The sequence below is a fragment of the Caminibacter profundus genome (genome assembly GCF_054657155.1).
In genome coordinates, this window is the sequence record NZ_BAAHXC010000001.1 from 1,270,924 (window position 1) to 1,312,500 (window position 41,577).

The window sequence follows — 41,577 nt, forward strand, 5'->3', positions numbered from 1 at the left end:
TTACATATTCATCAAGATGAGCTTTAATCTCTTTTGGAGTTAAAAGCTTTATTTCACCTTTTACCTCTTTTTGTTGTTTAACAGCTCCCATAATAATATCAAACGCTTGAATCACACAATTTTTACAAATAAATGATTTATTATCTGGTGCTGCTAAAAGCGGATTGTCTTCTGTTTCTACACTTCCACAAAAACTACATTTTTCTATCATAAGGTATTCCCCTTTTCGAATTTAATATAAACTCTGCTAAATGTTTTACATATTGATTTTCACTATTTAAAAGTAAAGTTGCTACTTCTTTTATAGGTTTACCTCTTTCAAATAACTCTTTATAAGCGACTTTCAATTCATCTATAATTTTTCTATCATCAAGTCTTCTTCTAAGACCCGTTAGATTAAGTCCTCTAATTTTTGCTCTATTACCTTCAGCTAAACAGAAAGGCGGTATATCTTGAGCAACAGCACTTGCTCCCGCTATCATTGCATGAGCACCTATTTTTACAAATTGATGAATAGGAGTCATTCCACCAATTACCACATAGTCTTCAAGTACTACATGACCTGCTAGTGTTGCTGCATTTGCTAAAATACAATTATTCCCTATAATAACATCATGAGCAATATGTACATAACCCATTAGAAGATTATTATCTCCTATTTTTGTAACTCCACCACCACCTTCAGTTCCTGGATTGATTAATGAAAATTCACGAATCTTATTATTATTACCTATAATAAGCTGAGTTTTTTCGCCTTTATATTTTAAATCTTGAGGTTCACTACCTATAACAGCATGAGAGTAGATATGATTATTATCTCCTATTGTAGTATATCCAATAATAACTGCATAAGGCTCTATAATACAATTATCGCCAATTACTACATTTTCATCAATTATTACACCTTCACCAATTTTACAATTTTTTCCAATTTTACCTTTAATTATCGCTTTCATATTCTCTCTTTCTCGGAACTTGACTACTTGGAACTTGTAGCTTATTTATCCATTATCATAGCTTTAAGTTCAGCTTCTGCAACTAGCTCTCCATCTACATAAGCTTCACCTTTTAAATGCCAAATTTTTCCTCTATGTTTTATTGTTGATACTCTATATTCAAGTCTATCACCAGGAAGAACAGGCTTTCTAAATTTAGCTTTATCTATACTCATAAAATATACAACTTTTTCTTTAAGCTCTTCTTTATCCATTATAGTAAATGGTAAAATAGCTCCAGTCTGAGCCATACCTTCAATAATTAAAACTCCTGGATAAATAGGGTGTCCTGGAAAGTGGCCTTGAAATACACTATTTGTAATAGAAACATTCAAATATCCCTCAACATACTCCCCATCTCTAACGTCAGTAATTCTATCTACTAATAAAAATGGATACCTATGTGGCAACATTTCTTGGATTTGATTTATATCAAAAACCATTTTATCCCTTTTTTATTAAAATTTTATCAAAATTTCTCTGTTATCAGGATAAATCTTAGAATTTATAAAAATATCATAACTTGCATTTTCAAAATCATCTAAAACAATAATAGGGGAGAGTGAATATGGAGTATTTGTAATAAAATTTCTTAATTTTAATTCTTCTTCAATTGTTAGTGGATTTTTATAAAGCTCTATTACACTCTTATAAACTTTATTTAGAATTTCGTTAATTTTATTAATTTTTACAAAAATTATTTGACTTCTGTTTGCATATCCAATATCATCTTTTATAAATTCAATTTTAACTCTTTGCTTCCTATCAAGATAGGAATAAAACAGTACATAATTATTAATCACTTTCCACTTTTTTTCAACTTTACACTTTATAATTAAATTAAGTAGTCTATAATTTAAAAAATTCTCTTTTACAATTTTATATTTTATTCCTTTTTCTTCAAGTTTTATCCTGTTTTCATAAAAATTTAGCTTTTCTTCTATACTTGAAGGAAGAATTTGAAAAGGATATGGCGAAATTAGCTCATCAATAACTTCTTGGTGTCCTTTTTGTTGCCAAATACCATACAAACATCCACAGTAATCTTGTCTATACATTTGATTTTCTTTTGCATAAAGTTGTTGAGCTTGAGTCCCACCTTTTTTACGATAATCAACATTTATAAACTCAATTCCATATTTTTTTTTTAATGTTTTGCCAACTGCATTTAACTGTTCGTGGGATTTCATAGGAGACATAAGTAAGCTAGTAGTAATCTTTTTATCTCCTATTTTTTTAGCAAATTTTGCTGTCTCTTCTAATGAAAAATCAAAACAAATACTACATCTAACGCCTTTTTCTGGTTCATTTTCTTTCCCTCTAACAGCCTCAAGCCATCCTTCATAATTATAATCCCCCTCAATATACTCAACTCCTAATTTTTTACAAATTCTTTTAGTATCAAGGCTTCTTAGTTTAAATTCTGAATAAGGGTGAATATTAGGATCATAAAAATAGCCTATAATTTTTTCATCTGGAAAATCTTCCTTCAAACGTTTAAAAAAATACCCTGCATCAACACTACAGCATAAATGAACAACCATAAAATACCTTTTTTTGAAATTATAAATAAAAAAGAAGAAAAAGAGTCTAACTTTGAGGACAAGAAAGTTCTAAGTAAATTTTAAATGTATCACCCTCTTCATTTACAAAAAATCTGTGTTTTTTACAAAATTTTGTATTCATATAATTTACAAGCTTTAACGCCTCAAATTCAGCTTCTTCTTTATTTTCAAATGTTTTTGGAAATTCTAGATTACTTTTTTTTAAACAACCACATTGTTTTTCAACATCTACTTTATACATTTTTACTCCTTTAAGACTAATTTTATCCTAAATATATCAAAATTTTTTGAAAAATCAAATTTTTTTGATATATTAAACCAAAAAAGGATTATTATGAGTATTAAAAACGAAATGATGGCACTTGTAGGAGGATGTGTGAGTGAAGGAACTAAAATACTTGTTCCAGAAAACATAAAAAATGAATTCAAAAAAATCACTATTACAACATTTAATATCCATACAAATGATAATAGTGATAATTACGATTTAATAATAGAAGAAAAACCTAGCGATTTAATAAAAACATATGAAAAACTAAATGAAAATGGTATTTACATAACAACTCCAAATAGTTTAACTGACAAAGAACTCTTTAAAAATTTAAGCAAACTTTATTGGATTGTTATGCCTTTTTATTACATAGATGAAAACTTAAAAGCAAACCCACTAATTTTCGCTAGCAAAAAATTTCACCCAACAGCTGATATTATTAGACACAGAAGTGACTTTACGCAAAACACTAAATACTATACAACCGATGTACATATTGCAAGTTTTACTCTTCCAAAATATATTTTTGAAGAAATTAAAGATGTCATCAAACTTTAAAAACGCAATAGTACTAACAGGAGGAATAGGTACAGGTAAAAGTACCGTATCCTCTTTTTTGAAAATGTATGGATACAAAATAATTGATGCAGATAAAATAAGTAAAGAAGTTTACGAAGAGAAAAAAGACTTAATAAAAAAAAATTTTGGTACAACTGATAGAAAAGCTATCAGAAAAATAGTCTTTAAAGATAAAGAAAAACTAAAAATCTTAGAAGATTTAATTTTGCCAGAAGTTAGAAAAAGAATACTAAACCTCGCTGAAAAATATGAAAAAGATAACGTACCTTATTTTGTTGATTTACCTTTATACTTCGAAAAACAAAACTATCCTGAATTTCAAAAAGTTTTAGTAGTGTATGCTCCTAAAAATTTACAAATAAAAAGAGTGATGGATAGAGACAAATCAAGTGAAGATGAAGTAATAGCAATTTTAAACAATCAAATAGATATTGAAGAAAAGAAAAAAAGAGCCGATTTTATTATAGATAATTCAAAAGATTTAAAATATCTTCAAAAAGAAATTGAAAAGTTTATAAAAATGATATAATAAGAAAAAAGGAGGGGAAAATGAAAAAAACAAAACTACTAAAAACAATACCACTTGCAAATACAAAAGAAGGTGTTATTACAATTTCACATATTGATGAACCATATGGAGAAAATTCAAAACCTGTTGTTAGTATTGGAATTTCACTTGATGGAGAAAATACACCTGATTGGAAAGCACATATTCCTTATGAAAATATTGATGATGTAATTGAAGCACTAAAAGAAGCAAAAGAAAAGTTTTCTAAATAACCCTTATGGGTTTTTTTTAATTTTTGCAAAGAAAAAACCGCTATAAGCACTCTCAGGCAAAATTCTTATACATTTTTTAACTTCATCGCTATACTTTTTATCTTCCCATTTTGTAATTCCACTTTGAATATTATCTATCGGTAAGTCAACTTCAATTACTTTAGCTTCATCATATTTATTTAGCAATAAGTCTATTACCTCTTCATTCTCTTCAGGTGAAAAGGTACAAGTTGCATATATCATCTCACCACCTGGCTTTAAGCATTCAAAAGCCGAAATAATCAGCTCTTTTTGAAGTTTTGAAAATCTTTTAACTCTTTTTAAATTCCACCAAGTAATCTCACCATCAATATGAGCTTCACTACTACAAGGTGCATCTAAAAAAACTTTATCAAATATAGGACCAGTTGCTTTATAAACAAAACGTCCATCTTTATTATATGTTTGAATATTTTTTGCACCATGTTCTTTAAAGTTTCTTTTCATTCTAAAAAATCTTTTTTTATCAGGTTCAACTGCACTAACAATTCTTGCTTTTTCACTAAAAATTAAACTCTTCCCTCCAGGTGCTGCTGCAAGATCTAAAACCCAGTCATTTTCATTCACATCCAACATATTTGCAGCTATTATTGATGAAAGATTTTGGATATAAATTTTATTCTGGGTATAAGTAGAAGACTTAGTTATTTTTTTTCTATCTTCAATTGGTAATGTATATGCATACTTATTCCAATCAACTGATTTTGGAGAAAAACCTTCTTCTCTTAATGCTTCAACTGCCTCTAAATCGGCTTTATGCTTATTTATACGAAAAGAAAACTCTTTTTTTTCTTTCAACCCATCAAGGATTTTAGGATTTATTTTTTTAATTCTTTCAAAAAAAACATCTTGCATTAAATAACCCTTTCATACTCACTAAAATCAAGCTTCCAAACTTTAATACCACAAAATCTCTCTCCCTCAGGACAAATAGGTCTAATACCCTCTTCATACCTTATAGTACAAGGAGGTAAAAATTTATCTGCAACACTAACTTTAGCTTCTTTTAATTGTTTAACCTGTTCATAAACAATATCAAAAATTTCTTCTTGAGCATTGAAACATAGTCTCATTTGAGCTTTATGAGCAAATTCCTGAAAATCATTATGCTCTATAATTTCAATATTATGAGCGTTTAAAAGTGCATAAGCAGCTTCACTAAATCCTAAAATCTCTTTTTCTTTTTCAAAAAAATCATACGAATATTCAACCGCTTCTTTATATAAACTCAATAATTTTCCATTTTCCATTTTCCATTTTCCATTTATAACAGGTGGAATATAATAATCTCTTTTGTAAATATCTTCTAATCTAGCTCTAATAGCGGGTGAGCGGCGATGGCGTTGATTTTGAGCATCTGCTGAGAGGGATAATTTAATATAAGAATTAAAACTACCTAAAATACTTGTATCTAGATAAATATTAGAAGCTCTCAAAACTCCCGCATAATTTTCACTCATTTCAAAACCATAATCTACAATATCAAAAACCTTAACTTTTTCATTAGTGACATTATGTTTTTGTTTAATTTTTTCAATATCAATATTTGGAAATACTACATCTTCATTTTCTGCAAACTCAATTAACGGTGCCAAATCTTTATCTATTTTTAGCATTTCTCTTTTTAACTGAGTTACAAATTCACTCGCTTCATATTTAGCTTCTGGAATAACTTTTACAGCATTTATATATCTAAGAGCTGTAATTACATTGATAGTATGATAAAGATGAGCATTCATACCCATAGGAAGCAGATATCTTGCAAACTCCTGTGCTCTTTTTTTAGCTTCTTTTTTTTTGAATTTAGGCAAAATTTCTTGAGTTATAGGAGTAAGTTTTTCGATCAAATCTTCATAAAATTCAAACATTTTTTCATAATATTTTTGCCATTTTTTTTTGTCCGCTTCCTTTGGATAAGTAAAGTTATCTATTTTCATTTTTGCATATCTTTGAGAGACTTGTTCTGAATTATAAAAAGGATGAGAATGTAAAAGTCTCCAAATAAGAAGTCTACTAATACCCTCAATCAAAAAAGTAAAATGATAATGCATAAGAGTCGTATGATGCCCTGCTTTGAAAATAGAATTTAAAAGTTCGTTTTTTTTATCCCACTTACTTGCATCTTCAGGGGTTATTATATGTTTTCCAAAATAACAACTCCTAGCACTTCCTACTGCAATATCTGTTGGTTTATAATTAGTTTTTAATATTTCAACTTTCATTATTTCCCTTCAAATTCAAAATAAGTGTCTTTTTTAATAATTCATTTTTCTAAATTTTAACATTTTTATCAAATCCATCCAAGTATTTAAAGTATCATATAAAATTTATCATTATAGTGCTTTACATTAAATATGGCAACATTAGAAAATAATTATTGCAGCTATAGTTGGGTTTAGTAGAAAAAAACAAAAAAGATAAATTAAAATAAAAAATTAAGAATATTTTTGAATTTTTTCACTATCTATCTCAATAACAGTATGTACATTTCCTCTTGGATTAAAGTCCATTACAATTTTCATATATTTTGGCTTAAGTTTATTATACAATGTATCAAAAATTTCATTTGCACTATCTTCATGAGATATATAGCGATTCATAAATGAATTAATATAAATTTTTAAAGCTTTTAGTTCAACTACCCACTCATCTGGTATATATTCAAGATATACAGTAGCAAAATCAGGGTATCCAGAACGAGGACACTTACACATAAATTCAGGTAAAGTAATTTTAATTAAATAATTTTTTTTATTTTTATTAGGCCAAATTTCAAGTTTTTGAACATCAAACTCTACTATTTCTTTTTCGCCATATTTTAATTTTACACTTTCCATTTTTTCATTCTCCATTATATATCAATATTTTCAACTTCTTTCGCATTTGCTTGAATGTATTCACGTCTTGGACCCACTTCACTTCCCATAAATAACTCAAATTTTTCAGCAGCCCTCTTAGCATCTTCAAGGGTAACTTGTACAAGTACCCTATTTTCTGGGTCCATTGTTGTATCCCATAACTGTTCTGGGTTCATTTCACCTAGACCTTTGTACCTTTGAATATGAGCACCTTGTCTAGCTTTTCTAATAACCTCATCCAAGAGCTCTAAATAATCACCTTTTACTAAATCTTTGTATTCTTTTAATTTTTCATATACTTTTTTTGCTTCAACAAATAAAGGATGATTTAAAAGTTTATCATCAATAGTAATTTCCTCAAGTCCTCTATTTGTTTGAATATAGTAGTGATTATCATGTTTTGAAATAATGCTAAATCCAAATTTACTTAAATATTCTTCAAGCCCGTCCAAATTCCCATTTTCAATCATATATCTTATAACCTCTGGAATATTAAACCTTTTTGTAAGTCTTTCTAGTAATAATTTATAAAGTGCAGCATTTTTAAGAAGTTCTTTAAGTTCAGGCTTTGGAACTTCAATCTCTATAAAATTAATACCTTGTTCTATTAAAAATTCATTTAACTCTTTATCATCTTTTAAATATTTTTCTACTTTTCCTTTTTTGTATCTATATAACGGTGGTTGGGCAATATATAAATAACCTCTCTCAATTAGTTCTCTTAAATGATTAAAGAAAAATGTCATAATAAGAGTTTGAATATGACTTCCATCCACATCTGCATCAGTCATAATTATAATTTTTTTGTATCTTGTTTTTTCTATATCAAAATCTTTACCAATTCCGGTACCAATAGCAGTAATTATATTTTTAATTTCTTCTGAGCTGAGAGCCTTAGCATCTGTAGATTTTTGAGTATTTAGTATTTTTCCTCTAAGAGGCAAAATTGCTTGAAAATATCTATCTCTACCTTGTTTTGCACTACCACCTGCACTATCACCCTCTACTAAATAAAGTTCTGCTTCATCAGGATTTTTTGTTTGACAATCAGCAAGTTTTCCTGGTAGTGTACCTACTCCGACCTTACTTTGTTTTCTTGTTAAGTCTCTAGCTTTTTTTGCTGCAATCCTACTTCTAGCAGCAGCAATTGCTTTTTCAGCTATTAATTTCGCAGTATTTGGATTTTCTTCAAAAAATCTTGTTAAAAATTCGTAAGTAACTTTTTGAGTAATAGGTTTTACATAACTACTACCAAGTTTACCTTTAGTTTGTCCCTCAAATTGAGGTTCACTCATTTTAATACTTACAATTGCATTAAGGCCTTCTTTTACATCATCTCCGGTTACTTTAATATTTTCTTTTAGCTTCATGTTTTTATTAATATAATTAATGATAGCTTTAGATAGTCCTGCTTTGAATCCACTTTCATGTGTTCCACCATCAGGAGTTCTAATGTTATTAACAAAACTTAATGTTTTTTCATCATACCCGCTATCGTAACATAAAGCCACTTCAACATCCAATGCTTTTTCTTCATCTGAAAAATGTTCGTTGTAATAAATTACATCAGTTATATGTTCTTTATTTGTTAAAGTTTTGACAAAATCTTTAATTCCACCTTCAAAATGATAAGTTTCTTTAATATTATCGATTTCATTTTCAAAGTGAATTGTAATGTTTGGATTTAGGTATGCTAATTCTTTTAATCTTTTTCTTAAGATATCGCTTTTAAATTCTGTAGTTTCAAAAATTTCTTCATCTGGAACAAATTCAATAGTAGTCCCGGTTTTATTTGTATTTCCTATTACTTCTAAATCATTTATAGGTTTACCTCTTGTAAATTCCTGTTGCCAAATTTTTCCGTCTCTTTTGATAGTCATAGTAAGTTTTTTAGATAAAGCATTTACAACTGATACACCAACTCCGTGTAGTCCTCCTGAAACTTTGTAAGTTTTATTGTCAAATTTTCCACCTGCATGTAAAACTGTTAAAACTACAGTAGCTGCTGGTATTTTTTCTTCTGGATGTATATCTACTGGTATTCCTCTTCCGTTGTCTGAAATAGTAACACTTCCGTCTTTATTTACTTTTACTTTTATAACGTTTGCATACCCAGCCATTGCTTCATCAATTGAATTGTCTACTACTTCATAAATTAGATGATGAAGACCTTTTACACCGGTATCTCCGATGTACATTCCAGGTCTTTTTCTAACAGCTTCAAGTCCTTTTAAAACTTTAATATTTTCTGCACCATATTTTGTCATTAAGTTCCTTTAAAGCTACTTTTTACTAATTATATCAAATATTAAGAGGCATTACTATTGTGATAAATTCTTTATCTTTTAGCATAAAAGGAATATTAGGCTCATTTAAGCATAAATCGAATTCATCTGAATTTATTATGTTTAGAAAATCCATAATATATTTGCTATTTACTGCAAATTTAAATTCTTCGATTTCATTTTTATATTCAAAACTAGTTTTTGCTTGCATTGTTTCATCACTTATGCTTTCAAATTCTATTTTTTCACTTGTAATAGTTATTTTTACTTCATTTGATATAATACTTACTTGTCTCAAATGTGATAGAAATTCATTTTTAGGAATTTTTAGTTCATATTTAAAACTTTGAGGTATAATTTTTTGATAAGCTGGGAATTTACCGTTTATTAGTTTTGTAAAAAATAGGGTATTTTCATCTTTAAGTATTAAATATACTTCGTCGTAGAAAATTTGCATATCATCTTTGAAAATTCTTTTTATTTCACTTATTGCTCTTTTTGGAACAATTATTTGGATTTCTTTTCCTTTAGCATTGCTTTTATAAACAGCTAGTCTTCTTGTATCAGTGGATACAAAATTTGTTTTTTCATTTATATCAAATAAAGCTCCATTTAGTTCATATTTTGGATTGTTTGTATCAATTACTGGGAAAACTTTTTTTATTGCATCAAAGAATTCTTCATTTTTTATTTCTAATTTTTCTAAGTCATTTGGATTTGGAAATTCTGGAAATTCACTTGCATTAAAACTTGTGAGTTTGTAGATTGAAGTTTCTTGAGTTATGATAATGGTGTCATTTTCATTTTTTATTTCTAATTCTTTATTTTGTAATGCTTTTATAATATCAAAAAGTCTTTTTCCATTAATTGTTATTTTTCCTTTCTCTATTATGTTTGCATCTACTACTATTTTTATACCTATTTCTTTATCTGTAGCTTTTATTGTTAGTTTTTCGTCAGCATCTATTAATATATGAGATGTGATTTGAGTATTGTCTTTTTTTTCTGTAAAAGGCAAAGCTTGGTTTATAATACTTTCAAGTACTGGTTTTTGAATTTTGATATACATTTTATTCTCCTTTATTTAAATTCTTATAGTGGTAGTAGTAGATTGGTGTGAATAGTTGAATTTTATTTAAAAGTCCCGAAAAGTTCACATATTTTATGTGAATGTGAATAACTTTTTTATTCACACTATTCACCTTTTCTTAGTTGAATTTTACTTTTTAGTTCTTCAATTTTTATTCTAAAATCATTATCTTCTTTTAATTTTTTATTAAAACTTTTTATAGCATGACTTACTGCGCTATGATCTTTTAAACCGAAATATTTTGCAATTGCTGGAGTAGATTCTTTAGTGAATTCTCTAGCAAGAAAAATAGCTGTTCTTCTGGCTGCAACAATATTTTGATTTCTGCTTTTTGAAGTTATTTCGCTTGGTTTTATATTAAATTCTTTTGCAATTAATTCAATAATATTTTCTAAAGTAATGTTTTCTTTTTTATCTTTTATATGTTCTTTTAATGCTTGTTTTGCAAAATCAAGTGTTATATCGGTTATTCCTAGAAGTTTTGCCATAGCATTTAATTTAACTATCATACCTTCAATTTCTCTTATATTGTCATCGAGCTTAGTTGCAATAAACTCAATTACATCATCAGGCAAATAAATTCCGTTTAATTCGCACTTTTTTTTGATAATTTCTATTTTTGTTTCAAGTTCTGGTGGTTGAATATCAGCAATTAATCCTGCTTCAAAACGACTTCTTAGTCTGTCCACTAAGTCTTGTAATTTTTTAGGGGGTCTATCAGCTGTTAGGCATATCTGTTTTTTTTGATTATAAAGTTCATTAAATGTATGAAAGAATTCTTCTTGCGTTTGTTCTTTTCCTGAGAAAAACTGTACATCATCTATTAATAAACAGTCACAATTTCGGTATTTTTCGTGAAACCTATCCATTGTTTGATTTCTAACATTTTCTCTAAATTCATTCATAAATTGTTCACTAGTTACATAAATTACTTTTAGTTTATTTTTTAAATAGTTTCCTATCGCTTGAATTAAATGTGTTTTTCCAAGTCCAACACCTCCATAAATAAATAAAGGGTTGTAACTTTTTCCAGGGTTTTCAGCAACACTTTTTGCAGCGCTATAGGCAAATTGGTTTGATGGTCCTACAATAAAACTCTCAAAAGTGTATTCTGGAATAAGGACTGATGGAGAGGAAGTTAAAATTTCTTCTGTAGTGTATTTTTTAGGTTTTATATCTTTTGTAGTGATTTCAATAACAGCTTCAATTCCAGTTTCATTTTTATAAAGTTCTATAATTTTTTTAGCATATTTTCTTTTTACATAATTTGCAATAAATATATTTGGAGCTTTTATAACAAGACGTGCACTATCACTATTTTCTTCATCGAATTCCAAATTTTTTATAAATTTATTATAATTCACTTGATTTTCACGTTTCAATTCTTGTTTAATTTTATCAAATAGCAAAAATTAGCTCCTTTGCGAATAAAATTTTTTTCACATAGTGAAGTATTTGTGAAAAATAATGTGAATTATATTTTAACATATTGAAAATTAAATGTCTATTTTAGTTATTCACATTGTGAATAATATGTGAATAAATCTTGAAAGAAGTGTGAATGAGAATACTTGGAATTGACCCAGGAACTATTAGATGTGGATATGCAATTATTGAGACTAAACCAAAACTTCATTTAATAGATGCCGGATTTATAAAAATTAAAGAAAAAGATCTTCAATATCAATTAACTGAACTTATTGAAGGATTTGATATTATTTTAGAGCAAAAAATAGATGATGTTGCAATTGAGGATATTTTTTATGCATATAATCCAAAAACAGTTTTAAAACTTGCTCAATTTCGTGGAGCTTTAACTCTTAGAATTTTACAAGTTCATGGTAATTTTTCAGAGTATACACCTCTTCAAGTAAAAAGAGCAGTTACGGGAAATGGAAAAGCGAGTAAAGATCAAGTTGCATTTATGGTAAAAAGAATACTGGGAATAAAAGGGGAAATAAAACCTCTTGATATTACTGATGCAATTGCAGTTGCCTTAACTCATGCACAGAGGGTAAAATGTTAGAAATAACAGATATTATCGGAATAATTGCTTTTGCAATAAGTGGATTTATTGTAGGTGTTAGGAGTAATCTAGATTTATTAGGGATTACTATTAGTGCATTTTTAACAGCTCTTGGAGGAGGAATAATAAGAGATATTATTGCGAATAAAGAAATTTTTGCATTTACAAATGCTTTACCTGGTATTATAGTTTTATGTGTTATAGTTATAGGTATTTGGTTCAAAATTCACAAATATGATTTTGAGAAAAATAATATTTTTATACTAAGTGATTCAGTAGGGCTTGCTTCTTTTTCAATTTCCGGGGCAATTGTAGGAATCGAATCTGAATTTAACATATTTGGAGTTATATTTACTTCAGTTATAACTGCAGTTGGTGGAGGAATGCTTAGAGATATTTTAATTAATAGGGTTCCTTTTGTATTAAAAGAAGATTTTTATGGAAGTATTTCCATATTAGTTGGTATATTTCTTTTTGTTTTTGGAGTTAGTTTTTTAAATATTACTTTTATATTGTTATTTTCAACTATAATTAGAATAATTGCATATAAAAAGGGTTGGAGATTACCAAAAATTTAATATAATGTTATTGTAATAATAAAAAAGGATTGAAAATGAGAGTAGGTGATTTAGTAATAGTAGCTTCTTTTGGAGAAATTAAAGCATACAAAGCAGCTCCAAGAACATTAGAAGCTGAAGCAGGTCTTAAGCCAAATGAAGTTAAATTAGACTTTTTAACAGCAATTGATATTATTGAAGCTCATCAAAAAGTTAATGAACTTGTAAGTGATAATGCTGGACAATTTAAAGGTGGTAGTATTTTTAGAGGAGATTTTACAAGAGGAAGTATTGGTGAGAGGTATAATCTTGAAAATGAGATAATAAAAGAGGTTATTAAAGCTGTTGCAGAAGATATTGATATGTTAATTGAACAAAATCCTTCTTCAAGAGTGTTTTTATCACTTCCAAAACCTATTTCAAATGAGGTATTAGAGAAAATAAAAAATAAAGATAAAATTTTTAGATTAGTAGAAAAAGACTTAGTAAAAACTGATAAAAATAAACTTATTGAAGAGTTTAAAGCAGAATTACTAAAATAGGGAAGGGTTACTTTTTTGCATCTTCCCTAATTTCTTTTGCAATTCTATCAAGAATTCCATTAATAAAGCTTTTTGCTTTATCTTCTGAGAAGTTTTTGGCAATCTTTACTGCTTCATCTATTACTATTTGAAAAGGAGTATCTGTATATTTAAGTTCATATACTCCAAGTCTAAGTATTTGTTTGTCAACTTTGTCAAGTCTATCAAAGCTCCAATCTATTAAATGGTCTTTTATCATTTCATCAATTTCATTTAAATTTTCTAATACTCCATTTAGTAACTTTTTTGCAAACTCAGCTTTACTTCCTTTTATCTTTTTTTCTTTTAAAAGTTCGTCAAATTGGCTTGTTGCATCATTATTTCCTTGATCTATTGCATAAAGTGTTTGTATTACTGATTCTCTAGCATGTGTTATGGTTGCCATTACTTCCTCCAAATTTTTATTACAAATATATTTAAAAAATTAAGTTTATTTATCAATTTGTTACTATAGATTATCCCATATTTTTCTCTTTACTTCCCAAAATAACAATATGGGATAAGGAATATAGGGATAAGTTTAAGTTTATTTACTAAATTAGTATTATATCTTAATTATTTTATTAAAGTTCTTTATAAAGATTTATCATTTCAATAAGTCCTATCATTGCTTCAAAACCTTTATTTCCAGCTTTAGTTCCTGCTCTTTCAATTGCTTGTTCGATTGTGTCTGTTGTAAGTAATCCAAAAGTAACAGGTGTATCAAAATTTAATGTTGTATTTGCTATTCCTTTTGTAGCTTCAGCTGCTACATAATCAAAATGCGGAGTTGCACCTCTAATTACTGCACCAAGACATACAATACCATCGTAAAAGTCTTTTTTTAATGCTCTTTTTAGAGCAAATGGAATTTCAAATGCACCTGGGACTAATATTAATTCAAGATTTTCTTCTTTTCCACCATTTCTTAAAAAAGCATCTTTTGCACCTTCTATTAATCTATCTGTTATTAAATGATTAAATCTACTAGCAATTATTGCTACTTTTTCACTTCCATTAAGTTGTAGTTTACCTTCAATTACTCTCATTTATTCTCCTTTACACAACTATTTATACAATCTATATCTTTTAAAACATTTTCTAATGTTTTTGGTGTTATCATATTTGGTCCATCACTTAAAGCCTCATCTGGATTATAGTGTGTTTCAAAGAAAAATCCATCAATTCCAACAGCTGCTGCTGCACGGCTTAGAATTGGTACATATTCTCTTTTCCCACTACTTTTTCCACCTGCTCCTCCTGGCATTTGTACAGCATGAGTTGCATCAAAAACAACAGGTGCATATTCTCTCATAATATATAAACTTCTCATATCAACTACTAAGTTTCCATATCCAAAAGTAGTACCTCTTTCAGTAAGCCATACTTTATATTTTTTTGAATTTTTGTATGTTGCTTCTTTGCAGCCCCTAGTTTCTAGTACTTTTAATACAGAGTATTTCATATCAGCTGGGTTCATAAACTGACCTTTTTTAATATTTACTATTTTATCGGTTTTGGCTGCTTCTACCAATAAATCTGTTTGGCGACAAAGAAAAGCTGGAATTTGTAATACGTCCACTACTTCTGCTACTTTTTCTACTTGCCAAGTTTCATGTACGTCTGTTAAAATCTTATATCCAAATTTTTCTTTAATTTTAGCTAAAATTTCAAGTCCTTTATCAATTCCAGGACCTCTGAATGAATTAAGTGAAGTTCTATTTGCTTTGTCGAAACTAGCTTTAAAGTAGAACTCATACTTTTCAGAATATGGTTTTAGATATTCAGCAATTTTTAATATTTGTTCATAGCTTTCAATTACGCAAGGACCAGCTATTAAAATCATATTTTTTACCTTTTTTATGTGATTATATCATATTAAGAAGATTAAAGAAATTCCGATACTTTAACACCTAAAATAAGGAGAAGGATTGAGTATTAAAGATATATATAAAAACTTTTCTCAAGTTGTTTATGATAAATTTTCTAAGCGTTTACCAATTTTAATATTTCTTACACCAATTATCGGAATTATTTTGACTATTTTTATAATAATAGCTGTAACTTATATAACTTTTCAAGAAAACTATAAAAATAAAAAAGATGTAATTACCCAAGAATTTATGAAGAATTTAAAAAAAACAACAAAACAAAGAGTAGAACTGGCTTACAATATTATTGATGCTATTTATAAGAGTAATTCAGGAAAACCCAATCAAAAAGAGCTTACTATAAAACTTATGCAACAAATTTTAGATAAAATGAGATGGGGGAAGAAAGGGTATATATTTGTTCTTGATTTTCATGGAAATACTCTTTATCATCCAGATAAAAAACTTATGAGAATTAATAGATGGAATCTTGAAAGAAATGGGGTAAAAATTGTACAACTTTTAACTAAAGAAGCTCTATTACACCCTGAGGGTACATATGTAAAATACTTAGCTTATAATCCATTAGGGAAAAAACCTATTAATAAGATTTCTTATGTAAAAGTCTTTAAGCCTCTTAATATTTTTATAGGTAATGGAGTCTATTTAGATACTCTTGATGAAAGACTTATTAAGAAGCAAAAGGAACATAAAAGGTTATTTAAAGAATTGTCTAATAAGTTATTAGATAGTGCTTTTTTAGTTATGGTTTTAATGTTGGCAGTTATGGCTTTAATAGCTTATTTGGTTAAAAAAATTTTTGAACAGTATGAAAAAGAACTTAAAAAGGAAAAAGAAAGGTTGTATTTTAAAGCAACACGAGATAGTTTAACAGATCTTTATAATAAAGAAGCTTTTATAAATGGTTTGGAGTATTTTATAGATTTAGCAAAAAGAAATAATAAAAGTGTGGCACTTATGTTTATAGACTTAGATAGATTTAAGGAAATAAATGATACATTAGGACATGATCATGGTGACAAAATTTTAAAGGAAGTTGCAAATAGACTTAAAAATTGTGTAAGACAATCTGATATAGTTGCAAGGTTTGGTGGAGATGAGTTTGTTATTCAATTAAATGATGTAAAAAATAAAAATTATGTGATTACTATTGCTCAAAGAGTCTTAAACTCTATAAAAAAACCTATACAAATAGGTAATCATATTCATCATCTAACTACAAGTATAGGAATAAGTATAGCACCAACTGATACTTCTAATGTAGAAGAATTATTAAAAAATGCAGATACTGCAATGTATAGAGCTAAGCAAAATGGAAAAGATAGGTTTGAATTTTTTACAAAAGAGATGAGTGAAATTGCTGAGGAGAGAATGTATTTAAGAAATGTATTGCATAAACTTATAGAAAATAATGAGTTTTTAGTTTATTTTCAACCTCAAATTGATAAGAATGAAAAACTTTATGGAAGTGAAGTGTTAGTTAGAGGTAAAGAACCATATACTGGAGAAATTATTCTTCCTGGAAAGTTTATTTCAATAGCAATAGAAACTGGAATTATTGATAAAATAGATTTACAAGTGATAGAAAAAGCAATTATTCAATACAAAAATTGGGAAGAAAGAGGTTATAATCCGGGAGTTATTTCTTGTAATGTTACTATGTTTCAAATTGAAAAAACTGATTTTGCAACTCATTTGAAAAGACTTTTGGAAAAATATAATTTTAACCCTGACAATTTAAATATAGAAATAACTGAAGAGAGTATTATGAAAGATCCAGAAGTTTCTATAAATATGTTAAAACAAATTCGTCAAATTGGTATAAATATAAATATTGATGATTTTGGGACTGGTTATTCATCTTTAAGCTACTTAAAAAAACTGCCAGTTTCAAAACTTAAAATTGATAGAAGCTTTATTAAAGATATACCAAATAACAAAGATGATGAAGTTATTACTAAAATTATTATAAATTTGGCAAAAAGTTTGAATCTAAAAGTAGTTGCTGAAGGAGTTGAGACAAAAATTCAAAAAGATTTTGTGTTTGAAAATGGTTGTGATTATATTCAAGGTTATTACTATTCACCTCCTCTTCCAGCAGATGAATTTGAAAAAAAATTTTTAAAGGATAAAAATGACAGTTAGTAAATATTCTGCAAGTGGAAATGATTTTGTAATTTTTCACGCATTTTTAAAAAAAGATAGAAGTGAGTTAGCTAGAAACCTTTGTGATAGACAAAATGGAGTAGGGGCAGATGGACTTATAGTGATTTTACCTCATAGTGAATATGATTTTGAATGGCAATTTTATAATTCTGATGGAAGTATTGCTGAGATGTGTGGAAATGGTAGTAGGGCAGCAGCGCATTATGCTTTTGTCAATGAATTAGCTCCTAAAAAAATGAAATTTTTAACACTTGCTGGTGTTATTAATGCAGAAGTTAATGGAGATTTAGTTGAATCAGAACTAACTCCTTATAAATTTTTAGGAGAATATAAAGATCTTGGTAAGAATTTTAAAATATATGATACAGGTGTACCTCATATTGTAATTTTAGAGGATATTAGTAAATTTGATAAAAATTTGGCAAGAGAATTAAGGCTAAAATATAACGCCAATGTAAATTGGGCTGAGGTAAGGGATAATAAGCTTTATGTTAGAACATATGAAAGAGGTGTTGAAGATGAGACTTTGGCTTGTGGGACTGGAATGTGCGCAAGTTTTTTAGTTGCTCGTGACAATAATCTGATTGAAGATAATGTAAAAGTTTATCCAAAGAGCAAAGAAGAGCTAGAAATTACATTAAAAGATAATAGACTTTATTTTAAAGGAAAGGTAAAAGAAGTTTTTAAAGCTTATGTAAAAGTATGTAACAATTTGTAACAAAATAAAAAAAAAGATAAAAAAGCTCTTTTTTGGTTTGTTAATTTTTGATACACTGTAATAAAAAAAGGAGGCAATATGCCAGTAACAACTAAATTAAAAGGTAACGATGTAGCACTTTATGGAAATCAAGTGAATGTAGGTGATAATGCTCCAGTTGTAACTTTACCAAATAGTGGACTTGAAGAAGTAACTATTGGTGGAGCTCAAGGTGTAGCACAACTTATTATAGCAGTACCTAGTCTTGACACACCAGTATGTGCGACTGAGACTAGAAAATTTAATGAAGAAGCAGCAAAAGTTGAAAATGCAGTAGTATGTGTTGTATCAATGGATTTACCATTTGCATCAAAAAGATTTTGTTCAACTGAAGGTGTAGAAAATCTACAAGTTTTAAGTGATTATAGAGAAAAATGTTTTTCAACTCAATATGGAACTTTAATTGCAGAGGGACCACTTAGAGGTCTTAGTGCAAGAGCAGTTTTTGTAGTAGGGAAAGATGGAAAAGTTACTTATAAAGAACTTGTTCCTGAAATTACAGAAGAGCCAAATTACGAAGCAGCACTTGCAGCACTAAAAGAAGCTGCAGCTAACTAATTCTTCTTTTTCTCTTCTTTTTAGTATAATTCTTTTAAAATACGTTGTTAAGGATTTAAATGCAAATAAGTATTGATAACTCTTTAGGTTTTGCACTTACTACTACTTTAAATACATTGAGAAAAGAGTTCAATAATAGAATAAAAAAATATGACTTAAGCTCAGAACAATTTGCTGTTTTAAAACTCATTGATGAACTTGGTGAAATAATGCCAAGTAAAATCGCTGAAGTTTTAGGTAGAGATAGAGCTAATATTACAAGAATTATAAATTCTCTTGAAAAAAAAGAGTTTATTTTAAAGAATAAAATAAATGCTAAATCTTATAATATTTCTTTAACATCAAAAGGGTATGAAAATTTAAAAAAAGCTGAAAAAGTTGCAATAGAATTTAATAATAAAATAAGAAGTTTAATATCTGATGAGGATTTTGAATGTATAATTGAAAAACTATCAATCATTAGAGATAATTTTTAAAGGATTTTAATGAAAAAATTAATAAAAGCAATAATCATAACTTTTTCTTTTTTAAATGCAAAAATTATTGATAAAGTTGTAGCAAGTGTAAATGGAGAACCAATTACATCATATGAAGTTAATCAAACTTATAATCAATTAAAAATAGATAAGATCCAAGCTTTAAACTATTTAATAGATAAAAAAATCTTAGAAGAAGAAATAAAAAAAAGAGGAATAAGTGTAGACGAATTTGATGTGGAAAATACTCTTGAAAAAATTGCTCAAAAAAATGGAATGAGTTTGTTTGAATTTAAAAGTATTTTAAAAGAAAGAGGAGAATTAGAAAAACTAACACTTCAAATTAAAGATAATCTTTTAAAAGAAAAACTATTTTCTCAAATTGTAAATTCAAAGTTAAGAGTTAGTGATAAAGAAATAAAAAATTATTATCAAAATCATAAAAATGAATTTACTACTTTTAAAAATATTCAGGTTGTAGCATATTATTCTAAAATTCCTCAAAAACTTGAAGAAATTAAAAAATCACCATTAATTAGTGATAAAAATATTATTACTGAAACTAAAGTATTTGAGTATAACGAAGTTCCTTTAAATTTAATGTATTTATTTAAAAATACTAAGCAAGGGGAATTTACACCTATTATAAACAATGGCGCAAATTATGTTACTTTTTATATTGTAAGAAAAGATGGAAAAGTTGAATTGTCTCTAAAAGATGTTAAAAATTTAGTGGCAAATAAAATAATCAAAGAAAAAAGAGATAGGATTTTAAAAGAATATTTTTCTAAACTAAAAAACCAAGCAGATATAAAAATTTATAATTGACAGCTTTTAGCTTTAATTTTTCCTTCTATTTTCTTAAATCCATTTTTATAAACCCAAATTTCAAAGTCAATATTTTCTTTAACAAGAATTTCTTTTATTTGATCTTTTTCTTTTGTTAATATTGCAACTCCACATTCTTGAAAAATCTCATTTGGAACTGGTATGGATTTTATGTTTTTATTTCTTAGTATTTTTTCAGCTTTAAGACCAGTTGGGATATCTTTAAAATGAAAATAGTAATATTTTGTTAAATCATCTGTAAGTTTATAAAAAATTTCTTTAATATGTAGTCTAATACCTGCTGGTAGATATTTAATACTTGCCATTTTAAATCCTTAATTTTTCATTTTTTATTTTCCATTGACTTAATTTCTTTTTCTCTAAGTTGGCCGCATGCAGCTGAGATATCAATTCCTTTACTTTCTCTAATTGTACATGTTATTCCTTTATCAAGCAAGAAACGCTGAAATTTTTTCATAGTTTCTTCATCTGGTCTTTTATATGGGCTTCCTGGATATGGATTAAAGTAGATTAAATTAACTTTACTTGGAATACCGTTTAGTAATTTTATAAGTTTTTTTGCAGAAGATAAATCATCATTTACATCTTTTATAACTAAATATTCAAACATTACTTTTTTTCTTTTATCTATAGGAAACTCTCTTACAGCATCAATTACACTTTGAATATTATATGCTTTATTTAATGGTATTAATTCTTCTCTTAAATTATCATCAACAGCATGGAGTGAAATAGCTAAATTAACACCAAGTTTTTCTTCACCCAATTTTCTAATTTTTGGAGCAATACCAGAAGTTGAGATAGTTTGTCTTCTTGGTGCGATATTCATTCCTTCAGGATGAGCTATTATTTTTATAGCCTTAACTAAATTGTCATAATTATCAAGAGGTTCACCCATTCCCATATAAACTATATTCAATGCCTTATTCTCATCAAAATTTTTAAACTTTTTCATAAACCAAACTTGTGCTACAATTTCGCCAGCGCTTAAATTTCTAACAAATCCTCCTTTTGCAGTTAAACAAAATGCACATCCAACTTTACATCCAACTTGAGTTGAAACACAAACAGTATATTTTGCTTCTTTTTTTTTGCCATTTTCTATTCTTTCATCTTTCATTTTAATAAGAACTGTTTCAACAGTATGATTATCTTTTAGTTTAAATAAAAATTTTTCAGTTCCATCACTAGCTATTTCGTGATTGACAAGTTCAAGTGGGTTTATATAAAATTCTTTTTTTAATGTTTCTCTTAGATTTTTTGGAAGATTAGTCATTTTATCAAAATCATCTACATATTTTCTATATACCCAGTTATATAATTGTTTTATTCTGAATTTTGGCTCAATTCCCATTTCAAGGAGTTCTTCTGGTAAATAGTTTATAAAGCATTTCATTTTATTTCCTTTATATATTTTTTATCTATTAAATATTCAATTAATTTTTCTTTTGCTTTTTTTATATTTGATATATATTCTTTATGTGCATTTTGATAGCAATAATTTGTAATGACAAAAATTCCTTTAACTGGAATATTGAATTCTTTTGCAACTTTTAAAACAGAATAAAATTCCATATTTTCTGCTTGTATATTTAATTTTAAATATGCTTTTGAAATAATTTCATTTGTAGTTATATAGTTTGATGAGTTTACTATTGTTTCACGTGAAACTCCTAGAGTTATAATATTATCTATTGGAGTGTAACATTCTTTTTTTAAGAAACAATGTTCTATATTGCTAGCTGTACTAGTTTCAATAATATCAAAAATTTTTAAATTCCCATAACTACCTGCACTTCCAATAAAAATTAAAAATTCAGGTTTATCAAAAAGACAAAGTCTTGTAAGATTTATTGCACTATCTATAAGTCCTATGCCAATCGGAGTAGTGAAATTAAAAATTTCTTCATTTCCAGCGCTAATAATCATCTTTCTATCTTTCAATATTTTTTGTTTGTTATTTTATCATTTTTATGTTCTTATAACTATTCATAGGTTGACATTAATTTATATCAATTTCAAGTTTATTAAACCTTTTATTTTCTGTAGAAATGCTTATTTTTAGGAATTTTTTAATTGGTGTTAATTATATTTGTGTATTTGTAACTGGTATATTTGACAAATTTTACTAATATACTAATCAACCAATACACTAATCAACAAATTTTTCATTTTCTGTTTTTCATTCTCAAATGGTATTTCATCAAGGTTGTTTCACGTGAAACATTACTTACAATCTAAAAGTACTTTATATTTTATTTTTATTAATGTGGGTTTTGTAATAATTCTTTCTTCATTTGTTGTTAAAAATATTAATTTTTTAATATTGCATTTTTTAAAATCAAGCTTTACTTTTTGAATTACTTTATATTGTATTTTATCCATATCTATAAAAGCAATTTTGATAGTTTTAAACTTAGCATCATCAGGAGCATAGAACTCATTATCAAGCCAATTATCAATTTTAGTATAGTCTCCTAGTAATATAAAACCATTTTTTGTTTTTATGTATTTAAAAGGAAAAGTTAAGTTTGATTTTGTTTCAATAAAATGAACTTCTTTATTAGGAATAATATATTCTTTATAAATTTTAGTAAACTCAACATCAAAACCAAAAAGTAAAATTGGAAAAAATAACAAAACTTTAAATTTATTATTCATCATCAATTAATTCTAACGCTTATATTATTTTTATTTAAATAATGTTTTAAGTCCATTATATCAATTTCACGAAAGTGAAAAATACTTGCTGCAAGTGCTGCATCGGCAGAGTGTTCAAAAACTTCTTTGAAATGTTCCATTTTGCCAGCACCACCACTTGCAATTACTGGGACAGAAATAAGCTTTGAAATTTTTTCAGTTATTTCAATGTCAAAACCAGCTTTAGTTCCATCTGCATCCATAGAAGTTAAAAGAATTTCACCTGCACCCCTATCAACAACTTCTTTTGCCCATTCTATTGCATCAAGTCCAGTATCTTCACGACCACCTTTTATAAATACATTCCATTTATTATTAGATACTTTTTTTACATCAATTGCAACTACGATACATTGACTTCCAAATCTTTTAGCTGATTCATTAATAAAATCTGGTCTTTTAACAGCGGCAGAATTGATTGATACTTTATCACATCCAACATTTAATAAATCATAAATATCATTAAGCTCACTTATGCCTCCACCTACTGTTAAAGGTATAAAAACTTCTTTTGCGACTTCTTTTACTATATCAACAATTGGTTTTCTACCTTCAAAACTAGCTGTAATATCAAGAAAAGTTAGTTCATCTGCTCCTTCTTCATTGTATCTTATAGCAGCTTCTACAGGATCTCCAGCATCTTTTAGTCCTACAAAATTTACACCTTTTACAACTCTTCCATCTTTAACATCAAGACAAGGTATTATTCTTTTTGCAAAATAATCCATTAAAGGCCTTTTTTGTTATAATTTTATCAAAATTAATTTACATTTATAAAAAGGATATGCTATAATCAAGGCAAAGAAAAAATTTGGTCAAAATTTTTTAAAGGATAAACATTATTTAGAAAAGATCGCCCAAGCGATGCCCAATACCAAAAATTTGGTGGTAGAAATTGGGCCTGGCTTAGGCGATTTAACAGAAAAGTTGCTGGAAAAAAGGCAAGTTTTAGCATATGAAATAGATAAAGAGCTTTGTGAAATTTTAAAAGAAAAATTTCCAAATCTAATATTAAAATGTGGTGATGTTTTAGAATATTGGCAAGAAAGTTTGGCAGATGAAGATTATGATTTAATAGCCAATTTGCCATATTATATAGCAACAAATATAATTTTAAGAGCATTAAAAGACAAAAATGCAAAAAATATAGTTGTTTTAATTCAAAAAGAGGTAGCAGATAAATTTGCTGCAAAGCCGGGTGATAAAAATTATGGGTCTTTAAGTATTTTGGCAAGCCAAGTGGCTGATGTTAAAAAACTTTTTGATATTCCACCAGGTGCATTTATACCTGCACCAAAAGTTATAAGTACGGTTGTTGAATTTAGGAAATTTAAAGACTCATATAATGAGGATTTTGCTAAGTTTTTAAAAATTGCATTTAGCAATCCTCGAAAAACGCTCAAAAAAAATTTATCTGCTAAATATGATTTTGATCCTCAAAAATTTGGGCTTGCCGATACAATAAGACCTCACCAAGTAGATGCTGAAACTTTTTTCCGGCTCTTTTCTGCGCTAAAAGAAAGGAGTAAGAATGGAAAAAGAAATAACTCTTCAAGAAGCGATTAAGAATACAGTAGAAGAAAACTTAAAAAAAGAAAACTCTCAAAGAAAAGAAAATAATAATTTAAACAATGACAATAAAAAAATAGAAAAACAATCTAAAAAACCATTAACTCAGCTTCAAAAAAAAGTTGACCCTAAAAATTTTGTTTGGTTTAAAGATTTAAATAAAGCTTTCAATGAAAATGAAAAAATACATAAAGCCAGACTTAATTGTTACACTAAAATCGATACTAATTCAAAAGGTTGGGTAAGATTTACTCCATTAGGAGGACTTGACGAAATAGGTGGAAATTGTGCTGTACTTGAAACTGAAAATAGTGCTATAATAATTGATTGTGGAATGAGCTTTCCAAATGAAGATATGCATGGAGTCGATATTTTAATTCCAGACTTTAGTTATATAAGAGAAATTCGTCATAAAATTAAGGGACTTATTATAACTCATGGACATGAAGATCATATAGGAGCAGTTCCTTATTTGTTTAAAGAAATGCAGTTTCCAATTTATGGGACAAGTCTGCCTCTTGCAATGATAGAAAATAAATTTAAAGAACATAAAATTCATCAATATAAAAGTTATTTTAGAAGCGTAAAAAAACGTCATCCAATTCAAATAGGTGATTTTAAGATAGAGTGGATTCATATGACGCATTCAATTGTAGATAGTTCTAGCTTAGCAATCCAAACTCCAATTGGTACTATTATTCATACGGGAGATTTTAAAATAGATAATACGCCAATTGATGGGTATCCACCTGATTTACATCGTTTAGCTTATTATGGAGAAAAAGGTGTTTTAGCTTTATTTAGTGATTCTACAAATTCATATAAACCTGGAGTTACTCCTAGTGAAAGTGTAGTTGGAAAAACATTTGATGATTTGTTTATGAAAACAGAAGGTAGAGTTATTATGTCTACCTTCTCATCAAATATTCATAGAGTATATCAAGCAATTGAGCGTGGTATAAAATATGGAAGAAAAGTATGTATTATTGGTAGAAGTATGGAACAAAATTTAAATGTTGCTATGGATTTAGGTTATATAAAACTTCCAAGAGATATTTTTATTGATCCATATGAGATTGGTAAATATCAAGATAAAGAAATACTAATTATTACAACAGGCTCTCAGGGTGAGAGTATGAGTGCTCTTTATAGAATGGCAATTGACGAACATCGTCATGTAAAGATTAAAGAAGGTGATCAAATAATTATTTCAGCAAAAGCAATTCCTGGAAATGAACCAACTGTATCTCAGCTTATTAACTTTTTGATGAAAAAAGGTGCAAATGTAGCATATCATGAATTTAGTGAGATTCATGTTTCAGGGCATGCGAGTCAAGAAGAACAAAAACTAATGCTAAGACTTGTAAAACCAAAATATTTTTTCCCAGTTCATGGAGAATATAATCACTTAATGAAGCATAAAGAAACATCTCTCCAAGCTGGAATGAAAGAAGAAAATGTATTTATTATGGAAGATGGAGAGCAATGGGAAATTACTCCAAAAAGAGTTAGGAAGATTAAGAATGTAAAAGTTGGAAAAATTTATATTGATAATCAAATAAATGAACAAATCGAAAATGATGTTGTAATTGATAGACAAAAGCTAGCAAATGAAGGTATTATAATGGTTGTAGCTCAAATTGATAAACAAAATAAAAAACTAATAGGTCGTCCTAGAGTTTCGTCTTATGGAATTATAGCTGACAAAGATGATAAAGCTTTTGCAAAAGAGATGGAAGAGCTTTTAGTGAACTATATTGATCATGCAAAAGATTATGTATATGAAAAAAATAGAATCTTTGAAAACGAGCTTAGAAATGTTATAAGAAAACATGTATTTAGAAAGACAAAAAAATATCCTACAATCGTACCTATGGTTTATTTTATGTAATTGAAAATAAACTAAAAAAAATTTTATAGTAATAGTTAAAATTTTCCTTTTTGTATTTTTAGTTTTTTTAACAAGGAGGGGATAATGAAAGAAAAAAAAATTGAATATCCTAGAATGTGGGGCTTTAGAATTATAGGAGAAGACAAGGAAAAAATGAGAGAAGCTGTAAGGGAGTGTATAAACAACCAAGAAGTAAATGTAGAAGACAATAACCAAAAAGGAAAATATTACTCTCAAAAATTTGAAGCTTATGTTACTAGTGAAGAAGAAAGAAATGAATTTTTTAGAAGACTTCAGAATCATAAGGATATTAAATTTGTACTTTAATTAAATGAAAAGGAAAAAAATGATACTCAACACGCCAATTGATATGCATTTACACCTAAGAGAAGGGAAAATTTTAAAAGACGTTTTGCCATATACTACAAATCAATTTGCAGCAGCTGTTGTTATGCCAAATCTAGTTCCACCTGTTGATAATAGAGAAAGACTTGAAAGTTATAAATCTGAAATACTTGAAAACAGTGAAAACTTTACTCCACTAATGAATATTTTTATGAGAGAATATAGTGAAGATGAACTTTTAGATTTAGTAGATGATATTTTTGCAATAAAATTATACCCAGCAGGTATTACAACCAATAGTGAGGGTGGAGTTAAGTCAATAGAAAATATATATCCTGTCCTTGAAATAATGCAAGAGCTTAATATTCCTTTATCAGTTCATGGTGAAACAGATGGATTTGTTCTTGATAGAGAAAGAGAATTTGCTGTAGTTTATGAAAAACTTGCTCGTGATTTTCCAAAACTAAAAATCATAATGGAACATATTTCTACTTTTAATTTAGTAGAACTTTTAGATAAATATGATAATTTATATGCGACTGTTACACTTCATCACTTACTTTTAACTCTTGATGAAGTAGTAGGAGGAATGCTAAATCCTCACTATTTTTGTAAACCTATAATTAAGACTCCAAAAGATAGAGAAGCACTTCAAAAAGTGGTTCGCTCAGGTCATAAAAAAGTAATGTTTGGTAGTGATTCGGCACCTCATCCTATAAGAAATAAATTAAAAGGTGCTGCTGGAATTTTTAGTGCTCCTGTAATACTTCCAGCACTTGCAGAGTTTTTTGATGGAGATGTTGAAACTTTACAAAAATTTATAAGTGATAATGCAAGAGAAAATTTTAATATCAATGTAAGTGAGAGAAAAATAGAACTTATTGAAGAAGAGTGGAGTGTTCCTTATATTGTAGGTGAAGTAAAACCTTTATTTGCTGGAAAGAAATTTAGATATAGAGTTGTGTAAAATTTTTATAAAATTTTTCTTTTGCTTTCTCCCCAAATTTAGCCTTTTTTGGCTTCTTTAAGATAAAAAGAGTCCCAAAATCTCGGTATTTTTATAAGTTTTTTATAAGAAAAAAGATGTATAATCCCTTTCAGTGAATAATATTTCAGGAGAAAAAATGAAACGAGTCATAAAAAGAGATGGAAGTTATCAGAATTATTATCCTTATAAAATAGAAGATGCTATAAAAAAAGCTTTTGATGCAACAAGTGTAGAGTATGATCCTCAAGTTTTTGAAGAAGTTATAAATTGTCTTAAAAAAATAGAAACTCCTGAGGTTGAATATATTCAAGATTTAATTGAAAAGTCACTGTATAAGCATGGATATTTTGATGTAATGAAAAATTTTATGCTTTATAGACATTTGCATAAGCTTCAACGTGAAAATATTCTTGATAGAGAAGCTACATATATAAATTGTAATACTACTATCGAAGAGTATATTAATAAAGTAGATTGGAGAATTAATGCAAACTCAAATACTGGTTATTCTCATGCAGGACTTGTAAATAATACTGCAGGTAAAGTTATAGCAAACTATTGGCTTGATAAAGTTTATTCTTCAGAAGAAGGAAGAGCTCATAGAGAAGGTGATTTTCATATTCATGATCTTGATTGTTTAGCTCCGTATTGTGCTGGATGGAGTTTAAGGAATTTACTTAATGAAGGATTTAATGGAGTAAGAGGTAGAGTTGAGAGTAAAGCACCAAATCATTTTAGAAGTGCTTTAGGACAAATGGCAAATTTCCTTGGAATTCTTCAAAGTGAATGGGCAGGAGCTCAAGCTTTTAGTAGTTTTGATACATATTTAGCTCCTTATGTATTCAAAGATAAACTGAGTTACAAAGAAATAAAAGAGGCAATTGAAAGTTTTGTATATAATCTAAATGTACCAGCTCGTTGGGGACAAAGTCCTTTTACAAATATTACACTTGATTTTAAAGTGCCAAATGATCTTAAAGATCAAATTCCTACAAGGAATAATAGACATCTTTTTGATGGAATAGAAGATAAAGAGTTATTAGAAAAACTAAAAAAGAGAAATCCAAAAATAACTAAACTTACTGATGCAACTTATAAAGATTTTGAACCAGAAATGCAGGAAATTATAAAAGCTTATTATGAAGTTATGACAAAAGGTGATTCAATAGGTCAGCCTTTTACATTTCCAATTCCAACTGTTAATATAACAGAAGATTTTGATTGGGATAGTGAAGCAGCTAAAGCTCTTTGGGAAAATACAGCTAAAATTGGAAGTAGTTATTTTCAAAACTTTATAGGAAGTCAATATATTATTGATGAAAACGGAAATAAAGTAAAAAATCCAAATGCATACGAACCAGGTGCAGTTAGAAGTATGTGTTGTAGATTACAGCTTGATCTTAGAGAACTTCTAAAAAGAGGAGGGGGGCTTTTTGGTAGTGCTGAAATGACTGGGAGTATTGGTGTTGTAACTATTAATATGGCAAGACTAGGGTATTTATATAAAGGTGATAAAGAAGCACTGCTTGAGAGGCTTTCATATTTAATGGATTTAGCTAAATCTACGCTTGAGAAAAAGCGTAAATTTATACAAGAGATGTATGATAGAGGATTATACCCTTATACTAAAAGGTATTTGCCTGGATTTAATAATCATTTTTCAACCATTGGTGTAAATGGTATGAATGAAATGATTAGAAATTTTACAAATGACAAAGAAAATATTGCAACATCTTGGGGAATAGAGTTTGCAAAAGAGATACTTGAGTTTATGAGAGAAAGACTAAAAAAATATCAAGAAGAGACAGGAAATTTATATAATCTTGAAGCAACGCCAGCGGAAGGGACAACTTATCGTTTTGCAAAAGAAGATAAAAAAAGATTCCCTGATATTATTCAAGCAGGTTTTGACTCTGCACCATATTATACAAATTCATCTCAACTACCTGTAGATTTTACAGATGATCCATTTGAGGCTTTGAGCTTGCAAGATGAACTACAAACAATGTATACAGGAGGTACGGTACTTCATCTTTATATGAGTGAGAAACTTTCTTCGCCAGAATCTGCTAAAAATTTAGTAAAAAAAGCAATTACTAATTTTAGATTACCTTATATTTCAATAACTCCAGTATTTTCAGTATGTCCAAAGCATGGGTATATTAATGGTGAGTATGAATATTGTCCTTATTGTGATGAAGAACTACTTGAAGAAATTGAAAATGGAAAATTAAAAATTGAAAGTTAGTAGTATCCAGAAAATCTTAATATTGTTTGGATAAAACATTAAAGGAGAGAAAATGGAAATAAAAGAATTATCAAAAAAAGAAATTTTAGAAAAATTAAAAGAAAAACGCCAAAAATGTATGGTTTATACAAGAGTTATGGGTTACCATAGACCTGTTGAGAGTTTTAATATTGGTAAAAAATCAGAACATAAAGAGAGGAAATATTTCAAAGAATGCTAGGAATATATTCTATTCAGAAGTTTTCTACTTTGGATTTTCCTGGAAGGCTCTCATCTATTTTATGGTTTAGTGGATGTAATATGAGATGTCCTTATTGTTACAATAAAGATGTAGTTTTTGGTAAGAAACAAATAGAAGAAGACGAGATAATAGAGTTTTTAAAAACAAGAATTGGGCTTCTTGATGGAGTTAGTTTCACCGGAGGTGAGGCTACTTTATATCCTAATTTAATTACTTTTTCACAAAAAATAAAAGATTTAGGGTTTGAAATCAAACTTGATACAAATGGGATTAACTTTAAAGTAATAAAAGAAATGGTAGAAAAAAAGTTAGTAGATTATATTGCACTTGATTTTAAAGCACCTCCAAATAAATTTGAAGAAGTAACTAAAAACAAATATTACAGTAAATTTGAAAAGACGCTTGATTTTTTAATTGATAGTGATATTGAATTTGAAATTCGTACAACTGTTCATACTGACTTACTTGATGAAAATGATATAAATGAGATTATAAAAATACTTCATAATAAAGGCTACAAAAATACATACTATCTCCAAAACTTCTTTGAAACCGATAAAGAAACACTTGGAAATATAGGACCTCAAAAAAGAAAACTTGATATATCAAAAATCATTGATTTAATACCGATTGAATTTAGGAATTTTTGAAAGTTCTTTGATATAATTAATAAAAAAAGTTTTTAAATGATTGTTTTATACCAATTCTAATATAGTCATAGTTTTTAAATAGAAGTATATGCTTTAATTGGTTGTATTTGATTAACTAAATTTTATTACACTGAAGTGTCTAAACATCTTGGAGTTGGTATAACTACCATCTGTTTTGTAAAAGAACCACTAAAAACTATTCAAAATTGCTACAGAGCTTTAAAAAAAGAGGGATTCTTGCTTGTAGCTTTTGTAGATAAAGATTCACAACTTGGAAAAAAGTATGAACAAAATAAGCATTATTCAAAATTCTATGCACATGCAACATTTTTTAGCAAAAACGATATAATTGAATTAATGAAAAAAGCTGGATTTAATGAATTTGAATGCAGGGAAAACTTATATGGTGATAATCTTGATAATTTAAAATTTGAAATTAATGAATGTAATGGCGGAGCTTTTAAGGTTATAAGGGGAATTAAAAGTTAAGAAGTTTTAAGCTCCGAGTAAAGAAGGAAAGCATATGAAATTTTCAATAATATTTGACAACTATAAAGCAAATGAAAAGTTAGAGAGCTTTTGGGGGTTTAGTTGTGTGATAAATGATAATTTTTTATTTGATACAGGAAGTAATGGCAGGGTACTTCTTAGAAATATGACAAAAATGGGTTTTGATATTGAAAAGCTTGAATATCTTTTTATTTCTCATCCTCATTGGGACCATATTGGCGGTATTGATTCAATTGTAGATATAAATAAAAGTTTGACTCTTTTTTTGCCAAATTCTCTTTCAAAACTTTATATTAGAGATTTAAAAATACTCTCACGCGAAGTAAAAATAATTAATGAATATCCTACAAAATTATTTGGGAATTTCTATTCGACTGGTGTAATGGAAAGTATTGAAGAAAGTCTTATAATAGATGAAGATGAGTTTAGTATTGTAATAACAGGTTGTGCTCATCCAGGAATTGAAAACATAGTTAAGAGGGCAATTGATATGTTAGGTAAGAGAGTTTTATATGTAATTGGTGGATTTCATTTAATGAGAAGTGATGAAGAAGAGATTATTGAAGTTGTAAAAGCATTAAAAAATTTAGGAGTTGAGTATGTAACACCAACTCACTGCAGTGGAGATTTAGCAATAGAGATATTTAAAGCTGAATATGGTGAAAACTATATTCCTGGCGGTGTTGGAAGAATAATTGAATTTTGAAAGGTATAAAATGAAAAAATTAATATTTTTGATAGTTTCAGTAGTTTTTATTATTGGATGCACTAAAACTATAATAAAAACACCAAATTCTAGTATTGAAATACAAAAACAAGATGCAAATAAAGCATGGAGAGAATTAGATAAAGAGTAGTTAACTTTTTACTTTTTTCTGACGCGACGAAGTTCTTTTTCTATAATATCATCATAAGCCCATTTTTTAAGGGTTTTTTCAATTACTTCTTGGTTTAGCTGAGATTTATTATACATACCTTTTAAACTTCTTTGTCTCTGGGCTTCATACAAAATTACAGCATTAGCTACTGAAACGTTTAGGCTTTGGCTCATTCCATACATTGGAACTATTACTTTTTTATCAGCATATTTTATACTTGTTTCACTTGCACCGTCCACTTCATTTCCAAGGACGATAAGTGTTGGTTTTGTATAATCAACTTTTCTAAAATCCACGGTGTCTTCATCAAGCAAAGTAACTACCACCTGATAACCCTGAGATTTAATATCCTGATAGAATTTTTCTATATCATCTATATATTCAGAGAAAATCCACTTATGAGCACCCATTGTAATTTCATTATTTAATTTAACTTTTTTTTGATGGCGATAATATAATTTACCAACATTAACCGCATCACAAGTCCTGACTATTGCTGATAGATTATGAGGTGAATAGACATAGTCCATAAAAACTCTTAACGTATCTTGGCGAGTTTCAAGGACTTTTTTCATTTTATTGAGTCTTTCTTCACTTACTAAATACATTTAGCTCCTTTTAAATAGACTAAGAAACAACCCAAGAGATGCAATTATAACAATTACGGGAGTTGGTGATAAATCATAAAAACAGCTGATAACTATCCCACTAATTACAAAAATAGCAGATAAAATACCACTTAGAATTATCATCTGATAAAATTTTTTGGTAAATTTTTCAGCAATTAGTGGAGGAATAGTAAAAAGAGCTAAAATCAAAATAATACCAATAGCCCTTACATTCATTACAATTGTAAGAGCTGTTATAGCAAAAAAATAAGTGTAAAGAAGATTAGAGTTAATAGTTCTTACTTTTAAAAACTCCATATCATAACTCATAGCAAGGAATCTATTATAAAGAAATACTATAGAAATTAAAAGAATAATATCTATGATCCCCATTACAAGCAAATCATTTTTCTCTATAAGCAAAATATTTCCAAATAGAAAACTCATTGCATCAGCATTGTAACCAGGTGTTAGACTTAAAAAAATAATACCCATACTCATGCCAAGAGCCCAAATTACACCAATTAGGCTATCAAGCCTTTGTTTATAATAAGCTATAACTATTGCTAAAATTAAAGCTAAAAAAAGAGAAAAAATCATAGTAGTAAGTAAAATATTTGTTCCTAAGAATATTCCGAGTCCAATACCACCAAAACTTCCATGAGCTATACTTCCAGTAATTGCTGTAGATTTATTTATTACAATAAGAGAACCTATTATTCCTATAGCAATACTTAATAAAATTCCTGCATATACTGAAGTACTTACCAAATCCCACATGCAGTATCCTTTAAAAACTCAATTAATTCTACTTCGCAAAAGTGCTTATCTTTTGGGATATTTAGTTTTGGCCCTTCGTGAATTATAGCTTTTTTATGAATATAAGCTATCTTATCAACATTTCTTAGTAAGATTTTAATATCGTGACTTACTACAACTCTTGTAATTTTAAGTGATTCAATTAAGTCTAAAATCTCTTTTTGACCATTTGGGTCAATTGCACTTGTGGGTTCATCCATAATAATAATTTTTGGTTCACTAACAAGAGCTCTTGCAATTAATACTTTTTGCCTTTGTCCTCCTGAAAGTTCTTTAATTTTTCTATCTTTAAATTCAGTTATTTTTAGTTTCTCTAGAACTTCAAAAGCTTTTTGTTTATCTTCTTTGCTATAAAAAAACTTGCCTTTTTTAAGTCTACCTTGCAGTACTATGTCAAAAACTGTAATAGGAATATCAAGCGAAAAATTAGTATGCTGAGGTACATATCCAATAATTTGACTGTTTTCTTTTGGAGGTTTGTTATAAACTTTTACTTCACCATTTGATGGTTTAAGAAATCCTAGCATTAATTTTAAAAGTGTAGTTTTACCACCTCCATTTGGTCCTATTATTGCCATAAATTTTTTGTCTTTCAAGGTAAAATTAATATTTTCTAAAACCAATTCTTTCTCATACTTAAAAAATAAATTTTTAACTTCTATAGCATTCATCTAAGAGCTCCAATAAGTTTTTGGATGGTATATATTGGGTTTTCATTTAAAGGAGAAATTACAACTACTTTTGCATTAATTTTATTAGCTACGATTTTTGCGTATTTTGTAGGAAATTCAGGTGAAATTATTATAGTTTTAACATTTTTCTCTTTTGCTAATTTAATAATTTTTGCAAGATATGAAAAACTTGGTGTTTTACCTTGTTTTTGCAGGGCAATTTCTTTTAAGTGAAAATCTTTTGCAAAGTAGTAGAATGATGGATGAAAAGTAATAAAAGTTTTTTGTTTAATTTCTTTAAAACCTTTAACTGTAAGTTTAGAAAGTTTATTAATATAATTTTCATAATTTTTTAAATAAAATTCTCTATTTTCTGGATCAAGCTTAATTAGTGTATCTAAAATTACTTTTGATTCTAACATTAAAAAAGTAGGACTTAACCATATATGAGGGTTCTTTTCTACATTAAGATATTTTCCAAAATATACTATTTTGATATTTGGATTAATTTCTTTTATTTTTTCTAAATACTTTTTATCAAATGGTACACCTATTGTAAAATAAATATCTGAATTTTTTAGAGATTTAAGCTTTGCAAAATTTGGTGAATAAGTTGCAGGCGAGTTTCCTGGTGGAACCATTACGTTAACATTTGCTTTATTTTTTGCAATTGCCTTAACTATCCCTTTTTGAGGCAAAATAGTAACACTTATGTTTAATGCGAAACTTATAATTGGTAACAATAAAAACACTATAAACTTGTAACTTGTAACTTGGCTACTTATTTTTACATTCATTACATATTCCTTTAAATTTTATGTCAATTTTTTCAATTTCAAAATTCGTATAATTTGATAAACTTATTACATCTTCAGCTTTCAAAGGTTTTAGACAATATATTTTTTTGCAGATTTTACACTCAAAATGTGGATGAATAGGATTATGGATTTTACAATTTAGTTCGTAATAGCCAATCCCTTCACTATTTTTAATCTCACGAATTGTTTCTTTTTTGAGTAAATTTTTTAGATTTCTATAAATAGTGGCTTTATCTATATTAAGCGTGCTTTGCAACTCTTTTGCACTCATTATTCCATTTTGACTGAGCAGTAATGCTATGCTAAATTCCGTTTTTCTTAATGGTTCTATTTTTCCACACATAGTGAAATTATATCAAAATGCAACTAAGTTGCAAAAACAGCTTAATTAAAATTATTGTACAATTCTATTTAAGGAGTCTTTATGAAAAAAGCTTTTAAATTGTGGTTTCATATTGCAGGAGTGATGTTTTTAGTTGTTTTTGTAGATTTTTTATTATTTAATGACTTTTTGATGAGTGGTTATTATTTTTATATGAAAGAGATTTTTATTGCGATTTTTGTTGTTACAATAATAATTAGTGTGTTTGTAATAGGTGCGTACTTTGAAAGTTTTGGTATTGTAAAATTTAAGAATAGATTTTTTGGATATTTAAAACTCTATTGGAGTATATTATAGAGGGCTTTGATAATTGTAATGCGCAATAATTGCGCTTATTGCAGTTGTTTTTAAAGGTTCTATTGGAAGTAGAATTTTTACAATTTTTGTAGAGTTTTTAGCAGGATTACCGGCAATTTATTGGTATTTGAAAAAAGTAGTTAAAAATTATTGATTTTTTTAATAATTTTGATTATAATTTCAATCCACATTCCGGCGTAGCTCAGTCGGTAGAGCAGACGGCTGTTAACCGTCGGGTCGTAGGTTCGAGTCCTACCGCCGGAGCCATTTAATTAATCATATTAAACTTAGTTACTGACACTTTTTTACAAGAATTATCCTTAATTGTTAAATTTGCAATCATTTAAGCAATTATTGTATATAAAATATTGTTAAATTTCTTTACAGCTCACATGTTTCTTATATAATAAGATATTTTTATATTGAATGTAATATATTTAAAGCCCAAAAGGGCTTCTAAGGAGGTAAAAACTTTTAAGGAGGGGAAATTGAGTTAGAATTATAATGAACTATTCTTAAATTTTGCTTAAGAAATTACACTTTTTTTAATTCATTGTTTAAGTTTTTTTCAAAATTATCGCTTATTATTATATATTTATTATTCATAAACTCAAATTCTAATCTATATGAATGAAGCATAAGTCTACTTGCGCCTGTTTTTTCAATTCTCTCTTTTTCACTTACTTGTTTATTAAGATATCTATCTGCAAAATCGTTATCTACTCCGTATAATGGATCGCCTATAATAGGATGTCCTATACTAAAAAGGTGTACTCTTATTTGATGTTGTCTTCCAGTTAAAGGAATACATTCAACTAAAGTGTTTTCTCCTATTATTTTTATAGGCTTTACAATTGTTATTGATTCTTTTCCATCACTATGAATTAAGACTTTTACTTTTATATTTTCATCTTTGTTTACGGCAATTGGCTTTTTTATGGTCATTTCTTTATTTAAGTGTCCCTTAATAAGTGCTAAATATTTTTTTTGAATTTCTTTATCTTGAAAAGCTTTTTTTAAAATACTCTCACTAAATTTATTTTTGCTAGCGATTACAAGACCGCTTGTTTCTTTATCTAAGCGGTGAACTAAATTAGCGTCATTTCCCCATAGACTTCTTACATCATCAAGCAAGCTTTTTGTGTTAGCAAGTTTTTTTGGATGAATTGCAACACCACTTGGCTTATCAAAAATAGCAAAATGAGTAGTTTCAAAAATAGGTTTAAGGCCATAACCATTTGGTTCAAATATTATACATTTTAGTATACCACTACCTTTAAAAGATTTTTCATTTATTCTTTTTCCATTAATACTTACTCTTCCTCTATCTATGGCTCTTTTTGCTTCTCTTATATTAAATCCAAGCTTTTTGACTAAAAAATCTAGTACTTTTTCATTTTTTATTTCAAACTCTTTAACTACAAAACCCATTTATATCCTTATTTGGTAAAAATGATGAAATTGTGAAAATAACACAATTGTAATTCTCTAATCAATATCACAAAAAATTTTGATATTTTTTGAAAACTTTATAATTTTCTATTCTCAATTATTTAATCATATCCTTAAAACTTCTACTATTACCCATAGCTGTTAGGTCATTTAAGCTTGTTAAACTTTTATTTACTTCTCCTATATCACTATTAACTTTTCTTTGAAGTTTTTCAAGTTCTTCTTTATATTTTTTCATCTCTTCTTTCATTTCTTCAAGCTCAAGTTCACGTCTAATATCAGCTGTAGCATCTTTCCACATTCTTTTTATTTTTCCAATAAACTTACCAGTAGTTTTAAGCGCTTCTGGTAATTTATCAGGACCTAATACAATAATAGCCATAACTATAATAAATAAAAATTCAGGAAACCCTATATCGAGCATAATAAGCCTTTTTTATAACAATTATAACACAAAACTCATTTTTGATACAATTTCAATAAAAAAGGCAAGCAATGGTTGAAAGATATGCTAGGAAAGAAATGAAAAATTTATGGACACAAGAAGCGAAGTTTAATGCTTGGCTTGAAGTTGAAAAAGCAGCAGTTAAAGCTTGGAATAAATTAGGACTTATTCCAGATGAAGATGCTAAAAAAATTATAGAAAATGCAAAATTTGATATTAAAAGAATTGACGAAATAGAAAAAGAGACAAAACACGATGTAATTGCATTTTTAACAAGTGTGGCTGAGAGTCTAGGAGAAGAGTCTCGCTGGGTTCATTATGGTATGACAAGTAGTGATACAATTGATACGGCTGTTGCTCTTCAAATGAGAGATAGTTTAAAAATAATAATTGATGATGTTAAAATGGTTATGGAAGCAATTAAAAAAAGAGCTTACGAGCATAAATACACGTTAATGGTTGGAAGAAGTCATGGAATTCATGGAGAACCAATTACTTTTGGACTTGTACTTTCTATTTGGTATGATGAAATGAAAAGACATCTTAAAAATCTTGAAGAAACACTTGAAGTGATAAGTGTTGGAAAAGTTAGTGGTGCAATGGGTAATTTTGCTCACGCTCCAATAGAACTTGAAGAACTAACTTGTGAATATTTAGGACTTAAACCAGCTCCAATTTCAAATCAAGTAATTCAAAGAGATAGATATGCAAGACTTGCTGCGGCTCTTGGATTACTTGCTTCAACAGTTGAAAAGATAGCAGTAAATATTAGACATTTCCAAAGAACAGAAGTTTATGAGGCAGAGGAATACTTTTCAAAAGGTCAAAAAGGTTCATCAGCAATGCCTCATAAAAGAAATCCAGTGTTAAGTGAAAATATTACAGGACTTGCAAGAATAATTAGAGCATATGTAACTCCTGCTATGGAGAATGTTGCTCTTTGGCATGAAAGAGATATAAGCCATAGCTCAGTTGAAAGATTTTGGCTTCCAGATGCGTTTATTACAACTGATTTTATGCTTCATAGACTAAATAACATTATTTCAAATCTTGTTGTATATCCGGAAAATATGATGAAAAACCTAAATCTAACAGGGGGACTTGTATTTTCTCAAAGGGTACTGCTTGAGCTTCCAAAAAGAGGAATAAGTAGAGAAGATGCATATAAAATTGTCCAAAGAAATGCTATGAAAGTTTGGGAAGAACTTCAAAAAGGTAAAGCTCCTATTAATGAAAAAGGTGAGAGTTTATTTTTAGAAAACTTATTAAAAGATGAAGATTTAAATAAGGTAATGAAAGAAGAAGAGATTAGAGAGCTTTTTGACTATGATTACTATACAAGAAATGTAGATAAAATTTATAAAAGAGTTTATGGAGAATGAGTTTAAGTAATCAAGTAGCCAAGTTCCAAGTTGAGGTTATAAATTTTAGAACAAGTAAAGATTATCAATACAATTTAGAGAGAATAAAAAAGATTATTCAAAACTCTCCTGCTGACTTTCTTCTTTTTCCTGAAGTGTGTTTAACGGGATTTGATTATGAAAATTGGAATGAGGTTAATGAATTTGGAAAAGTTGCAATTGATGAGTTATCTAAATTAAAAAAATCTTTTGCTATGACCATTATCCATGAAGAAAAAAATTATTTTGTTTTATTTGATAACGGGCTTATTTATAAAAGGGCTAAATATAATCTTTTTGGAGATGAAAAAAAGCATTTCAAAGTAGGAAAAGAGCCTGAAGTTTTTGAGTGGAGAGAGGTTAAGATAGCAAGTTTAATTTGTTTTGAGTTAAGATTTATTGAGTATTGGATTAAGCTTAGAGGAGTTGATTTAATAATAGTCCCGGCAAGATGGGGAAAAGAGAGAATTGAGCATTTTAAAACTTTAAATAAAGCTCTTGCGCTTTCAAATCAGTGTTTTGTGGTTTCTTCAAATAGTGCAAATGAAGAATCTTTTGGGTGTGTTTTTGGAGCTTGGGGAGAAGGGGTCGAAATAAGTGACGAATTTGGAATAAGTGGTATAGATTTTGCTAAGAGTAAAAAAGTTAGGAAAAAATTATATATAGGAATAGAATGAATAAGATTTTGGCTGAAAAATTAGCTGATTTAATAACTTTAGGACCAAAAGAGTATAATGCTTTTTTAGAAATAGATAGAAAATATTTTGTTCCAGTTGGATTTGAAAAAAAAGCTTATGAAATAACCCCACTTCCACTTGCAGATGATTCTACAATAAGTTCCCCTCTTACAATTGCAAAAATGACACACTATCTTGAATTAGAAGGAGTTGATAGTGTGCTTGAAATAGGGTGTGGAAGTGGTTATCAAGCAGCAATTCTTAGTAAAATAGTAAGAAGGGTATTTACTATTGATAGAATTTGTACATTAGTTGAGATAGCAAAAGAAAGGTTTAAAAAATTAGATCTTTATAATATTAATGTAAAGTGTGATGATGGAATAAAGGGATGGAAAGAATTTGCACCATATGATAGGATTTTGCTTTCAGCATATATAGAAAATATGGAAATAGAGTTATTAAATCAAGTAAAAGATGATGGTTTTATTTTAGCACCTATAAAGGTGAGAGATGAACAAATAATTACTAAATTTTATAAAAATGGAAAAGTTGAACGTTTAGAAGCTTGCGAATTTGTTCCTATTAAGAAGGGAATAGAAAAGTTTTAATAAACTAAAATTCTCCATAAAACTGAATATTTGATAAAATTCACAAAAAACCACAATATTTCCTAAGCCTGTTCGAGAAAAAACAGGAGAAACTGGGAAAAAAAGGGGGGATTTAGGAACAGAAATTGTTTGTGATTTAAAAAAGGTTTAGAATGAGAAAAGACAAATATCATATAAACTTTTACCATACAAAGAAGTATTGAAATTATGCAAGAAATATTTTAAAAATAAAGAAAAGCCTAAAAGAGGAAAACCAAAAATATACGATGATTATTTTATAATATTTATAGCAATAATCATGCAAATGCATAAGTATTCTTTTAGAGAAGTAATAGTAATACTTGAAAGAGAGTTAAAAATAAAACTACCAGCCTTATCAACACTTCATTACAGACTATCTAAACTCGATGATAAACTATTAGAAGAAGCGATATTAAAAATAAGCCAAGAAATAATAAAAAAAATTAAACAATAAAAAACTTTCCAAAATAACAGTTCTACTTTTAATAGATGCGACAGGATTTTCATATTCAAATAAATTTTATGCAAAATTTAAAAGAGGACTAGAGATAAGGAAAATAAAATCTCACATTAAGACAGAAGCAATAATTCTTTATATACCAGAGTTTAATTTTAGAATACCTTTGATAATAAGAAATTTTGAAGCTTATTATGATGAAAGAAAAGCATTAAAAGGAATACTTACAGACAATATTTTTAATAAAGCAAAAACATTTTTAATAAGAAATTTTTCTTTTGGAGAATATGAAAACAAAATACCTATAATAGGTGATGGTATTTATTCAAATTCCAATGAGTTGATTGATTTAACAATAGAAAAAGATTTACTTCCAATATTCAGAATAAAAAAGCCTTTACACAATGAAATAAAATCAACACAAAGACAATTGGTTAAATAAATTTATGAAAAATATAAACATTCATTATTTAAACAAAGATTCAATATAGAAGGATTTTTTGGAAATGTAAAAAACAAATTTAATTGTTTCGTTAATGCTGTAACTTATGAAGTTGCTAAAACACTTGTTTATGCAAAATTTTTAGCATGGTTATTAG

General features: G+C 27.8%; 53 protein-coding genes and 1 tRNA gene (1 of these 54 only partly in view). 28 read left to right on the forward strand and 26 right to left on the reverse strand.

Features of this window, described 5'->3' with window-relative positions:
- The 5 genes in view from clpX to ACYQ1U_RS06915 are tightly spaced (at most 46 nt apart) and all read right to left on the reverse strand, a layout consistent with a single transcriptional unit that may run on beyond the window.
- Positions 1–211, reverse strand: partial view of an ATP-dependent Clp protease ATP-binding subunit ClpX gene (clpX, locus tag ACYQ1U_RS06895; protein WP_459885856.1) — the beginning only. It extends 1,007 nt beyond the left edge of the window; 211 of the gene's 1,218 nt are visible here — the first part of the coding sequence; the start codon lies at positions 209–211; the stop codon falls past the left edge of the window.
- Positions 195–956, reverse strand: coding sequence for an acyl-ACP--UDP-N-acetylglucosamine O-acyltransferase (gene lpxA / locus ACYQ1U_RS06900; RefSeq protein ID WP_459885859.1), 762 nt, complete (start codon positions 954–956; stop codon positions 195–197). The genes clpX and lpxA overlap by 17 nt, the downstream gene beginning before the upstream one ends.
- A gap of 41 nt (positions 957–997) precedes the next feature.
- Entirely contained in the window at positions 998–1,438 is a 441-nt protein-coding gene (fabZ, locus tag ACYQ1U_RS06905) for a 3-hydroxyacyl-ACP dehydratase FabZ (RefSeq protein ID WP_459885861.1), read from the reverse strand.
- 15 nt (positions 1,439–1,453) lie between these two features.
- The gene (locus tag ACYQ1U_RS06910; protein WP_459885863.1) at positions 1,454–2,539 is read right to left on the reverse strand and encodes an epoxyqueuosine reductase QueH; all 1,086 of its coding nucleotides are present in this window, start codon (positions 2,537–2,539) and stop codon (positions 1,454–1,456) included.
- Between the two features lie 46 nt (positions 2,540–2,585).
- Positions 2,586–2,801, reverse strand: coding sequence for a hypothetical protein (locus ACYQ1U_RS06915; protein ID WP_459885866.1), 216 nt, complete (start codon positions 2,799–2,801; stop codon positions 2,586–2,588).
- 93 nt (positions 2,802–2,894) lie between these two features.
- Between ACYQ1U_RS06915 and ACYQ1U_RS06920 the strand changes: the two genes are divergently transcribed.
- Genes ACYQ1U_RS06920 through ACYQ1U_RS06930 form a run of 3 tightly spaced genes read left to right on the forward strand, consistent with a single transcriptional unit; the run spans position 2,895 to position 4,190 of the window.
- The gene (locus ACYQ1U_RS06920; protein WP_459885869.1) at positions 2,895–3,389 is read left to right on the forward strand and encodes a class I SAM-dependent methyltransferase; all 495 of its coding nucleotides are present in this window, start codon (positions 2,895–2,897) and stop codon (positions 3,387–3,389) included.
- Entirely contained in the window at positions 3,373–3,939 is a 567-nt protein-coding gene (coaE, locus tag ACYQ1U_RS06925) for a dephospho-CoA kinase (RefSeq protein WP_459886419.1), read from the forward strand. The genes ACYQ1U_RS06920 and coaE overlap by 17 nt, the downstream gene beginning before the upstream one ends.
- 20 nt (positions 3,940–3,959) lie before the next feature.
- Positions 3,960–4,190 (forward strand): hypothetical protein, encoded by a 231-nt coding sequence (locus ACYQ1U_RS06930; RefSeq protein WP_459885872.1) that lies wholly within the window; start codon positions 3,960–3,962, stop codon positions 4,188–4,190.
- Positions 4,191–4,193: 3 nt separating this feature from the next.
- Here ACYQ1U_RS06930 and ACYQ1U_RS06935 read toward each other — a convergent pair whose 3' ends face one another.
- The 6 genes from ACYQ1U_RS06935 to dnaA all read right to left on the reverse strand — a co-directional run bounded on the left by ACYQ1U_RS06935 (position 4,194) and on the right by dnaA (position 11,871).
- Entirely contained in the window at positions 4,194–5,084 is an 891-nt protein-coding gene (locus ACYQ1U_RS06935) for an RsmB/NOP family class I SAM-dependent RNA methyltransferase (protein ID WP_459885875.1), read from the reverse strand.
- Complete coding sequence (locus ACYQ1U_RS06940) at positions 5,084–6,451, reverse strand: FAD-dependent thymidylate synthase (protein ID WP_459885878.1); 1,368 nt, start codon at positions 6,449–6,451, stop codon at positions 5,084–5,086. The genes ACYQ1U_RS06935 and ACYQ1U_RS06940 overlap by 1 nt, the downstream gene beginning before the upstream one ends.
- Positions 6,452–6,664: 213 nt before the next feature.
- Positions 6,665–7,066, reverse strand: a complete 402-nt coding sequence (queF, locus tag ACYQ1U_RS06945; RefSeq protein WP_459886422.1) for a preQ(1) synthase — start codon at positions 7,064–7,066, stop codon at positions 6,665–6,667.
- 14 nt (positions 7,067–7,080) lie between these two features.
- A complete protein-coding gene (gene gyrB, locus ACYQ1U_RS06950; RefSeq protein WP_459885881.1) occupies positions 7,081–9,354 on the reverse strand; it encodes a DNA topoisomerase (ATP-hydrolyzing) subunit B in 2,274 nt (757 codons plus the stop codon).
- Positions 9,355–9,388: 34 nt separating this feature from the next.
- A complete protein-coding gene (dnaN, locus tag ACYQ1U_RS06955) occupies positions 9,389–10,441 on the reverse strand; it encodes a DNA polymerase III subunit beta (RefSeq protein WP_459885883.1) in 1,053 nt (350 codons plus the stop codon).
- 125 nt (positions 10,442–10,566) lie between these two features.
- Positions 10,567–11,871 carry a chromosomal replication initiator protein DnaA gene (dnaA, locus tag ACYQ1U_RS06960; RefSeq protein ID WP_459885886.1) on the reverse strand — a complete coding sequence of 435 codons (1,305 nt, stop codon included), beginning with the start codon at positions 11,869–11,871 and terminating at the stop codon, positions 10,567–10,569.
- A gap of 152 nt (positions 11,872–12,023) precedes the next feature.
- Between dnaA and ruvC the strand changes: the two genes are divergently transcribed.
- The 3 genes from ruvC to ACYQ1U_RS06975 are packed head-to-tail and all read left to right on the forward strand — an operon-like array spanning position 12,024 to position 13,587.
- Complete coding sequence (gene ruvC, locus ACYQ1U_RS06965; protein WP_459885889.1) at positions 12,024–12,488, forward strand: crossover junction endodeoxyribonuclease RuvC; 465 nt, start codon at positions 12,024–12,026, stop codon at positions 12,486–12,488.
- Positions 12,482–13,066, forward strand: coding sequence for a trimeric intracellular cation channel family protein (locus ACYQ1U_RS06970; protein ID WP_459885892.1), 585 nt, complete (start codon positions 12,482–12,484; stop codon positions 13,064–13,066). The genes ruvC and ACYQ1U_RS06970 overlap by 7 nt, the downstream gene beginning before the upstream one ends.
- Before the next feature lie 35 nt (positions 13,067–13,101).
- On the forward strand, positions 13,102–13,587 hold the full coding sequence (locus ACYQ1U_RS06975) for a host attachment protein (RefSeq protein ID WP_459885895.1): 486 nt from the start codon (positions 13,102–13,104) through the stop codon (positions 13,585–13,587).
- A 7-nt stretch (positions 13,588–13,594) separates the two neighbouring features.
- Here the strand turns inward: ACYQ1U_RS06975 and nusB are convergent, their stop codons facing one another.
- The 3 genes from nusB to kdsA form a co-directional block, all read right to left on the reverse strand.
- A complete protein-coding gene (gene nusB / locus ACYQ1U_RS06980; protein WP_459885898.1) occupies positions 13,595–14,011 on the reverse strand; it encodes a transcription antitermination factor NusB in 417 nt (138 codons plus the stop codon).
- A 178-nt stretch (positions 14,012–14,189) separates the two neighbouring features.
- Complete coding sequence (ribH, locus tag ACYQ1U_RS06985) at positions 14,190–14,654, reverse strand: 6,7-dimethyl-8-ribityllumazine synthase (protein WP_459885901.1); 465 nt, start codon at positions 14,652–14,654, stop codon at positions 14,190–14,192.
- Positions 14,651–15,469, reverse strand: a complete 819-nt coding sequence (gene kdsA / locus ACYQ1U_RS06990; protein ID WP_459886425.1) for a 3-deoxy-8-phosphooctulonate synthase — start codon at positions 15,467–15,469, stop codon at positions 14,651–14,653. The genes ribH and kdsA overlap by 4 nt, the downstream gene beginning before the upstream one ends.
- Before the next feature lie 67 nt (positions 15,470–15,536).
- Between kdsA and ACYQ1U_RS06995 the strand changes: the two genes are divergently transcribed.
- The 5 genes from ACYQ1U_RS06995 (at position 15,537) to ACYQ1U_RS07015 (ending at position 20,282) form a co-directional block, all read left to right on the forward strand.
- Complete coding sequence (locus ACYQ1U_RS06995; RefSeq protein ID WP_459885904.1) at positions 15,537–17,642, forward strand: bifunctional diguanylate cyclase/phosphodiesterase; 2,106 nt, start codon at positions 15,537–15,539, stop codon at positions 17,640–17,642.
- Positions 17,632–18,381, forward strand: a complete 750-nt coding sequence (gene dapF / locus ACYQ1U_RS07000; RefSeq protein WP_459885908.1) for a diaminopimelate epimerase — start codon at positions 17,632–17,634, stop codon at positions 18,379–18,381. The genes ACYQ1U_RS06995 and dapF overlap by 11 nt, the downstream gene beginning before the upstream one ends.
- 78 nt (positions 18,382–18,459) lie before the next feature.
- Positions 18,460–18,978: a thiol peroxidase gene (gene tpx, locus ACYQ1U_RS07005; RefSeq protein ID WP_459885910.1), complete on the forward strand. Its 519-nt coding sequence runs from the start codon at positions 18,460–18,462 to the stop codon at positions 18,976–18,978.
- Positions 18,979–19,037: 59 nt separating this feature from the next.
- Positions 19,038–19,454, forward strand: a complete 417-nt coding sequence (locus ACYQ1U_RS07010) for a MarR family winged helix-turn-helix transcriptional regulator (RefSeq protein WP_459885913.1) — start codon at positions 19,038–19,040, stop codon at positions 19,452–19,454.
- Positions 19,455–19,463: 9 nt separating this feature from the next.
- Positions 19,464–20,282, forward strand: coding sequence for a peptidylprolyl isomerase (locus tag ACYQ1U_RS07015; RefSeq protein WP_459885916.1), 819 nt, complete (start codon positions 19,464–19,466; stop codon positions 20,280–20,282).
- Here ACYQ1U_RS07015 and ACYQ1U_RS07020 read toward each other — a convergent pair.
- The 5 genes from ACYQ1U_RS07020 to hisF form a co-directional block, all read right to left on the reverse strand.
- On the reverse strand, positions 20,273–20,608 hold the full coding sequence (locus ACYQ1U_RS07020) for a putative Se/S carrier protein (protein WP_459885919.1): 336 nt from the start codon (positions 20,606–20,608) through the stop codon (positions 20,273–20,275). The two genes, ACYQ1U_RS07015 and ACYQ1U_RS07020, sit on opposite strands and share 10 nt — an antisense overlap.
- Positions 20,609–20,625: 17 nt before the next feature.
- Positions 20,626–21,699 (reverse strand): dual-specificity RNA methyltransferase RlmN, encoded by a 1,074-nt coding sequence (gene rlmN, locus ACYQ1U_RS07025; RefSeq protein WP_459885922.1) that lies wholly within the window; start codon positions 21,697–21,699, stop codon positions 20,626–20,628.
- Positions 21,696–22,232: a purine-nucleoside phosphorylase gene (locus ACYQ1U_RS07030; RefSeq protein ID WP_459885925.1), complete on the reverse strand. Its 537-nt coding sequence runs from the start codon at positions 22,230–22,232 to the stop codon at positions 21,696–21,698. Before ACYQ1U_RS07030 ends, rlmN begins: the two co-directional genes overlap by 4 nt.
- Positions 22,233–22,529: 297 nt before the next feature.
- Positions 22,530–22,967 carry a hypothetical protein gene (locus tag ACYQ1U_RS07035; protein ID WP_459885928.1) on the reverse strand — a complete coding sequence of 146 codons (438 nt, stop codon included), beginning with the start codon at positions 22,965–22,967 and terminating at the stop codon, positions 22,530–22,532.
- Positions 22,967–23,731, reverse strand: coding sequence for an imidazole glycerol phosphate synthase subunit HisF (hisF, locus tag ACYQ1U_RS07040; RefSeq protein WP_459885931.1), 765 nt, complete (start codon positions 23,729–23,731; stop codon positions 22,967–22,969). Before hisF ends, ACYQ1U_RS07035 begins: the two co-directional genes overlap by 1 nt.
- A gap of 61 nt (positions 23,732–23,792) precedes the next feature.
- Between hisF and rsmA the strand changes: the two genes are divergently transcribed.
- The 10 genes from rsmA to ACYQ1U_RS07090 all read left to right on the forward strand — a co-directional run bounded on the left by rsmA (position 23,793) and on the right by ACYQ1U_RS07090 (position 32,302).
- The gene (gene rsmA / locus ACYQ1U_RS07045; protein WP_459886427.1) at positions 23,793–24,569 is read left to right on the forward strand and encodes a 16S rRNA (adenine(1518)-N(6)/adenine(1519)-N(6))-dimethyltransferase RsmA; all 777 of its coding nucleotides are present in this window, start codon (positions 23,793–23,795) and stop codon (positions 24,567–24,569) included.
- The gene (locus ACYQ1U_RS07050) at positions 24,535–26,463 is read left to right on the forward strand and encodes a ribonuclease J (RefSeq protein WP_459885934.1); all 1,929 of its coding nucleotides are present in this window, start codon (positions 24,535–24,537) and stop codon (positions 26,461–26,463) included. The genes rsmA and ACYQ1U_RS07050 overlap by 35 nt, the downstream gene beginning before the upstream one ends.
- An 84-nt stretch (positions 26,464–26,547) precedes the next feature.
- Complete coding sequence (locus ACYQ1U_RS07055; protein ID WP_459885937.1) at positions 26,548–26,790, forward strand: HP0495 family protein; 243 nt, start codon at positions 26,548–26,550, stop codon at positions 26,788–26,790.
- A 19-nt stretch (positions 26,791–26,809) separates the two neighbouring features.
- The gene (gene pyrC, locus ACYQ1U_RS07060; RefSeq protein ID WP_459885940.1) at positions 26,810–27,775 is read left to right on the forward strand and encodes a dihydroorotase; all 966 of its coding nucleotides are present in this window, start codon (positions 26,810–26,812) and stop codon (positions 27,773–27,775) included.
- A 157-nt stretch (positions 27,776–27,932) separates the two neighbouring features.
- On the forward strand, positions 27,933–30,044 hold the full coding sequence (locus tag ACYQ1U_RS07065) for a ribonucleoside triphosphate reductase (protein WP_459885943.1): 2,112 nt from the start codon (positions 27,933–27,935) through the stop codon (positions 30,042–30,044).
- Positions 30,045–30,096: 52 nt separating this feature from the next.
- Positions 30,097–30,264, forward strand: a complete 168-nt coding sequence (nrdD, locus tag ACYQ1U_RS07070; RefSeq protein WP_459885946.1) for an anaerobic ribonucleoside-triphosphate reductase — start codon at positions 30,097–30,099, stop codon at positions 30,262–30,264.
- Positions 30,258–30,935 carry an anaerobic ribonucleoside-triphosphate reductase activating protein gene (locus ACYQ1U_RS07075; RefSeq protein ID WP_459885949.1) on the forward strand — a complete coding sequence of 226 codons (678 nt, stop codon included), beginning with the start codon at positions 30,258–30,260 and terminating at the stop codon, positions 30,933–30,935. The genes nrdD and ACYQ1U_RS07075 overlap by 7 nt, the downstream gene beginning before the upstream one ends.
- A gap of 135 nt (positions 30,936–31,070) precedes the next feature.
- Positions 31,071–31,424, forward strand: coding sequence for a methyltransferase domain-containing protein (locus tag ACYQ1U_RS07080; protein WP_459885952.1), 354 nt, complete (start codon positions 31,071–31,073; stop codon positions 31,422–31,424).
- A gap of 34 nt (positions 31,425–31,458) precedes the next feature.
- A complete protein-coding gene (locus ACYQ1U_RS07085) occupies positions 31,459–32,151 on the forward strand; it encodes an MBL fold metallo-hydrolase (protein WP_459885955.1) in 693 nt (230 codons plus the stop codon).
- A gap of 10 nt (positions 32,152–32,161) precedes the next feature.
- Positions 32,162–32,302 (forward strand): hypothetical protein, encoded by a 141-nt coding sequence (locus tag ACYQ1U_RS07090; RefSeq protein ID WP_459885958.1) that lies wholly within the window; start codon positions 32,162–32,164, stop codon positions 32,300–32,302.
- Positions 32,303–32,310: 8 nt separating this feature from the next.
- On the opposite strand, the gene ACYQ1U_RS07095 is transcribed toward ACYQ1U_RS07090, so the two are convergent.
- The 5 genes from ACYQ1U_RS07095 to ACYQ1U_RS07115 are packed head-to-tail and all read right to left on the reverse strand — an operon-like array spanning position 32,311 to position 35,582.
- Entirely contained in the window at positions 32,311–32,931 is a 621-nt protein-coding gene (locus tag ACYQ1U_RS07095) for a TrmH family RNA methyltransferase (protein WP_459885961.1), read from the reverse strand.
- Entirely contained in the window at positions 32,932–33,711 is a 780-nt protein-coding gene (locus ACYQ1U_RS07100) for a metal ABC transporter permease (protein WP_459885964.1), read from the reverse strand.
- Entirely contained in the window at positions 33,696–34,421 is a 726-nt protein-coding gene (locus tag ACYQ1U_RS07105; protein ID WP_459885967.1) for a metal ABC transporter ATP-binding protein, read from the reverse strand. The genes ACYQ1U_RS07100 and ACYQ1U_RS07105 overlap by 16 nt, the downstream gene beginning before the upstream one ends.
- Positions 34,418–35,218 (reverse strand): metal ABC transporter solute-binding protein, Zn/Mn family, encoded by an 801-nt coding sequence (locus ACYQ1U_RS07110; protein ID WP_459885970.1) that lies wholly within the window; start codon positions 35,216–35,218, stop codon positions 34,418–34,420. The genes ACYQ1U_RS07105 and ACYQ1U_RS07110 overlap by 4 nt, the downstream gene beginning before the upstream one ends.
- Positions 35,199–35,582 (reverse strand): Fur family transcriptional regulator, encoded by a 384-nt coding sequence (locus ACYQ1U_RS07115; RefSeq protein WP_459885973.1) that lies wholly within the window; start codon positions 35,580–35,582, stop codon positions 35,199–35,201. The genes ACYQ1U_RS07110 and ACYQ1U_RS07115 overlap by 20 nt, the downstream gene beginning before the upstream one ends.
- Positions 35,583–35,663: 81 nt before the next feature.
- Between ACYQ1U_RS07115 and ACYQ1U_RS07120 the strand changes: the two genes are divergently transcribed.
- Positions 35,664–35,918 (forward strand): hypothetical protein, encoded by a 255-nt coding sequence (locus ACYQ1U_RS07120; protein WP_459885976.1) that lies wholly within the window; start codon positions 35,664–35,666, stop codon positions 35,916–35,918.
- A 191-nt stretch (positions 35,919–36,109) separates the two neighbouring features.
- A tRNA-Asn gene (locus tag ACYQ1U_RS07125) sits at positions 36,110–36,185 on the forward strand.
- A gap of 267 nt (positions 36,186–36,452) precedes the next feature.
- On the opposite strand, the gene ACYQ1U_RS07130 is transcribed toward ACYQ1U_RS07125, so the two are convergent.
- Together ACYQ1U_RS07130 and tatB are read right to left on the reverse strand one after the other, a co-directional pair.
- Positions 36,453–37,349, reverse strand: coding sequence for an RluA family pseudouridine synthase (locus tag ACYQ1U_RS07130; RefSeq protein WP_459885979.1), 897 nt, complete (start codon positions 37,347–37,349; stop codon positions 36,453–36,455).
- Between the two features lie 118 nt (positions 37,350–37,467).
- Positions 37,468–37,794: a Sec-independent protein translocase protein TatB gene (tatB, locus tag ACYQ1U_RS07135; protein WP_459885982.1), complete on the reverse strand. Its 327-nt coding sequence runs from the start codon at positions 37,792–37,794 to the stop codon at positions 37,468–37,470.
- A 71-nt stretch (positions 37,795–37,865) separates the two neighbouring features.
- On the opposite strand from tatB, the gene purB reads away from it, so the two are divergent.
- From purB to ACYQ1U_RS07160, 5 genes are all read left to right on the forward strand, one after another.
- Positions 37,866–39,197, forward strand: coding sequence for an adenylosuccinate lyase (gene purB, locus ACYQ1U_RS07140; RefSeq protein ID WP_459885985.1), 1,332 nt, complete (start codon positions 37,866–37,868; stop codon positions 39,195–39,197).
- The gene (locus ACYQ1U_RS07145) at positions 39,194–39,892 is read left to right on the forward strand and encodes a nitrilase-related carbon-nitrogen hydrolase (RefSeq protein WP_459885988.1); all 699 of its coding nucleotides are present in this window, start codon (positions 39,194–39,196) and stop codon (positions 39,890–39,892) included. Before purB ends, ACYQ1U_RS07145 begins: the two co-directional genes overlap by 4 nt.
- Positions 39,889–40,500: a protein-L-isoaspartate(D-aspartate) O-methyltransferase gene (locus tag ACYQ1U_RS07150; protein ID WP_459885991.1), complete on the forward strand. Its 612-nt coding sequence runs from the start codon at positions 39,889–39,891 to the stop codon at positions 40,498–40,500. The genes ACYQ1U_RS07145 and ACYQ1U_RS07150 overlap by 4 nt, the downstream gene beginning before the upstream one ends.
- 199 nt (positions 40,501–40,699) lie before the next feature.
- Complete coding sequence (locus tag ACYQ1U_RS07155) at positions 40,700–40,975, forward strand: hypothetical protein (protein WP_459884647.1); 276 nt, start codon at positions 40,700–40,702, stop codon at positions 40,973–40,975.
- Between the two features lie 169 nt (positions 40,976–41,144).
- Positions 41,145–41,420 carry a hypothetical protein gene (locus ACYQ1U_RS07160; protein ID WP_459884645.1) on the forward strand — a complete coding sequence of 92 codons (276 nt, stop codon included), beginning with the start codon at positions 41,145–41,147 and terminating at the stop codon, positions 41,418–41,420.
- The last annotated feature ends 157 nt before the right edge of the window (positions 41,421–41,577 follow it).

Coding starts and splice junctions, on each gene's coding strand:
- queF (WP_459886422.1), bottom strand. CDS start 7,066: ATGGAAAGTGTAAAATTAAAATATGGCGAAAAAGAAATAGTAGAGTTT.
- ACYQ1U_RS07010 (WP_459885913.1), top strand. CDS start 19,038: ATGCAAATAAGTATTGATAACTCTTTAGGTTTTGCACTTACTACTACT.
- ACYQ1U_RS07100 (WP_459885964.1), bottom strand. CDS start 33,711: ATGTGGGATTTGGTAAGTACTTCAGTATATGCAGGAATTTTATTAAGT.
- ACYQ1U_RS06930 (WP_459885872.1), top strand. CDS start 3,960: ATGAAAAAAACAAAACTACTAAAAACAATACCACTTGCAAATACAAAA.
- ACYQ1U_RS07035 (WP_459885928.1), bottom strand. CDS start 22,967: ATGATGAATAATAAATTTAAAGTTTTGTTATTTTTTCCAATTTTACTT.
- ACYQ1U_RS07105 (WP_459885967.1), bottom strand. CDS start 34,421: ATGAATGCTATAGAAGTTAAAAATTTATTTTTTAAGTATGAGAAAGAA.
- dapF (WP_459885908.1), top strand. CDS start 17,632: ATGACAGTTAGTAAATATTCTGCAAGTGGAAATGATTTTGTAATTTTT.
- ACYQ1U_RS07075 (WP_459885949.1), top strand. CDS start 30,258: ATGCTAGGAATATATTCTATTCAGAAGTTTTCTACTTTGGATTTTCCT.
- ACYQ1U_RS07055 (WP_459885937.1), top strand. CDS start 26,548: ATGAAAGAAAAAAAAATTGAATATCCTAGAATGTGGGGCTTTAGAATT.
- ribH (WP_459885901.1), bottom strand. CDS start 14,654: ATGAGAGTAATTGAAGGTAAACTACAACTTAATGGAAGTGAAAAAGTA.
- ACYQ1U_RS07110 (WP_459885970.1), bottom strand. CDS start 35,218: ATGAATGTAAAAATAAGTAGCCAAGTTACAAGTTACAAGTTTATAGTG.
- ruvC (WP_459885889.1), top strand. CDS start 12,024: ATGAGAATACTTGGAATTGACCCAGGAACTATTAGATGTGGATATGCA.
- ACYQ1U_RS07015 (WP_459885916.1), top strand. CDS start 19,464: ATGAAAAAATTAATAAAAGCAATAATCATAACTTTTTCTTTTTTAAAT.
- lpxA (WP_459885859.1), bottom strand. CDS start 956: ATGAAAGCGATAATTAAAGGTAAAATTGGAAAAAATTGTAAAATTGGT.
- ACYQ1U_RS07085 (WP_459885955.1), top strand. CDS start 31,459: ATGAAATTTTCAATAATATTTGACAACTATAAAGCAAATGAAAAGTTA.
- ACYQ1U_RS07095 (WP_459885961.1), bottom strand. CDS start 32,931: ATGTATTTAGTAAGTGAAGAAAGACTCAATAAAATGAAAAAAGTCCTT.
- purB (WP_459885985.1), top strand. CDS start 37,866: ATGGTTGAAAGATATGCTAGGAAAGAAATGAAAAATTTATGGACACAA.
- ACYQ1U_RS07120 (WP_459885976.1), top strand. CDS start 35,664: ATGAAAAAAGCTTTTAAATTGTGGTTTCATATTGCAGGAGTGATGTTT.
- ACYQ1U_RS07050 (WP_459885934.1), top strand. CDS start 24,535: ATGGAAAAAGAAATAACTCTTCAAGAAGCGATTAAGAATACAGTAGAA.
- ACYQ1U_RS06920 (WP_459885869.1), top strand. CDS start 2,895: ATGAGTATTAAAAACGAAATGATGGCACTTGTAGGAGGATGTGTGAGT.
- ACYQ1U_RS06970 (WP_459885892.1), top strand. CDS start 12,482: ATGTTAGAAATAACAGATATTATCGGAATAATTGCTTTTGCAATAAGT.
- tpx (WP_459885910.1), top strand. CDS start 18,460: ATGCCAGTAACAACTAAATTAAAAGGTAACGATGTAGCACTTTATGGA.
- ACYQ1U_RS07150 (WP_459885991.1), top strand. CDS start 39,889: ATGAATAAGATTTTGGCTGAAAAATTAGCTGATTTAATAACTTTAGGA.
- ACYQ1U_RS06940 (WP_459885878.1), bottom strand. CDS start 6,451: ATGAAAGTTGAAATATTAAAAACTAATTATAAACCAACAGATATTGCA.
- ACYQ1U_RS07130 (WP_459885979.1), bottom strand. CDS start 37,349: ATGGGTTTTGTAGTTAAAGAGTTTGAAATAAAAAATGAAAAAGTACTA.
- ACYQ1U_RS07030 (WP_459885925.1), bottom strand. CDS start 22,232: ATGATTATTAGCGCTGGAAATGAAGAAATTTTTAATTTCACTACTCCG.
- pyrC (WP_459885940.1), top strand. CDS start 26,810: ATGATACTCAACACGCCAATTGATATGCATTTACACCTAAGAGAAGGG.
- dnaN (WP_459885883.1), bottom strand. CDS start 10,441: ATGTATATCAAAATTCAAAAACCAGTACTTGAAAGTATTATAAACCAA.
- nusB (WP_459885898.1), bottom strand. CDS start 14,011: ATGGCAACCATAACACATGCTAGAGAATCAGTAATACAAACACTTTAT.
- rlmN (WP_459885922.1), bottom strand. CDS start 21,699: ATGAAATGCTTTATAAACTATTTACCAGAAGAACTCCTTGAAATGGGA.
- ACYQ1U_RS06975 (WP_459885895.1), top strand. CDS start 13,102: ATGAGAGTAGGTGATTTAGTAATAGTAGCTTCTTTTGGAGAAATTAAA.
- tatB (WP_459885982.1), bottom strand. CDS start 37,794: ATGCTCGATATAGGGTTTCCTGAATTTTTATTTATTATAGTTATGGCT.
- ACYQ1U_RS07090 (WP_459885958.1), top strand. CDS start 32,162: ATGAAAAAATTAATATTTTTGATAGTTTCAGTAGTTTTTATTATTGGA.
- nrdD (WP_459885946.1), top strand. CDS start 30,097: ATGGAAATAAAAGAATTATCAAAAAAAGAAATTTTAGAAAAATTAAAA.
- coaE (WP_459886419.1), top strand. CDS start 3,373: ATGTCATCAAACTTTAAAAACGCAATAGTACTAACAGGAGGAATAGGT.
- ACYQ1U_RS07115 (WP_459885973.1), bottom strand. CDS start 35,582: ATGTGTGGAAAAATAGAACCATTAAGAAAAACGGAATTTAGCATAGCA.
- ACYQ1U_RS07145 (WP_459885988.1), top strand. CDS start 39,194: ATGAGTTTAAGTAATCAAGTAGCCAAGTTCCAAGTTGAGGTTATAAAT.
- hisF (WP_459885931.1), bottom strand. CDS start 23,731: ATGGATTATTTTGCAAAAAGAATAATACCTTGTCTTGATGTTAAAGAT.
- fabZ (WP_459885861.1), bottom strand. CDS start 1,438: ATGGTTTTTGATATAAATCAAATCCAAGAAATGTTGCCACATAGGTAT.
- ACYQ1U_RS06915 (WP_459885866.1), bottom strand. CDS start 2,801: ATGTATAAAGTAGATGTTGAAAAACAATGTGGTTGTTTAAAAAAAAGT.
- ACYQ1U_RS06935 (WP_459885875.1), bottom strand. CDS start 5,084: ATGCAAGATGTTTTTTTTGAAAGAATTAAAAAAATAAATCCTAAAATC.
- ACYQ1U_RS07065 (WP_459885943.1), top strand. CDS start 27,933: ATGAAACGAGTCATAAAAAGAGATGGAAGTTATCAGAATTATTATCCT.
- ACYQ1U_RS06910 (WP_459885863.1), bottom strand. CDS start 2,539: ATGGTTGTTCATTTATGCTGTAGTGTTGATGCAGGGTATTTTTTTAAA.
- ACYQ1U_RS07020 (WP_459885919.1), bottom strand. CDS start 20,608: ATGGCAAGTATTAAATATCTACCAGCAGGTATTAGACTACATATTAAA.
- gyrB (WP_459885881.1), bottom strand. CDS start 9,354: ATGACAAAATATGGTGCAGAAAATATTAAAGTTTTAAAAGGACTTGAA.